The organism is Mesorhizobium sp. KR1-2 (assembly GCF_040045035.1).
In the GTDB taxonomy this organism is placed as follows: Bacteria; Pseudomonadota; Alphaproteobacteria; order Rhizobiales; family Rhizobiaceae; genus Pseudaminobacter.
This window is the reverse complement of sequence record NZ_JBDZDS010000006.1, coordinates 166605-222878: the sequence shown is the minus strand read 5'-3', so window position 1 is coordinate 222878 and position 56274 is coordinate 166605. Positions and strand designations below refer to the sequence as shown.

General features: G+C 62.3%; 54 protein-coding genes and 1 tRNA gene (2 of these 55 running past the window's edge). 29 read left to right on the top strand and 26 right to left on the bottom strand.

The window, feature by feature from the left end; translation table 11 throughout:
- Positions 1 to 233 carry the 3' portion of a hypothetical protein gene (locus ABLE85_RS14415; RefSeq protein ID WP_348793420.1) on the top strand. 133 nt of this gene lie to the left of the window's left edge, so only the last 233 of its 366 coding nucleotides appear in the window; its start codon lies beyond the left edge, outside the window; it ends in the stop codon at positions 231 to 233.
- Between the two features lie 604 nt (positions 234 to 837).
- On the opposite strand, the gene ABLE85_RS14410 is transcribed toward ABLE85_RS14415, so the two are convergent.
- The 8 genes from ABLE85_RS14410 to gpt form a co-directional block, all read right to left on the bottom strand.
- On the bottom strand, positions 838 to 1680 hold the full coding sequence (locus ABLE85_RS14410) for a DUF3800 domain-containing protein (RefSeq protein WP_348793419.1): 843 nt from the start codon (positions 1678 to 1680) through the stop codon (positions 838 to 840).
- A 109-nt stretch (positions 1681 to 1789) separates the two neighbouring features.
- Positions 1790 to 2932 (bottom strand): patatin-like phospholipase family protein, encoded by a 1143-nt coding sequence (locus ABLE85_RS14405; protein ID WP_348793418.1) that lies wholly within the window; start codon positions 2930 to 2932, stop codon positions 1790 to 1792.
- Positions 2932 to 5160 carry a ThiF family adenylyltransferase gene (locus ABLE85_RS14400; protein WP_348793417.1) on the bottom strand — a complete coding sequence of 743 codons (2229 nt, stop codon included), beginning with the start codon at positions 5158 to 5160 and terminating at the stop codon, positions 2932 to 2934. Before ABLE85_RS14400 ends, ABLE85_RS14405 begins: the two co-directional genes overlap by 1 nt.
- A gap of 3 nt (positions 5161 to 5163) precedes the next feature.
- The gene (locus ABLE85_RS14395) at positions 5164 to 6294 is read right to left on the bottom strand and encodes a hypothetical protein (protein WP_348793416.1); all 1131 of its coding nucleotides are present in this window, start codon (positions 6292 to 6294) and stop codon (positions 5164 to 5166) included.
- A 237-nt stretch (positions 6295 to 6531) separates the two neighbouring features.
- A complete protein-coding gene (locus ABLE85_RS14390; RefSeq protein ID WP_348793415.1) occupies positions 6532 to 10326 on the bottom strand; it encodes a vitamin B12-dependent ribonucleotide reductase in 3795 nt (1264 codons plus the stop codon).
- A 659-nt stretch (positions 10327 to 10985) separates the two neighbouring features.
- Entirely contained in the window at positions 10986 to 12524 is a 1539-nt protein-coding gene (locus ABLE85_RS14385) for an inorganic phosphate transporter (protein ID WP_348793414.1), read from the bottom strand.
- Positions 12525 to 12614: 90 nt separating this feature from the next.
- A complete protein-coding gene (locus ABLE85_RS14380; protein WP_348793413.1) occupies positions 12615 to 13109 on the bottom strand; it encodes an NUDIX hydrolase in 495 nt (164 codons plus the stop codon).
- A gap of 205 nt (positions 13110 to 13314) precedes the next feature.
- Positions 13315 to 13812: a xanthine phosphoribosyltransferase gene (gpt, locus tag ABLE85_RS14375; protein WP_348793412.1), complete on the bottom strand. Its 498-nt coding sequence runs from the start codon at positions 13810 to 13812 to the stop codon at positions 13315 to 13317.
- A 242-nt stretch (positions 13813 to 14054) separates the two neighbouring features.
- On the opposite strand from gpt, the gene ABLE85_RS14370 reads away from it, so the two are divergent.
- Positions 14055 to 14675, top strand: a complete 621-nt coding sequence (locus ABLE85_RS14370) for a glutathione S-transferase (RefSeq protein WP_348793411.1) — start codon at positions 14055 to 14057, stop codon at positions 14673 to 14675.
- Positions 14676 to 14706: 31 nt separating this feature from the next.
- Here the strand turns inward: ABLE85_RS14370 and ABLE85_RS14365 are convergent, their stop codons facing one another.
- Together ABLE85_RS14365 and ABLE85_RS14360 are read right to left on the bottom strand one after the other, a co-directional pair.
- Positions 14707 to 15549: a universal stress protein gene (locus ABLE85_RS14365; protein WP_348793410.1), complete on the bottom strand. Its 843-nt coding sequence runs from the start codon at positions 15547 to 15549 to the stop codon at positions 14707 to 14709.
- 89 nt (positions 15550 to 15638) lie between these two features.
- Positions 15639 to 16391 (bottom strand): competence/damage-inducible protein A, encoded by a 753-nt coding sequence (locus tag ABLE85_RS14360; RefSeq protein WP_348793409.1) that lies wholly within the window; start codon positions 16389 to 16391, stop codon positions 15639 to 15641.
- 183 nt (positions 16392 to 16574) lie between these two features.
- Between ABLE85_RS14360 and wrbA the strand changes: the two genes are divergently transcribed.
- On the top strand, positions 16575 to 17174 hold the full coding sequence (gene wrbA / locus ABLE85_RS14355) for an NAD(P)H:quinone oxidoreductase type IV (RefSeq protein ID WP_348793408.1): 600 nt from the start codon (positions 16575 to 16577) through the stop codon (positions 17172 to 17174).
- Between the two features lie 102 nt (positions 17175 to 17276).
- Here wrbA and ABLE85_RS14350 read toward each other — a convergent pair whose 3' ends face one another.
- Positions 17277 to 18377, bottom strand: a complete 1101-nt coding sequence (locus ABLE85_RS14350; protein ID WP_348793407.1) for an NADH:flavin oxidoreductase/NADH oxidase — start codon at positions 18375 to 18377, stop codon at positions 17277 to 17279.
- A 296-nt stretch (positions 18378 to 18673) separates the two neighbouring features.
- Here ABLE85_RS14350 and ABLE85_RS14345 point away from each other — a divergent pair, with 296 nt between their 5' ends.
- The 4 genes from ABLE85_RS14345 to ABLE85_RS14330 all read left to right on the top strand — a co-directional run bounded on the left by ABLE85_RS14345 (position 18674) and on the right by ABLE85_RS14330 (position 23738).
- Positions 18674 to 19120: a sugar dehydrogenase complex small subunit gene (locus ABLE85_RS14345; protein ID WP_348793406.1), complete on the top strand. Its 447-nt coding sequence runs from the start codon at positions 18674 to 18676 to the stop codon at positions 19118 to 19120.
- 9 nt (positions 19121 to 19129) lie between these two features.
- The gene (locus ABLE85_RS14340) at positions 19130 to 20743 is read left to right on the top strand and encodes a GMC family oxidoreductase (RefSeq protein WP_348793405.1); all 1614 of its coding nucleotides are present in this window, start codon (positions 19130 to 19132) and stop codon (positions 20741 to 20743) included.
- 76 nt (positions 20744 to 20819) lie between these two features.
- The gene (locus ABLE85_RS14335; protein ID WP_348793404.1) at positions 20820 to 21902 is read left to right on the top strand and encodes an AI-2E family transporter; all 1083 of its coding nucleotides are present in this window, start codon (positions 20820 to 20822) and stop codon (positions 21900 to 21902) included.
- Positions 21903 to 21947: 45 nt separating this feature from the next.
- The gene (locus ABLE85_RS14330; protein ID WP_348793403.1) at positions 21948 to 23738 is read left to right on the top strand and encodes a metallophosphoesterase; all 1791 of its coding nucleotides are present in this window, start codon (positions 21948 to 21950) and stop codon (positions 23736 to 23738) included.
- A 120-nt stretch (positions 23739 to 23858) separates the two neighbouring features.
- On the opposite strand, the gene ABLE85_RS14325 is transcribed toward ABLE85_RS14330, so the two are convergent.
- From ABLE85_RS14325 to ABLE85_RS14310, 4 genes are all read right to left on the bottom strand, one after another.
- Positions 23859 to 23943, bottom strand: a tRNA-Leu gene (locus ABLE85_RS14325).
- Between the two features lie 123 nt (positions 23944 to 24066).
- Positions 24067 to 24918, bottom strand: a complete 852-nt coding sequence (locus ABLE85_RS14320) for an alpha/beta fold hydrolase (RefSeq protein ID WP_348793402.1) — start codon at positions 24916 to 24918, stop codon at positions 24067 to 24069.
- A 132-nt stretch (positions 24919 to 25050) separates the two neighbouring features.
- Complete coding sequence (locus ABLE85_RS14315) at positions 25051 to 26229, bottom strand: alpha/beta hydrolase (protein WP_348793401.1); 1179 nt, start codon at positions 26227 to 26229, stop codon at positions 25051 to 25053.
- A gap of 118 nt (positions 26230 to 26347) precedes the next feature.
- A complete protein-coding gene (locus ABLE85_RS14310; protein ID WP_348793400.1) occupies positions 26348 to 27805 on the bottom strand; it encodes a TrkH family potassium uptake protein in 1458 nt (485 codons plus the stop codon).
- A 250-nt stretch (positions 27806 to 28055) separates the two neighbouring features.
- On the opposite strand from ABLE85_RS14310, the gene ilvA reads away from it, so the two are divergent.
- From ilvA to ABLE85_RS14290, 4 genes are all read left to right on the top strand, one after another.
- Positions 28056 to 29312: a threonine ammonia-lyase IlvA gene (gene ilvA, locus ABLE85_RS14305; RefSeq protein WP_348793399.1), complete on the top strand. Its 1257-nt coding sequence runs from the start codon at positions 28056 to 28058 to the stop codon at positions 29310 to 29312.
- A 121-nt stretch (positions 29313 to 29433) separates the two neighbouring features.
- Positions 29434 to 30150, top strand: coding sequence for a carbonic anhydrase family protein (locus ABLE85_RS14300; RefSeq protein WP_348793398.1), 717 nt, complete (start codon positions 29434 to 29436; stop codon positions 30148 to 30150).
- 162 nt (positions 30151 to 30312) lie between these two features.
- On the top strand, positions 30313 to 31026 hold the full coding sequence (locus ABLE85_RS14295) for a GGDEF domain-containing protein (protein ID WP_348793397.1): 714 nt from the start codon (positions 30313 to 30315) through the stop codon (positions 31024 to 31026).
- A 321-nt stretch (positions 31027 to 31347) separates the two neighbouring features.
- Positions 31348 to 32757 (top strand): DEAD/DEAH box helicase, encoded by a 1410-nt coding sequence (locus tag ABLE85_RS14290; protein WP_348793396.1) that lies wholly within the window; start codon positions 31348 to 31350, stop codon positions 32755 to 32757.
- A 63-nt stretch (positions 32758 to 32820) separates the two neighbouring features.
- On the opposite strand, the gene ABLE85_RS14285 is transcribed toward ABLE85_RS14290, so the two are convergent.
- A complete protein-coding gene (locus ABLE85_RS14285) occupies positions 32821 to 33795 on the bottom strand; it encodes an alpha/beta fold hydrolase (protein ID WP_348793395.1) in 975 nt (324 codons plus the stop codon).
- A gap of 118 nt (positions 33796 to 33913) precedes the next feature.
- Positions 33914 to 34735 (bottom strand): SDR family NAD(P)-dependent oxidoreductase, encoded by an 822-nt coding sequence (locus ABLE85_RS14280; protein WP_348793394.1) that lies wholly within the window; start codon positions 34733 to 34735, stop codon positions 33914 to 33916.
- 387 nt (positions 34736 to 35122) lie between these two features.
- Here ABLE85_RS14280 and ABLE85_RS14275 point away from each other — a divergent pair, with 387 nt between their 5' ends.
- Together ABLE85_RS14275 and ABLE85_RS14270 are read left to right on the top strand one after the other, a co-directional pair.
- Positions 35123 to 36157 (top strand): cysteine synthase A, encoded by a 1035-nt coding sequence (locus tag ABLE85_RS14275; protein ID WP_348793393.1) that lies wholly within the window; start codon positions 35123 to 35125, stop codon positions 36155 to 36157.
- Positions 36157 to 36897 carry an alanyl-tRNA editing protein gene (locus ABLE85_RS14270; protein WP_348793512.1) on the top strand — a complete coding sequence of 247 codons (741 nt, stop codon included), beginning with the start codon at positions 36157 to 36159 and terminating at the stop codon, positions 36895 to 36897. Before ABLE85_RS14275 ends, ABLE85_RS14270 begins: the two co-directional genes overlap by 1 nt.
- Positions 36898 to 36931: 34 nt before the next feature.
- On the opposite strand, the gene ABLE85_RS14265 is transcribed toward ABLE85_RS14270, so the two are convergent.
- Positions 36932 to 37426 carry a hypothetical protein gene (locus tag ABLE85_RS14265; protein ID WP_348793392.1) on the bottom strand — a complete coding sequence of 165 codons (495 nt, stop codon included), beginning with the start codon at positions 37424 to 37426 and terminating at the stop codon, positions 36932 to 36934.
- 96 nt (positions 37427 to 37522) lie between these two features.
- Between ABLE85_RS14265 and sseA the strand changes: the two genes are divergently transcribed.
- The 4 genes from sseA to ABLE85_RS14245 all read left to right on the top strand — a co-directional run bounded on the left by sseA (position 37523) and on the right by ABLE85_RS14245 (position 40261).
- Complete coding sequence (sseA, locus tag ABLE85_RS14260) at positions 37523 to 38374, top strand: 3-mercaptopyruvate sulfurtransferase (protein WP_348793391.1); 852 nt, start codon at positions 37523 to 37525, stop codon at positions 38372 to 38374.
- 2 nt (positions 38375 to 38376) lie between these two features.
- Positions 38377 to 38943: a GNAT family N-acetyltransferase gene (locus ABLE85_RS14255; protein ID WP_348793390.1), complete on the top strand. Its 567-nt coding sequence runs from the start codon at positions 38377 to 38379 to the stop codon at positions 38941 to 38943.
- Positions 38944 to 39070: 127 nt separating this feature from the next.
- On the top strand, positions 39071 to 39628 hold the full coding sequence (locus tag ABLE85_RS14250) for an OmpA family protein (protein ID WP_348793389.1): 558 nt from the start codon (positions 39071 to 39073) through the stop codon (positions 39626 to 39628).
- Positions 39629 to 39991: 363 nt separating this feature from the next.
- Positions 39992 to 40261 carry a hypothetical protein gene (locus tag ABLE85_RS14245; protein ID WP_348793388.1) on the top strand — a complete coding sequence of 90 codons (270 nt, stop codon included), beginning with the start codon at positions 39992 to 39994 and terminating at the stop codon, positions 40259 to 40261.
- A gap of 140 nt (positions 40262 to 40401) precedes the next feature.
- On the opposite strand, the gene ald is transcribed toward ABLE85_RS14245, so the two are convergent.
- Positions 40402 to 41517 carry an alanine dehydrogenase gene (gene ald, locus ABLE85_RS14240; protein ID WP_348793387.1) on the bottom strand — a complete coding sequence of 372 codons (1116 nt, stop codon included), beginning with the start codon at positions 41515 to 41517 and terminating at the stop codon, positions 40402 to 40404.
- 147 nt (positions 41518 to 41664) lie between these two features.
- Between ald and ABLE85_RS14235 the strand changes: the two genes are divergently transcribed.
- Both ABLE85_RS14235 and ABLE85_RS14230 read left to right on the top strand, forming a co-directional pair.
- On the top strand, positions 41665 to 42138 hold the full coding sequence (locus ABLE85_RS14235; RefSeq protein ID WP_348793386.1) for an Lrp/AsnC family transcriptional regulator: 474 nt from the start codon (positions 41665 to 41667) through the stop codon (positions 42136 to 42138).
- 237 nt (positions 42139 to 42375) lie between these two features.
- Positions 42376 to 44355: a bifunctional 2',3'-cyclic-nucleotide 2'-phosphodiesterase/3'-nucleotidase gene (locus tag ABLE85_RS14230; protein ID WP_348793385.1), complete on the top strand. Its 1980-nt coding sequence runs from the start codon at positions 42376 to 42378 to the stop codon at positions 44353 to 44355.
- A gap of 74 nt (positions 44356 to 44429) precedes the next feature.
- On the opposite strand, the gene ABLE85_RS14225 is transcribed toward ABLE85_RS14230, so the two are convergent.
- Both ABLE85_RS14225 and ABLE85_RS14220 read right to left on the bottom strand, forming a co-directional pair.
- Positions 44430 to 44678 carry a hypothetical protein gene (locus ABLE85_RS14225; protein WP_348793384.1) on the bottom strand — a complete coding sequence of 83 codons (249 nt, stop codon included), beginning with the start codon at positions 44676 to 44678 and terminating at the stop codon, positions 44430 to 44432.
- Positions 44679 to 45110: 432 nt separating this feature from the next.
- The gene (locus ABLE85_RS14220; protein WP_348793383.1) at positions 45111 to 45326 is read right to left on the bottom strand and encodes a hypothetical protein; all 216 of its coding nucleotides are present in this window, start codon (positions 45324 to 45326) and stop codon (positions 45111 to 45113) included.
- A 461-nt stretch (positions 45327 to 45787) separates the two neighbouring features.
- On the opposite strand from ABLE85_RS14220, the gene ABLE85_RS14215 reads away from it, so the two are divergent.
- The 3 genes from ABLE85_RS14215 (at position 45788) to ABLE85_RS14205 (ending at position 46940) form a co-directional block, all read left to right on the top strand.
- The gene (locus ABLE85_RS14215) at positions 45788 to 46081 is read left to right on the top strand and encodes a Dabb family protein (RefSeq protein ID WP_348793382.1); all 294 of its coding nucleotides are present in this window, start codon (positions 45788 to 45790) and stop codon (positions 46079 to 46081) included.
- A gap of 133 nt (positions 46082 to 46214) precedes the next feature.
- Positions 46215 to 46463, top strand: coding sequence for a ParB N-terminal domain-containing protein (locus ABLE85_RS14210; RefSeq protein WP_348793381.1), 249 nt, complete (start codon positions 46215 to 46217; stop codon positions 46461 to 46463).
- A 258-nt stretch (positions 46464 to 46721) separates the two neighbouring features.
- Complete coding sequence (locus ABLE85_RS14205) at positions 46722 to 46940, top strand: hypothetical protein (protein WP_348793380.1); 219 nt, start codon at positions 46722 to 46724, stop codon at positions 46938 to 46940.
- 67 nt (positions 46941 to 47007) lie between these two features.
- Here ABLE85_RS14205 and ABLE85_RS14200 read toward each other — a convergent pair whose 3' ends face one another.
- Both ABLE85_RS14200 and ABLE85_RS14195 read right to left on the bottom strand, forming a co-directional pair.
- Positions 47008 to 48540: an acyl-CoA carboxylase subunit beta gene (locus ABLE85_RS14200; protein WP_348793379.1), complete on the bottom strand. Its 1533-nt coding sequence runs from the start codon at positions 48538 to 48540 to the stop codon at positions 47008 to 47010.
- A 145-nt stretch (positions 48541 to 48685) separates the two neighbouring features.
- Positions 48686 to 49126 carry a VOC family protein gene (locus tag ABLE85_RS14195; RefSeq protein WP_348793378.1) on the bottom strand — a complete coding sequence of 147 codons (441 nt, stop codon included), beginning with the start codon at positions 49124 to 49126 and terminating at the stop codon, positions 48686 to 48688.
- A gap of 217 nt (positions 49127 to 49343) precedes the next feature.
- Between ABLE85_RS14195 and ABLE85_RS14190 the strand changes: the two genes are divergently transcribed.
- From ABLE85_RS14190 to ABLE85_RS14170, 5 genes are all read left to right on the top strand, one after another.
- On the top strand, positions 49344 to 49937 hold the full coding sequence (locus tag ABLE85_RS14190) for a cold-shock protein (protein ID WP_348793377.1): 594 nt from the start codon (positions 49344 to 49346) through the stop codon (positions 49935 to 49937).
- Positions 49938 to 50079: 142 nt separating this feature from the next.
- Positions 50080 to 50586: a DUF192 domain-containing protein gene (locus tag ABLE85_RS14185; protein WP_348793376.1), complete on the top strand. Its 507-nt coding sequence runs from the start codon at positions 50080 to 50082 to the stop codon at positions 50584 to 50586.
- A gap of 31 nt (positions 50587 to 50617) precedes the next feature.
- Positions 50618 to 51388, top strand: coding sequence for an alpha/beta hydrolase (locus ABLE85_RS14180; protein ID WP_348793375.1), 771 nt, complete (start codon positions 50618 to 50620; stop codon positions 51386 to 51388).
- Between the two features lie 172 nt (positions 51389 to 51560).
- Positions 51561 to 52409: a serine O-acetyltransferase gene (cysE, locus tag ABLE85_RS14175; RefSeq protein ID WP_348793374.1), complete on the top strand. Its 849-nt coding sequence runs from the start codon at positions 51561 to 51563 to the stop codon at positions 52407 to 52409.
- 135 nt (positions 52410 to 52544) lie between these two features.
- The gene (locus ABLE85_RS14170) at positions 52545 to 52748 is read left to right on the top strand and encodes a DUF3126 family protein (RefSeq protein WP_019170404.1); all 204 of its coding nucleotides are present in this window, start codon (positions 52545 to 52547) and stop codon (positions 52746 to 52748) included.
- A gap of 20 nt (positions 52749 to 52768) precedes the next feature.
- Here ABLE85_RS14170 and ABLE85_RS14165 read toward each other — a convergent pair whose 3' ends face one another.
- Positions 52769 to 53503: a hypothetical protein gene (locus ABLE85_RS14165; protein WP_348793373.1), complete on the bottom strand. Its 735-nt coding sequence runs from the start codon at positions 53501 to 53503 to the stop codon at positions 52769 to 52771.
- 214 nt (positions 53504 to 53717) lie between these two features.
- Between ABLE85_RS14165 and ABLE85_RS14160 the strand changes: the two genes are divergently transcribed.
- On the top strand, positions 53718 to 54245 hold the full coding sequence (locus tag ABLE85_RS14160) for a gamma carbonic anhydrase family protein (RefSeq protein WP_348793372.1): 528 nt from the start codon (positions 53718 to 53720) through the stop codon (positions 54243 to 54245).
- A gap of 122 nt (positions 54246 to 54367) precedes the next feature.
- On the opposite strand, the gene ABLE85_RS14155 is transcribed toward ABLE85_RS14160, so the two are convergent.
- Positions 54368 to 54976, bottom strand: a complete 609-nt coding sequence (locus ABLE85_RS14155) for a transglutaminase-like cysteine peptidase (protein ID WP_348793371.1) — start codon at positions 54974 to 54976, stop codon at positions 54368 to 54370.
- Positions 54977 to 55323: 347 nt separating this feature from the next.
- Here ABLE85_RS14155 and ABLE85_RS14150 point away from each other — a divergent pair, with 347 nt between their 5' ends.
- Positions 55324 to 55800 carry a hypothetical protein gene (locus ABLE85_RS14150; protein ID WP_348793370.1) on the top strand — a complete coding sequence of 159 codons (477 nt, stop codon included), beginning with the start codon at positions 55324 to 55326 and terminating at the stop codon, positions 55798 to 55800.
- A 33-nt stretch (positions 55801 to 55833) separates the two neighbouring features.
- Here the strand turns inward: ABLE85_RS14150 and ABLE85_RS14145 are convergent, their stop codons facing one another.
- Positions 55834 to 56274, bottom strand: partial view of a PilZ domain-containing protein gene (locus ABLE85_RS14145; RefSeq protein WP_348793369.1) — the 3' portion only. Its footprint extends 165 nt past the window's final position; 441 of the gene's 606 nt are visible here — the last part of the coding sequence; the start codon falls outside the window, past its right edge; the stop codon is at positions 55834 to 55836.

The following is a 56274-nucleotide window of genomic DNA, read 5'->3' as shown; positions in this document are numbered from 1 at the left end:
CTTCGGCGTCAGACAATGTAAGAGCAAGGTATGCTCGCTGGCAGGAAGTCGCGAGGCAAGGGCTAGCCATCGAGGCGGAATGGGGCGAAGGCGCGCTCCTGAAACTCGACGACCCAGTCTATGCGGATCTACGCAAAAAAGGGCTTATGAACCCGGATCGCATCCGAAATGCAGAAGCGTATTTCGTTGCTCATCCCATCTTATGGGAATTCAATTCTCCGAGCCGCTTATAGGCGGCAGCCAAGTCGCCATCCACGGAATGTGGTTCCCGATTATTTGTGGGAATGACGAAGTACCCTACATGTGCTCCGTCTTTCCAAGTTTCCCAGACTTCGCCATCTTCACTGCTGTCGACCAGACGTTCTTGGACTTCCAAACGTTTCTCCTACTTAAGTTTCGGCAGGACCAACCAGTCGAAGAAACTTGCTAATAGCCTGCATCGCCAAGTCAATCACCACTTCAGGATTCGCTGGTTGGTGTCAACCAGGCCGAGTGATTCGGCAGGCCTTTGCGAGTGGTCGTAGAATTGGAGTGAGGTTTCCTCTTTGAGCTTAATCCGCCCTGCAGCTAGGAGGGCACATCATGCAGGTAACATCGTCAGCGGTAACCAAGACTGTTGGTGAGGTGATGGCTTTATAGCCGAGTTCGGCTTTGCTGAGCGGCCGACAAAGAGAGACGAACGACTTTGTGCCGCGCGCGCATCGTTTCAAGCGGCGGCTCACAATTTTGATGATCTAAAAACTCTTGAAAAATCTAAGGTAACACTCTAAACAGTATCTATGGCTTTGCCACGGGGTCAGGCTTCACGCCGACCGCCTTAAGGGACCTTCGGGTCCCTTATGTGTTTCTAGGGTTCACCCATTCCTTGTATGGATCATCATAGCAGGAGTACTTAACAGCGATCGTCTCGTCGCCGTTGCTTCTCAAGTCGATGATTTGCCCTGCCTCTGACATACGGTCATGCGCTCGATTTTTTAAGCCAGTTGGGCGGTGACCGAGGGGGTGTAACACGAGATCAGCCAACTGCAGCATGGGATTGCTTTTCCCGTCTGGCCAGATGGTCAGAAGGGTCTCCGTCAGCTCATCTTTCGTTAGAGGCCTATGTTTGGATGAATTTGTCGAATCAAAGCCAGTTCCGTTTTTGAGAAGTCCCTCGAAGTAGTTCTCGATTAGGCGGTCTTCGGTCGCTCCTGTGCGTTCGTAGGCAACGGAGAGTTTCCGGCCGACGAGCCTCGCGTACTTGGCCGCACGTTCGACTGCGATGTCGAAGGCCGTCCTGCTCATCTGCCATCGTGAACCTTCGGTGTGCTTCTCATAATATCTGTCGCGATAGCCTGGGCGGCAGATCACGCAAGCATGGGCTGTAATGCGCTCATCGATGATCAGGGCCTCCAGCTCTTCGAAGAAGCGGTTTTTCCGGTTCTCGTCTTTTTTCAGGAAACTGAATTTGCCCTTTCCTGATCGAATCTTATTTCCGTGCAGTTCCGGCACATCCCAGCGCTTGCAAAACTTTATTGTGGCATCAGAAAGCGCCTGGACCGCCTCCGAGGGAACGATTATCCCACCGAGGCCAAAGCTGAATATATGAGCCTCCATAGGTAGGGCATCACCTGGCTTGCACATGGTACGAGTTCCGAAATCGTCCATGAAAAAGGTCAGATGAGGCTGTTCATCGTTCACAATATTTCTTTCCATCACAAATGCTCATCGGCGATGAGCTCTTGCGACAACTACGTTCCGCCGGGTTTACAAATTGTATTGCGTACGACTTTTCGGTCGGTTGGGTCGATCAAGGTGCCGACGCCGATCCGTCACGGATAGCGTTTCCGAACGTTCGTGTCGTCATGCGGGCGACGTCATGCCCGTGTTGAGCGATTAGGTCGAAATGGGCAGGCGCGACCTTGGTAAGATTGGTGGGGTAGTTGAGGCAGAATGCGCATTCCTCGTCGGTTAGTCCGGGCAGATCGCCGCTTGCCTTTGCAAAGTCTCGAGCGGAGGTGCCAAGCCTGAGCAGGAAGCCGTCAATTTCGCGCTGAGTGATTGCCTTCATTAGCATACGCGAACGTAGAGACCTGATCTGATCGCTCGCGATATCGAACAGACGCGGCGATGCCAGCTTACCCGTCAAGAGGCCCTTAAGAATTCCGACAGGCACAGCAAGAGGAGCGGACGCATCGCTGCACACTAGAACATCGCAGCCTTGGAGGCCTTCCACGGGCTTGTAGAGAGGCTCCAATGCCATGTTCTCGTAAGCGCCGCCGTCCCAAAGACGGACCTTCGAATAGCGCGGCTCCAACTTACGTGTAGGAGCCTTCGTCGCTGGATCGGTCTGCCACCAGCCGTCCTTCGGTAACTGTAGCTCGAGGGCACCGATCACGTACGGTACCGCCGCCGAAGCTGCCATGGCATCCGCGACGGCGATGTCAGGCGAGTAGTGCCTCCCAAACTGCCAATCGCCCATGGAACCGCGTGTAAAACGCCAGTTCTTCCCCGTCTCAAGACAGGTGGTGTTGACGTGCCAGGTTGGCGTTTCGGGCAGGTCAGAGAGCCGCAGGTCGATGTTCCAGCGCTTGCGAATAAGCCAAGCCAATACGTTGGCGCGTCGAAAGAAAATGCCAGTGTTCTGGCGCAGCATGCCGCCCAGTCCGAGCGCTCGAAAGCTGAAGAGGTCCTCCGATACGAGCATGTCTTTGATGGACGGATAGACGTTCTGCAGAAACTCGGACGAGGATGGCCACTTGCCGCCCGCTGCGGAGAAAACCGCGCCAGTTATCAGGGATCCCCCTGACACGGTTGAGACCTGCGTGACCTGTTCCAAGAGCTTTTCCTCGGCCATGTACCTCAGGACCCCAAGGTGGAACACGGCCGCACGGAAACCTCCGCCGGAAAGAGCGAGGCCGATCTGCTTCGAGTTGTCGGCGCCTCCGAGCATCAGGCCACCTCGCCGACGAGCATTGCCAATCCTTGCTCGCCGACGATCAGCGACAAAGCAGGAAGGCCGTCCAGGTCCAGCAGGAGCGACAGCTGGCAGATCTGGTTGATGTCTGTGGCGCTGGGTGATGCCGATGCCCCGGCCGGATGCGAGTGCCACTCGCCGATGTAACGCACCTGACCGCCGGATCGGCTCTGTGCTTCCTCTATTAGGCGTTGCAGCCCTCGAGTGCCGCGGACAAAGTCCGCGCGAGTCCCAGCGCTGTCAGGGGGCGTGGCGAGGGCGTGGACCGCGGCGAGATGTTTCGCCTCGTAGTCGATCACACCGACAAGCGGACCGCCCGTCTCGCTCGGCAACGCTCCTTCGCGCCTTGCAACTAGGTCGTCGCGCAGGGCTGCCGGGAGAGTGACGGTCCAGTCAGAGATGGAACTCTTGATCATCGAGGTAGGAGCGTTCGCGCAATCGATGCTTCCATCCTCCTGCATCGCCCAGAGACGTAGCGCGGCGGAATCGTCGCCCGAGGCTGTAGCCAAACCAGCCGCCAGAAGGCCCGACAGCAGAGCGATGGACGAGGCTGGAATCTTGTTGGTGAGGGCGCGGCACGCCCCCGTGTATCTCAGCTGCTGGCCAGCACGGAGATGATCCTTGAGCGTCGGGTTCGCAAGGATCTCCCTAAGGTATGCAGCCTCGAGGTCCCGCAGGGTCACCGATCTGTCTGCTGCTTCTGCCATCAAAACGGCCGAACGACCATCGGGGGTGAAGAAGGCGCACATCCGGCGCGCTTGATCCGGGCGGTCTGACAGCCACCGGGACACAGGAACGGAGGCCGAAGCGTCGATGATGATGTCAGCTCGTTGAAGCGCTTGGACGAGCGCATCGCTTGGCTCACCGTCCAAGACGTTTTCCCGGATTGAACGGGGGGCCGTGTCGCAGCGGATGAGCTCCAGGCGCGATGCGAGGTTGCGAGCCTTTCCCTGTCCGAGATGGACTCTCGTCAGCGTGTGGCGCGCGATGTTGTGAGGCAGCAACGCGTCATCATCGACCACTGTCCAGCGGAACTGTCCCTCACGGGACAGGTATTCGGCTAAATGGGAGCCAAGGGAGCCAGCGCCGATCATTACCAGCTCGCGAAGGTCGGCCCGCCTTCCGGCGAGGTCCGATGCACCTGCCGAATCCATCTCCAAATGGACGGGCGCAACCTGAATGGGAAAGCCATCCAGCCCGTCGGCAGTCATCTCGGAGAACATCAACGGCATATAGCGGGCCGCCGTTGTAGCATCCGAAGGGAGCCTGCCCAGAACGCCCAACGCCTCGCCAATCCTGCCTGGGCTGTCGGCACAAAGGAAAGCCATCGGTCGAGAAGCGCCGATCTCCCTGGTGTGCGGGTGCACCTGCGGCATGCTTACCAAAATGCATGTGAGCCAGCGCCCGTCGTCGTCCATCTTGCCGGTGGCGTGCCATTCAAGAATCGATTGCTTCAGGGGTGCGAGAAGGTCGACATTCCTTTCGGCCAACAGCCCTGCGAGCTGGCCGAGCGTTCTGGGAGCCTTGCGCATCCGTCTCATCGCCACCGCCGCGACATCGACATGGAGAATATGCAGGTGCAGTTGTCCGATGACGCCCTTTCCATCTTGGGCGCCGGTTACGACGAGGAAACGCGGCGGCTGATCGGCTGCCCAAATGCTCAGCTTGCCCTTCGCGTTCATCGCTTCGTCCGCATCCTGCGTCACGATGATCTCGTGGGCCCCGTCGTAGAGGAAGAATGGATCGAAGGGCTGGTCGTCCCCGTGGAGTTCGCCTTCGCAGGCCTTCGTGAACCACACTTGGATTCGGGCCATGAGTTCCGAGGCGGTATAGCCGCCGCGGATGTCTTGCCATGGCCGATCGTCCACGCACAGAACGCTCGGGAACCCTTCCGGTACGAGGTTCTGGTGGGGAGTGTCCGGAAAGTCAGGCCGTCCGACTGCGATCAGGGGAGGAGCACTGTTACCGAGCACGAAGCAGACCGAGACCACCTCCGTGGCATTGATCGCATAGACCGGGCGCTGCGGCACGCCGATGTCGATCTCGAAAGTGACGATCTCGACTCCCTTCTCGGGCAGCCTGCGGCATTCGATCACGCGAGCGAAGTCCGAGCATGCCTTCGCGACATGCGTCGCGAAGGTGCAGGCAAGAGGGACGGCGAGTTCATCCAGGTTGATCGGCTCGCTCGCTTCCGGCTGCCACATGCGTCAGCCCGCCCGCGTCGTGGCGGCGGATGCCACGCTGGCGATAGTCGGGGCGGCCGTCATTACCACTGCTACACCCGCCGCCGAGATTTTCAGCTTGATTGGTTTCGGCTTGGATTGCGTCGGCGGTTCCATCGTGACCTTGAACTGTCCGTTCGAGTCCCGAATGATCTTCTTGTAGTAGTTCGCGGCCTGTCGGTGCGGGGGCTGCTTGTCTTTGTCCTCTGGCGTTCCCTTCGCCGGGATAGGCCAGCTCGGCGAGACGATGATCTCCCGCTCCCGGGCAAGCTCCTCGAAGAGCCATTTCACGTCCTCGACCGGTTCGGTGATGTCCTCGCCCTTCTCGGGCGAGAGGGACTTGTAGGAACAGTGATGAAAGAGCTTGAGCACGTCCCACCTGAGACGGTCCTCGTTCCCATGCCTCCTCGATGTCCTGACGATCTGGGAAAGCGACTCGTAGTCGATGTCGGCGCCAAGAAGGGCGTAGCTTTCGCTCAGCCCCTCGCGCGCGGTCATCTGCACCACGATGGAGCATTCGTTGCGGTCTTCGAGGCCGTCGTCGGTGCGCCACGCAAACGGACTGTGGACGAAGAACTCTGCCTGGCCCGCATCCCATTTCGAGAAGCCCGGGACGAGTTCTCCAGCGTTGACGATACAGTCCGCGCGATCCTCAATGGTGAGGTCCCATTCGGCCAGGTATTCGGCGAGGTTTTCTGGGCGGGAGAAGACCTTGATGCCATAGCCTTCCTTGAGGCGGTGGCGGGCTTCCGCACGGATTGTCCACGCATCACCTGCGAGATCAGTCTCGGTGATCGCTGCTGCGGGCACCCATAGTTCGTCGATCTTCACGCGGTCGCCACCCTGCAGGATACGGGCATGGTCGAACCAGAAAAAGTCGCGGGCGCCACAGATGTGGTCGTCATCGAGATGGGTGAACGCTACCACCCTAAATGACTCGCGTCCCGCATCATCCAGTTCGTCGCGGAGCGCATTCGGAAGGTCGATGCGTTTGTCTGTCGGATCGTCCGCGACGCGCATGTTCGCGTAGTCCATCAGGATCAGGTCGTCGTTGGCGAGGCGGATCAGCGTCGTGTCGCCGTTCCCAAGGGGGAAGAATGTCAGGTAGGCGGTCATGAAGTGTGCAGTCCCTCTCTCTGATCTGAACGGCATTAGACCGCTTGCGGGTTCCTGCCTTGCAGATGTTTTCGATTTGTTCCCTTTCGTAGTTCCGGGCGCCGAAGCGCCCGGGATCTTGCGTTGTCCGGCTTACCGCCGGGGGTGAGCAGACTTCGTGTGTCGGATGAGCAGTCTACCTTGACGTTGAGCGAGATTCAGTGACGCGTCAGGCCTCAGTTGGTTGTGGCTCCATCCTCAGCTGCAGCCGCTCGTCGCGCCACACGTGTCGCACTTCTCGCAGGTGCCGTTGCGGACCATGGTGAAATTCTGGCACTCCGAGCACATGTTGCCGGTGTAGCCCTGCATGATCGCGCGGCTGCGGCGTTCGGCGGCCTTGGCCTTGGCTTCGGCGGCTTCCTGGGCGGCGGCGTCGGTGAACAGCTCCGTGGCGGCTTCCTCGTGCTTCGCTTCCTCGGTCTGTTCCTTGGCGCGCTCCTCATAGTCGCGCTTGAAGGCGGTGGCGCCGTCGCTATAGGCCGGCGCGCTTGCCTGGATGGCGGCCGCCGACGAGATCGAGAGCACGTTGGAGCCGGAGAAGGCGACGGGAGCCGTGACCTTGGCGGGCGCGCCTGCCGGCTGGCCGCCGCCAAAGCCCTTGGGCTCGGCACCCGGGAGACCGGACACCACCTTCAGCGGCGCGCCGCGGGTCAGGCCCTTGGACACGGCCTGCGCGCGGCCTTCATTGATGCCTCGGCCGAGGGCGGTGTTGGAGAAATCCGAGGTGTCGACATGGGCAAGGTCGTTGCGGCCGAGATAGGAGACGGCGAGCTCGCGGAACACATAGTCGAGGATCGACGTGGCGTTCTTGATCGCGTCGTTGCCGACGACCATGCCGGCCGGCTCGAATTTTGTGAACGTGAAGGCTTCCACGTACTCTTCGAGCGGCACGCCGTATTGCAGGCCGAGCGAGATCGCGATGGCGAAATTGTTCATCATCGCGCGGAAGGCGGCACCTTCCTTGTGCATGTCGATGAAGATTTCGCCCAGGCGCCCGTCGTCGAACTCGCCGGTGCGCAGATAGACCTTGTGGCCGCCGATGACCGCCTTTTGCGTATAACCCTTGCGGCGGTTCGGCAGCTTCTCGCGGTCGCGCACCACCTTTTCGATCACGCGCTCGATGATCTTCTCGGTCACGGCGACAGCCTGCGCCGCTGCCGGGGCGGCGATCAGCGCCTCGACGGCGTCGTCGGACTCGTCCGCGTCGTCCTCGATCAGCGAGGCGTTGAGCGGCTGCGAGAGCTTGGAGCCGTCGCGGTAGAGCGCGTTGGCCTTCAGCGCCAGCTTCCAGGAGAGCATGTAAGCTTCCTTGCAGTCCTCCACCGTCGCGTCGTTCGGCATGTTGATGGTCTTGGAGATGGCGCCCGAGATGAAGGGCTGGGCCGCCGCCATCATGCGGATGTGGCTTTCAACCGACAGGTAGCGCTTGCCGACCTTGCCGCAGGGATTGGCGCAGTCGAACACCGGATAGTGCTCGGCCTTGAGGAAGGGCGCGCCTTCCAGCGTCATCGCACCGCAGATATGTATGTTGGCGGCTTCGATCTCGCGCTTGGAGAAGCCGAGAGCCGGCAGCATCTCGAAGGAGAAGTCGTTGAGCTGCTCGTCGGTGAGGCCGAGAGACGTCTTGCAGAAGTCTTCGCCCAGCGTCCACTTGTTGAACACGAACTTGATGTCGAAGGCGCTCTTGAGAGCCGAGTTCAGTGCCTCGATCTTCTCGTCGGTGAATCCCTTGGCCTTCAGCGTCGAGGGGTTCACGCCCGGCGCCTGGTTCAGGTTGCCGTGGCCGACGGCGTAGGCCTCGATCTCGGCGATCTGGCTTTCGCTATAGCCCAGCGTGCGCAGGGCTTCCGGCACGGCGCGGTTGATGATCTTGAAGTAGCCGCCGCCGGCGAGCTTCTTGAACTTCACCAGGGCGAAGTCGGGCTCGATGCCGGTGGTGTCGCAGTCCATGACGAGGCCGATCGTGCCGGTGGGGGCGATAACGGTGGCCTGCGCGTTGCGGTAGCCGTGCTTTTCGCCGAGCTCGATGGCGCGGTCCCAGGCAGCCTGGGCGTGGCTGATCAACTCGGCCTGCGGGCAGTCTTCGGCAATGAGGCCCACTGGGTTGACCGACAGCTTTTCATAGCCGTCCTTGTCGCCATAGGCGGCGCGGCGGTGGTTGCGCATCACTCGCAGCATGTTTTCGGCGTTGCGCTCATAGTCGGCGAAGGCGCCGAGCTCGCCGGCCATCTCGGCCGAGGTCGCATAGGCCACGCCGGTCATGATCGCGGTCAGCGCGCCGCAGATGGCGCGGCCTTCCTTCGAGTCATAGGGAATGCCGGAGGTCATCAGCAGGCCGCCGATATTGGCGTAGCCGAGGCCGAGCGTGCGGTATTCGTAGGAAAGCTTGGCGATTTCCTTGGACGGGAACTGCGCCATCATCACCGAGATTTCGAGCACCATGGTCCACAGTCGCGTGGTGTGCTCATAGGCTGCGATGTCGATATCGCCATTGGCCTGCCGGTAGGGCAGCAGGTTGATCGAGGCAAGGTTGCAGGCCGTGTCGTCGAGGAACATGTATTCCGAGCACGGGTTCGAGCCGCGGATCGGGCCGGCAGCCGGCGAGGTGTGCCAGTCGTTCATCGTGGTGTTGAAGTGCAGGCCCGGATCGGCCGAGGCCCAGGCGGCGTAGCCGATCTTCTCCCACAGGTCGCGGGCCTTCAGTGTCTTCATCACCTTGCCGTCCTTGCGGGCGGTCAGGTGCCAGTCGCCATCGTTCTCCACTGCGCGCAGGAAGTCGTCCTTCAGCGAGATCGAGTTGTTCGAGTTCTGGCCGGAGACGGTGAGATAGGCTTCCGAATCCCAATCCGTGTCGTAGGTCTGGAAGTCGAGCGCGTTGTAGCCCTGGCGCGCGAACTGGATGACGCGCTGGACGTAGTTTTCCGGCACCGAGTTCTTCTTGGCGGCGCGGATCTCGCGCTTCAGCGCGGTGTTGATGGCGGGGTCGAAGCAGTCGTCGTCCTGGCCTTCGCAGTTCACGCAAGCAGCCATGATCTTGTTCAGGTGCTGCTTGACGATCTTGGAGCCAGTGACGAGTGCGGCGACCTTCTGCTCCTCCTTCACCTTCCAGTCGATGAAGGCCTCGATGTCCGGATGGTCGGCATCTACGATGACCATCTTGGCGGCGCGGCGGGTGGTGCCGCCCGACTTGATGGCGCCAGCGGCGCGGTCGCCGATCTTGAGGAAGCTCATCAGGCCCGACGACTTGCCGCCGCCCGAGAGCTTTTCGCCTTCGCCGCGCAGCATGGAGAAGTTGGAGCCGGTGCCCGAGCCATACTTGAACAGGCGCGCCTCGCGCACCCACAGGTCCATGATGCCGCCCTCGTTGACGAGGTCGTCACCGACCGACTGGATGAAGCAGGCATGCGGCTGCGGGTGTTCGTAGGCCGACTTGGACTTGGTCAGCTTGCCGGTGAACGGGTCGACATAGAAATGGCCCTGGCCGGGACCGTCGATGCCATAGGCCCAGTGCAGGCCGGTGTTGAACCACTGCGGCGAGTTCGGCGCCACGCGCTGGGTGGCGAGCATGTAGGACAGCTCGTCCTTGAAGGCGAGGGCGTCGGCTTCGGAATTGAAGTAGCCACCCTTCCAGCCCCAATAGGTCCAGGTACCGGCGAGACGGTCGAAAACCTGGCGGGCGTCGTGTTCGGAACCGTAGCGCTCATTTTCCGGCAGCGCGGCGAGGGCGTCCTCGTCGGCAACGGAGCGCCACAGGAAGGAGGGGACGTCGTTCTCCTCGACCTTCTTCAGGCGGGCGGGCACACCGGCCTTGCGGAAATATTTCTGCGCGAGGATGTCGGCCGCGACCTGGGAGAACTGCGCGGGCACGTCGATATCGTCGAGCCGGAAGACGATAGAGCCGTCCGGGTTTTTGATTTCGCTCACCGCTTTGCGGAATTCGATCTCCGCGTAAGCCGATTGTCCGTCCTTGGTGAAACGACGCTCGATGCGCATGGGTCCGTCCTCAGTCCCTATATATAGCACCTATCCACAGGAAACCCTCGCAGTTTCCATGTGAAGGCGCTTGCCCTTTAAAATCCCGGCCCGGCCTCAAGTCCGAGCCCCCGTTTCTCACGCCAGCCGGAGCGCCGATCCGCCGTTGCCTTTGGCGGAGGGCGACCCTTGAGCGGCTGGCCCGAAGGTCCTGTTCCAACAGCTGGTTGTGAGTCCCTGTGGCAGGGAAAATCACATTACCTTGTGTCATATGATGGTCGCAAACACTAAATATAGTGCTAACAACTTATTTCTTCCAGCCTCATGCCGGACGCAGACGAAAAAAAATCCCGAAAAAAATCCATGCGTCTGCCTGCCGTCGAAAACGGGCAAAACCGCCAGAACGCTGGAATATTCGGGATGAAAGACCGGCTTCAAAACCCGCCGGCCGCGCCCTGAACAAGAGCGCATGACCCATATGAGACGACTCGGAATTCGTCGTCAAGGGTTCGTTTCTGTAACCTTTAGACCCCCAACATCTTGTGTGTCAGTTATGTGGATAGTGGGGACAGAAGATGTAGGAAAATCAGTCTCCGCGGACTGCTCCGGTCCTGCCGTAAGGTAAGTGACCGGATGCCTTTACCGAGCGCGCGAGCGCGATCCCGGCCCGAATCGCCCTGTCAGGGAAAGGTCTCGATCAGATGAAAGACCAATGCCGATAGCACTGCGGCAGCGGGCACGGTGGTGGCCCAGGCCGTAACGATGGTGACCAGGTGGGCACGCCGCACCAGTCGCCGCCGGTTGATCTCTTCCCGCGAAGGCTGCTTGCGCGGGTCTTCCTCCGCATCGTCCTCGTCCGTCGGATCGAGGACCTGGTTCGCGCGCATGTCGCGCTTGCGTGCCTGCTTGCGCTGCAGATAGGCGCGCCGGTGGGCGGAATGGGCGATGTACCATTCGCGGAAGAAGCCGACGCCGAACACGGCGCCAACGGCGATGTGCGTGGAACTGACCGGCATGCCGAACCAGGATGCGGCAATGACGATGATGGCGACCGCCAGGGCTACGGAATAGGCGCGCATCGGATTGAGCTTGGTGATCTCGCCGCCGACGATGCGGATCAGTTTGGGGCCGTAGAGAAGCAAGCCGCAGGAAATGCCGAAGGCGCCGATCATCATCACCCAGAGCGGAATGTCGATGACGTCGGCGACCTCGCTGCGTCGGGCGGCATGGACGATGGCGGCCAGCGGGCCGATCGAATTGGCGACGTCGTTGGCGCCATGGGCGAAAGAGAGCAGGGCGGCTGCGCCCACCAGAGGCAGCCGGAACAGCTGACGCAGCGAGCGGTTGCGGTTCTCCATGCCTTCGGATTGGCGCCATATGGAGCGGTGCGCGGCAACCCAGGCGATCGCAAAGCACCCGATACCTACCAGGGTCCGGGCCTGCCAGCCCGTTTCGCGCAGCAGCCTGGAGAGGAGATAGGCGGCAAAGCAGCCGCTCATCAACGCGACCAACACCGGTATCCAGCGCCGGGCGGCGGCGATCTTGTCGTCCTGGTAGATGATCGCCGTCTTGATGAAGGCCTGGAAGCCGATGGCGGCGGCCGCGCCGAGGATAGGTGTGGCGACCCAGCTCATTCCGATGGTGGTGATCGAAAGCCAGTTGACCGCAGCCGGTCCGGCAGCCGCGGCGCCGGCGCCCACCACGCCGCCCACGACCGCGTGAGTGGTCGAAACCGGCGCCCCGATCCAGGTGGAGAAATTGATCCAGAGCGCGGAGGAGATCAACGCCGCCAGCATCAGACGGATCAGCAGGGCAGGGTCCGAGACGGTGGCAGGACTGACGATCTCGGTCGATATCGTGGCCACCACCGCGTCGCCCGCAACCAGCGCGCCGATGGTTTCGAATAAGGCCGCCATGATCAGCGCGCTGGCCATGGTCATGGCCTTGGCGCCAACCGCCGGTCCGACATTGTTGGCCACGTCGTTGGCGCCGATGTTCAGGGCCAGATAGGCGCCGATGGCCGTAGCCACGACGATGACAAGCGCGCGCGGCTCGCCGAGCACGTAGAACGACGCGAAGATCGCTGCCAGCACGAGGAACACCAACGCCAGGCCGGGAACGGCAAGGCCGCGCACCACGAATCCCGTCGCCTCCCCGATATTGGCGAGCCGGCCGAGGTCCTTGTCGAGCGTGTGCTTGGTGCGCGAACCGTCGCTCATCGGATCGTCCGTTCCGGACGGACGTGGCCGAGGCTCAGGTCGATCGTGGTGTCACCAGCTGGGTTCTGCATGACGGACGGCGTAAGGAAATCAAGCAGCGGATTTATGTCGGCGCTCGCCGAAACGGGCAATCAGCTCGCCGAGGTCCGGCTCCCGTACCAGATCGGCTGCCTTCGCCGCTGGGAACCACTTGCGCTGACGCTGGCCCTTTTCGCGCCACTCCGATGCGATGTCGCCCACCTCCATGGGGAAGACCAGCACTTCGCAGCGCCGCTCCATGCCAGAGCGCATGACCTTGCCATAGAAATAACGCCCGAATTCGAGGTGCGACATGGTGCCGGAGATGCCGGCTTCCTCGACTGCCTCGCGCTCGGCAGACTCGAAAAGCTGTTCGCCGCCTTCCGGCCAGCCCTTGGGCAAGACCCAGCGCCCCGTGTCGCGGCTGGTGATGAGCATGATCTCCACCTTGCCGTGGGTGCCGATGCGCCACGGCAGAGCTGCCACCTGCACACGCCGGGGCATCCCTCCGAAGAGGCGCCGGACCCGCTCTGCAAGGCGGTTTCGTGTGGCGTGGCTGATGAACATCTCTTCCGGTCTTTCTTGTCTCCGACTCGTTTGCCGTCTCACAAATATTAGGGTTAATTGTGCGTAATAACAGTAAAAAATCGGCAAACCCCGACCAATTTCGGGTAAATTGCCGACACGATTTCGGGAGAAAGCCTATGGCTGCCCGGACATTTGAGCCCTGCGCGGCCGGATTGCCACCCGACCGACCGCAGGGCGGCGTGTTTCAGCCGGCGTGGTCGTCCGAAATCGGCTTCTGGTAGGTGAAGCCCATATCCCAGGGGAAGTATATCCACGTATCCTGTGACACCTCTGTGACAAAGGTGTCGACCAGCGGCCGGCCCTTGGGTTTGGCGTAGACCGTGGCAAAATGCGCCTTGGGCATCATGGCGCGCACGATCGCCGCGGTCTTGCCGGTGTCGGTAAGGTCGTCGACGATCAGCGTGCCTTCCCCTTCTGCTTCCAGAAGGGCCGGGTTGATCTCCTTCAGCACCTGCAATTGCCCTTGCGAGCTGTAGTCGTGGTAGGAGGCCACGCACACCGTCTCGATCACGCGGATGCCGAGTTCGCGCGAGATGATGGCGGCCGGAACCAGGCCGCCCCGGGTGATGGAGACGATCGCCTTCCACTGGCCGTTGACGCCGGCGAGTCGCCAGGCGAGGGCGCGGGCATCGCGGTGGAACTGGTCCCAGGATACGGGAAAGGCTTTATCGGGAAGGGACATGAGGCTCGGCACTCCGAAAGCGCGCTGGCCGCGCGCGGTGATATGGGGAATGCGGGCGCAATTAGCCGGAAAGAGCGGCGTTTGGCAAGCCTTTCCACCCGTTGTTATCAGCAGGATCGTCTTAGGGTTACCGTCCAGCCATGGCGAGGCGCCTTTCGAACGTGTAACCTTTGCCGGCCGTGCGTAGGGCCTGCTGCAGGCCATCGCCGGATCTGTTCGTATTCGAAGGTGGAGGGATTCATATGCTGAAGATCTGGGGTCGCGGAAATTCCACCAATGTGAAGAAGGTTCTTTGGTGCGCGGAAGAGCTCGGGCTGCCGTTCGAGCACACCATGGCCGGCGGGACGTTCGGCGTCGTCAACGATGCCGCGTATCGGGCGATGAACCCGAACGGGCTCGTCCCGTGCATCCAGGATGGGGACTTCGTCCTGTGGGAATCGAACGCCATCGTCCGCTATCTGTCCGCCAAATACGGCGAAGGCACGCTTTCTCCGTCCGATTTGCAACAGCGTGCAGGCGCCGACAAATGGATGGACTGGACGACCTCATCGCTTGCAGGCCCGTTCCGCGACGTCTTCTGGAATATGGTGCGGCTGCCTGCCGCAGAACGTAACAACGCGGAGGTCGAGAGGGGCCTCGCCGCCTGCAGCCGATTGCTGGCCATTGCCGACGGAGCGCTATCCGGCCAGCCCTTCCTGTCCGGACAGCAGTTCGGCATGGGAGACATTCCCCTGGGAAGCTTCGCCTACGGCTGGTTCGAGATGCCGATCGAACGGCCGGCGCTGCCCTATCTGAAAGCCTGGTATGAGCGCTTGGCTGCTCGACCGGCCTACCAGAAAGCGGTGATGATCCCGCTGACCTGATACGGCGCGAGCGTTTTCGTCCTCTTGGCGGTTAGCGCGACATGAATGTCGCCACCGGCATGGATTGCAGGACGGTCCGGGTGATGCCGCCGAACAGCAGCTGCCGCAGCCAGGAGTGGCTGTAGGCACCGAGCACCAGCAGGTCCGTGCCTGTCGCGGCGATGCGCGCCTGCAGGATGTGGTCGACCGAGCGGCCGCCCGATGCCTCGGAGGTGACGCCGACGGCGACGCCATGCCGGGCGAGCGCGGTGGCGATCTCGGCGCCGGAAGCCTCTGCGTCCTGCTCGACATCTTCCGGTGGATCAATGACGAAGACCTCTACCCGTTCGGCCTCCATCAGCAGCGGCAGTGCGTCGAAGGCGGCCCGGGCTGCTTCGCGGCTGCCGTTCCAGGCCACGATCACGCGGCGATAGGTGCCGTCATGCGGTGGGCCGGCGTGCGGAACGACCAGTACCGGGCGGCCGGATTCGTAGAGCAGCGCGTCGACATCGGCCGTGGCGGTGGCGTCTGCATGCGGATTGCGCTGCGCAGCGATGACAAGATCGGAACAGCGCGCGCTCGAAATGCCCGAATGCGCGCTGTCGCCCGAAAAGCTCTCCAGGCTGCGCCACTCGAAGGACAGGCCCGCGCCGCGCATGCGGCTGCGGAATGCCGCCTGCAGGCTTTCGGCCCGCTCCTTGTTGGCCTCGGCCGTGGCCTGCAGGAATTCGGTGTCCGGAAACCCGACCGCGGATGTGTAGGCAACCGGCAGCGCCTCGGCATGGACGCCGATCAGATGGCTCTGGAAGCGGGTGGCCAGAGGCAGGGCGCAATTCAGAACGCGCTCTGCGTCATCCTTGCTTTGGATGATGGCAACGATCGTCTTGAACGACATGTCGACCTCCCTGGCCCGCAATTCTGCAACCCCAAGGCGGCGACTTTACCACGGACCGGAACGTTCCGCACGAAACTCGCGTAGGCCTCTCAGTCGGGTTTGGCGTTGGCCTCGGTGATGCTTGCGACCATAGCTGCGACCTCGGCGCGGGCTGCCTCCAGCGCCTCGGGCGAGCGTGCGCGCACCACCAGTTCGGTCCAGAAGGAGCCGTCGAGATATTTTGGGTAGGAGCCGATGATGGTGTCAGGGTGGCGTTGCTGGATCTCGGCCAACGGGCCGCCGATCGTACCTTCGCCGAACGGGCATTCGACGGTGACCGACAAGAGCTTGGTGCCTGTCTTCAGCGTCGGCACGACATTGTCGAGCATGGCCTGGAATATCGCCGGCACACCGGCCATCACGTAGACGTTGCCGATATGGAAGCCAGGCGCCATGGAAACCGGATTGTCGATGTGCTCGGCGCCGCGCGGCATGCGCGCCATTCGCTTGCGCGCCTCGGTGAACTCCATGCCGCGGCTGGCGTAGTTCGCCTCCATCATCGCATAGGCCTTGGCATCGTATTCGCACGGCACGCCGAACGCCCTGGAAATAGAGTCGGCGGTGATGTCGTCATGCGTGGGGCCGATGCCGCCGGTGGTGAAGAGGTAGCTGTAGCGTGCCCGGAGCGCGTTGACCGCAGAGACGATCTCGTCCTCCTCGTCCGGAACGACGCGCACTTCCTTCAGGTCGATGCCGATCGCCGTCATGACCTCGGCAAGGTGGCCGATGTTGCGGTCCTTGGTGCGGCCGGAAAGGATTTCGTCGCCGATGACGACCATTGCGGCGGTGACGATATCGGCCATGGCACACTCCGAAATATGGCAATTCCCGTCAGATAACCCGGCGCGCGGCCGCGGGCAATGGTGCGTAAACGGTGAACGAACTGTCCCCAACTTCTGCGTATTCAATGAACGACCGAGCCATTACATCGGCCGGCAAGGCGGCGTTCGACTGCCTCCGATCTTCCCGATGCAAGGAGTTTTATGATGGCGAAGGTACTGGTGCTCTACTATTCGAGCTGGGGTCACATGGAGCAGATGGCAAAGGCCGCTGCCGACGGCGCGCGCGAAGCCGGCGCCGACGTGACGATCAAGCGCGTTCCCGAATTGGTGCCCGAGGCCGTCGCCAAGGCCGCCTATTACAAGCTCGACCAGGAAGCGCCGATCGCCGATCCGCTGGAGCTGGAGAACTACGACGCCATCATCATCGGCACCGCGACCCGCTATGGCACCATGGCCGCGCAGATGAAGAACTTCCTCGACCAGACCGGCCCGCTCTGGGCCAAGGGCGCGCTGCTCAACAAGGTGGGTTCGGTGATGGTCTCGACCGCCACCCAGCATGGCGGCGCCGAGCTCGCGCTGATCAACGCGCAGATCCACCTGCAGCACCACGGCATGGTCATCGTGCCGCTGTCCTATGCCTACGAGGGCCAGATGGGCAATGACGTCGTGCGCGGCGGTGCGCCCTACGGCATGACCACGACCTCGGACGGCGATGGCTCCCGCCAGCCTTCGGCTCAGGAACTGGAAGGCGCGCACTTCCAGGGCAAGCGCGTGGCCGAGATTGCGGCCAAGCTTCACGGCTAATATTTTTTAGCAATTGCTTAAATAAAATGGGCGGCTCCTCGCGGGTCGCCCATTTTGTATGTCGATGCGGATTGGCGAAAGCCTATTCAAATCAATCTGCTGTCATGCCTTCTGCGTCCAGTGCCGCATGAAGGGCTCGCCGCGCTGGAGTTGCGGCGCAGGGTGGAACTCGTGACCCAGCGTGGCCGCAGCCCGCCACGGCCAGCGCGGATCGGCGATCAGCGCGCGGGCGAGGGCCACCATGTCGGCCTTGTCCTCGCGGATGATGTTGTCGGCCTGCCGGGGATCGTCGATCAAGCCGACGGCGCGTGTAGCGATGCCCGCGCCTTCGCGCACCGCAGTCGCCAGATGCACCTGATAGCCCGGACCCGTCGGGATCTTTTGCAGCGGCGAGTTGCCGCCGCTCGAGCAGCAGATATAGGCCGCACCCACCGCCTTATAGCCGCGCGCGACCTCCACCGCTTCCTCGACCGAGAAGCCGCCATCGACCCAGTCGGTAACGGACATGCGCGCGCCCATCATCAGGCCGGGTGCCGCTTTGGCCACAGCATGGGCCACGGCCAGGGGGAAACGCATGCGGTTTTCCAGCGAGCCGCCCCACTTGTCGGTGCGCTTGTTGGAGAGCGGCGAGAGGAACTGGTGCAGCAGATAGCCATGCGCCGAATGCAATTCGATGAAGTCGAAGCCGATACGCGCCGCCCGCTCCGCTGCCTTGGCAAAGAGCGATACGATGCGCTCGATGCCGGCCTCGTCCAGTTCCTGCGGCACCTGCCAGCCCTGGTCGAAGGCGATCGGCGAGGCCGACACGATCGTCCACGGATCTTCGTTGGGGCCGAGGGCGCTGCCGCCTTCCCATGGCCGGCGGTTCGAAGCCTTGCGGCCGGCATGGGCGAGCTGGACGCCGAATTTGGTGCCAGGGGCAGCCACGCGGCGCGCGGCATCCAGCGTGCGCCGGGCGGCGGCCTCGTTGTGGTCGGAATAGAGGCCGAGGCAGCCATGAGTGATGCGCCCGCGACGCTCCACGTCGGTCATCTCGACGGTCACCATGCCGGCGCCCGACATGGCCAGGTTCATCCAGTGCTGGAGATGCCAATCGGTAGCCGAGCCGTCATCTGCCGAATACTGGCACATCGGCGCGACGGCGATGCGGTTGGGAAATTCGAGTTCGCCAAGCGTGATGGGCGAAAACAGATGTGCGGTCATGCAAACTCCGTCGGATGGCGCGGCAGCGCGGGCGAGAGCGTCCCGTGCAACACGCGTATGGATGCTGGGCCCTGGAGGGGAACTTTTCGAACCAATGGACCACATTGTCTGATGAGTTAATGCGACGAATTCAAGCGCTCAAGGGCGCAATCCCCGGTTTGCCTTTAGGATCAATCCGGGGGTGGCTCCAATCGATGCGCCGCAACCTGCCGTTAAGTCCGACGAAACCATTGATCTGCGATTGATCGTCCCGAAGCTTCCTTGGCGGAAGCCGAGGTTCAAGAGATGGAGAGGGCATGACGGGCAGGATCGATCACCCAGCGCATGGGCTGACGCGGCGCCGGCTATTGGCGCTGAGCGGCGGGAGCGCGCTCGCCCTGCTCACCGGTCTGCCGTCGCTGGCGGCGGAGGGCGTCTCCGAAGACGATTTCGTAAAACTCTCCGCCCGGCTCCTGGAGACCGACGCGTCGTCTCTCGATGCTGACATCGCCGCAAGATATCTCGCCGGCTTCGAACAGACCGGCAGGCTGCAGGCACTGTCGCTGCTCGCCGGTGGCACGGGCGACAAGGCGCTGGAGGAAGAAATCATCACCGCCTGGTATTCGGGCGTGCACCGCACGGCTCAGGGCGAGGAGGTCGCAACCTATGCCGACGCGCTCATCTGGAACGCGCTCGACTACACCAAGCCGCAAGGCTGGTGCGGTGGCGACACCGGCTACTGGTCAGAACCCCCGAGCGCGTGAGGACAGAAAATGGCAGAGATTGAAGCTGACGTCGTCATCGTCGGTTCGGGCGTGGCCGGGGCGCTGATCGCCGACAGGCTCGCCCGTGAAGGGCTGAAAGTGGCCATCCTCGAAGCGGGCGACGAGGTCGACCGTGGCGAGGCCGTCGAGAAGTTCCACGGGGAGCTCATCAAGACGCCGGAATCCGCCTATCCGCTCGGGCCCGACGTGGACCATCCCGTCTCCTACGATCCCGACTACTGGTACCGCCAGGACGGCCCCGACAAGTTCCGCAGCACCTATGTCAAGGTGGTCGGCGGCACCACCTGGCACTGGCTGGGCACCGCGATCCGCATGTCGCCGGGCGATTTTACTCTTGCCCGCGACCACGGCCGAGGTGTCGACTGGCCGGTCGGCTATGACGAGCTCGAGCCTTTCTATGTGAAGGCCGAGAACGAACTCGGCGTGTCCGGCGAGCCGGGATCGCCGCCGACTGCCCACCGCTCGGCCGCATTTCCAATGCCGCCCATCCCGCAAACCTATCTCGACAAGACGCTCGCTAAGGCTCTGGAAGGCACGCAGTACCATGTCAGCTCCACGCCGCAGGCGCGCAACTCGGTCGAGCGGGACGACAGGCCAAGCTGCTGCGGCAGCGCAAGCTGCATACCCGTCTGCCCCGTCCAGGCGAAATACGATGCGACCGTGCATGTCGAGCGGGCGAAATCCCATGGCGCCCAGCTTCATGCCGCCACCGTCGCGACCTTCATCGAAACCGGCCAGGACGGCGCCATCGAGGCGATCCGCTTCACTCGCCGCGACGGCAGCACGGGCAAGGCGGTCGGCAGGCTGTTCGTCGTCGCCGCGCATGCGATGGAAACGCCGCGCCTGCTTCTGAACTCGATCTCCGATCGGACGCCGCGGGGCGTCGCCAACGGCTCGGACCAGGTCGGTCGCAACCTGATGGACCATCCGACGCAACTGAGCTGGGCGTTTTCGAACCAGCCGCTCTGGCCCTATCGCGGTCCGCTCTCCACCTCTGGCATCGAGAACCTCAGCGACGGGCCGTTCCGTAAAGAACGCGGCGCGTTCCGCATCGAGATCGGCAATGACGGCCATTCCTGGCCCACCGGCGCGCCGGTGACCACGGCCGCCGAGCTTGTGAAGCAGGGCCTGCGCGGCGCAGCGCTGAACACCGCCCTGCGCGACGTGACGTCCCGCCATATCCGCCTGGCTTCGCTTGTCGAGCAGCTGCCGGATCCGGAAAACCGCATCGCCCTGCATCCATCCGAGCGCGACCGTTACGGCGTCCCGCTGCCGAAGATCACTTACAGGCTGGACGACTACGTCAAGGCAGGGCTTGCCGCGGCGTCAAAGGCGCATGAGGAGATTTTCGGCGCTCTCGGCACCACCGGCATGCAGCATCTGCCGATAGCGGCTGGCGCCGGCCACATCATCGGCACGGCCCGCATGGGCACGGACGCGAAGACCTCGGTCGTCGACGCGGAACTGCGTTCCCATGATCATAGGAACCTGTTCATCGTCGGGTCGGCAGTGTTCCCGACTTCGGCGACGGCCAACCCCACTCTGACCATAGCCGCCCTGAGCTTGCGGACGGCGGAGGCCATGCTCAAGCAGCTGAACTGACGCGTGGCAGCGCAGGCAAGCGAAGCCCGCGCGCCACGCGTTGCTATCAAATATTTGAGCGAGTACGATAAATCCTATGGGAGGTTTTATCCCCACTGGCAAAGAGCCGGCGCCCATCGCCATGGCAAGGGATCGGCAGATCCGCGCCATGCTTGCCGTCTGCACCGCCATCCTTGCCACCACAGCTCTCTACTTCGCGGGCTCGGTCTTCGCGCCGATCACGTTTGCCGTCTTCATCCTGGCAATTGTCTGGCCCCTGCAAAAGGTTCTCCAGCAATGGATGCCCAAGGGGATCGCGCTCTTCATCACGCTCGCCCTTACGGCAATCGTCGTCGTGGTCTTTGCCTCCATCGTCGTCTGGGCGTTGAGCGCCATCGCGGTCTGGATGCAAAACAATTTGCAGAGGTTCCAGACGCTCTATGTCCAGATGACCGACTGGTTCGAAGAGCACGGGATATTCGTAGCGGGCGTTATTGCCGAACGTTTCAATGCCGTCTGGCTTCTACGCATGTTCCAGCAGGTCGCCATTCGGCTCAACCAGCTCGCGGGATTCGGCGTTCTGGTCTTCATCTTTTTGATGCTGGAACTGATGGAGATGGACCAAATCCGCCGCAGGATTGCGTCGCTCGACCAGGCCAACGGCCCCGCGCTCATCGAAGCGGCCGCGGAGATCGCAGCCAAGTTTCGCCGGTACATGCTCGTGCGAACCCAGCTCAGCGTGCTCACTGGCCTCCTGGTCTGGGCCTTTGCGCTGCTAACCGGTATTGAGCCGGCGGCGGGGTGGGGGATGCTGGCCTTCGCCCTGAACTACATTCCCTTCATCGGACCGTTCGTGGCCACCATCCTTCCGGCCCTCTTTGCCATGGCCCAGCTGGATACCTGGCAGGCCGTCGTGCTCGTGGTGGTGGGCTTGACGCTGATCCAGTTCCTGATCGGCAACTATCTGGAGCCGGTTGTTGCGGGCGCAGCGTTGGCGATCTCGCCCTTGGCGGTCGTCTTTGCCGTGTTCTTCTGGGGGTTCCTGTGGGGGATCACCGGGGCATTCATCGGCGTTCCAATCATGATCAGCGTCATATCGCTGTGCGCGCGCTATCCTTCCACCCGATGGTTCGCCACCCTATTGTCCGGCACGGGGACGGAAACGGCGAGCGGGAAATGATCTGACTGCGGTAATCTGTGACCTTAAACAGGATCCGGTGCTGCCATGACGGATGAGCCAAAGACAGGAAGGCAAGCGGCAGAGCGGGTCATCGATCCGCGCTTCGGCGACATCGAGGATGACGCTTCCAGCACCAAGCGCCGATCGCTTCTCTCGCTCGCGGGCAGCCTGTTGCTGGAGATCAGCCTGCCGAAGCTCATTCTGGCCTGGATTCTGCTGCTTGTCGTGCCGGGGCTTGTTCTGGGGCTTGCACCGATCATCGTCTCGTCCTGGGTGGTGACGGTCTCGGGCAAGATCGCCGCGCCGGCCATCGGATTCTGGTCGCTTCTCTTTTTGGCGATTATCGCCGCAGCCGCCTGGTTCGGTTGGCGGGCTCTGTTCCGGATGGCAGAGAGGAATTTTTGGTCCCTCAACGCCGTGGTCGTACAGCCCGCCTATGCCGCCTTCCGCGAAGCCTTGAACCAGTTCACCGAACGACTGTTCGCCAGGAATTCAAGCCACGACGCCCGTGCCAGGCTGCGCGCGGTGACGGCCGCGGTCGCTGGCGTTCTGGTCTGTGCCCTGGCGGTTCTGGTCTGCCTCCTGGCCTGGCCGAGCGCGCATCTTTTTGCCGACATTTCCGAGCTGAGTTCGTGGGGGCGTGTGGCGATCGTCGCGCTTGCCAACAGCATCGTGCTGGTGGCTGCCTATCTCGCGGTCGCGGCGCTTTTCTGGGGCTTCGCGGACGCGACCATGCCCCAGCCCCGCACTCTGGAAAGCTTCGACACCGCGCAGACTGGAGCGCGCAGATGGCGAATTGCCCATCTTTCGGATGTCCATGTCGTGGGTGAGCGCTATGGCTTCCGCATCGAGAGCGGCAGGTCGGGCGCACGCGGCAACGACCGGCTGAAGCGGCTTCTGAAGCAGCTGGACGAGATCGACGCTGTCGATCGGCTGGACACGATCCTGATCAGCGGTGACATGACCGATGCGGGCGTTTCGACCGAATGGGCCGAATTTCTGGACGCGCTCGCCGCGCATCCCCGGCTCGTCGACCGGGTGCTGATCCTGCCCGGCAATCACGATCTCAACATCGTAGATCGTGCCAATCCCGCGCGCATGGACCTTCCGACCAGCCCAAACCGGCGATTGCGCGAAATTCGCACCTTGTCGGCGATGAACGCCTTGCAGGGCGGCCGCGTGCGGGTCGTGGATATCGCCGAAGGGCGACTGGGCAAAACCCTCGAAGAGGCGCTGCAACCGTATCTCGCCGAGATGGCCACCTTTGCCGACGAGGCCAGGCCGCGCTTGTCGAACACCATCCCGGAAATCTGGGCCAGGGCCTTTCCCATGGTCGTGCCGCCGCGCCATGGCGAAGCGCTCGGCATAATCCTGCTGAACTCGAACGCCGACACCCACTTTTCCTTCACCAACGCGCTCGGGATGATGTCGGCCGCCCAGATGCAAGGTATCGATATCGCCCGACACGAATACCCCGACACCTGCTGGATCGTCGCCTTGCACCACCACGTGGTCGAATATCCATGGGCGGCCAAGACGCTCTCAGTGCGCATCGGCACGGCGCTTATCAACGGGAATTGGTTCGTCCGCCGCATGCAGGCGCTCTCGGGGAAGGCGGTCCTCATGCATGGACACCGTCACATAGACTGGATCGGCAAGTGCGGCGGGGTTCCCATCATCTCCGCGCCGTCCCCGGTGATGCACCCGGACGAAGTCGACACGGCCTTCTACATCCATAGTCTGGAGGTGGGGGAGGATGGCCGGTTGCGGCTGCTTTCGCCCGAACGCATCGTCATCCGGGGAGAGACTGGCATATCCGGTGTTGCCGGCTCCTAGATTCGTCGAGTGCGAGCGGCACTTTCGAACGGAGCGTCTCGAATGCGATCCGGATAAGGGATTACGAAAATCCCTTATCTTTCAGGTCATTGGATGGACTTGGTGCGCAAAGCGACGAGCTGGTGCGGACGGCGGGACTTGAACCCGCAAGACCAGAAGTCGGCAGATTTTAAGTCTGCTGCGTATACCATTTCGCCACGTCCGCGTTGCCGACACTGGTAACCAAGCCGGGCCAGATTGCAAGCCCCGGCATAGGCGCGGCCAACAGCCAAGCGCATGCTGCAGCGGATCGCGGCAGCATGCGCCGCCCCAGGGTTTCCGTGCGCCGTTATTTGCCGTCGACGAAGTCGAGAACCGATTTGCTGTAGCCGTCGGGGTTTTGCAGCATGGCGAAATGGCTGACATTGGGCAGGATGATCAGCTTCGCTCCGGGGATCACCGAGGCGATATATTCGGTGTGCTCGCGCTTGATCGCCTCGTCATGATCACCGACGACGATGGCGGTCGGCACCGTGATCTTCTCGAGCTGCTCCTTCGTCCAGGCCGGCTGGCTCGCCCACATGTGGCTGATCTGCTCCACGAAGGCGTTGTATTCGTCCGGCGTCTTCGACAGGCGCGCATAGTCCCTGCCGGCGCGCTCGATATAGGCGACGAAGGTCTTGTTGGTGAGCATGCCGGGATCGACGCCGTCCGTCGTCACATTGGCGGCCTGCGCGTAGAGCTTGGTCAGGCGCTCGGGATGGTTCATGGCAATGTCGAGGCCGATGATGCCGCCATCGCTCCAGCCCACCAGCGCGGTCTTGTCGATCTTGAGGTAGTCCAGAAGGGCCAGATAGTCGGACGCCATCAGGTCGTAGCCGAAGGACTGGTCGTTGCGGGTTGAGCGGCCATGGCCGCGGCTGTCAGCGACGATCACCTTGTGCGTCTTCGACAGCGTCGCCACCTGGCTGGCCCAGATGTCGGCGTGGCCGAGCCCGCCATGGATCAGCAGGATGGGGTCGCCGGAGCCATAGACGGCATAATACATCTCGATACCGTTCACCTTGGCATAGCCGCTCTCGGTGGCAGGCGGCATGGGGGCAGGTTCGGGCAGGGTTTCCCAGCGCTCCAGCGCCTGGCTGGCGCCGGCCGGGAACAGGATCAGGAACGCAAACGCAAGTGCAGTCCACAAAGCACGCATATCCGCCTCCGTTTGATGCAGCGACCAAGTTCACTGCACTTGTGCGAAAAATGTCAATGGGAGCTCGCGACGGGCAAGCCCACGCACAAGATAGGGCGGCCGCTTCGAAAGCGTCGTCTTGCGTAAAGGGGCCTATTTCGGTCCGCCGACTACCACGTTCATCACCTCGAAGGGCGTCGTTATGACGATCTCGGCGGCCGAGGTGATCGTCTGGGTAATACCCCCGGCAAGCGATCCCAGACGGTTGCGGCCGGCACGTTCATCGATTCCGAAGCCGCCGTCGTCATGCAACTTGTCGCCGAGCAGCTTCACCAGAACCGGGTTGTCGGCAAACTTTGTATGGTTCAGCGGGTCGCCGCCGGCGGAGACATTGCTGAGGTCGACGACCGTTACGCCGAGACTGGCGATGTCGGCTGCGTTCTTGTAGCCGCCCAGGCGCGGCTTGTTGCCGGCGATGATGCGCGACAGTTCCAGTGCACGGTCGTCGCCGGAAAGGAGCAGAAAGAACGGCTTGTGCGGCTTGCCGTAGCGGCGCATCTGGCTCTTGAACACGTCGACGTCGATGTCGGGTGAGGCCAGCACCACGTCGCCTAGCCTGTTGCCGAGGTCGGGGTCGCCGGCGGCGGCGAGTTGGCGCAGCGCCTCCATCGTCACCCAGTTGCCCATGGAATGGGCGATGATGTCGATGCGCTTGGCGCCGGACTTGGCCACCAGGCGCAACGTCTCCTCCAGCGCATCGCGGGCGGCGGTCGCACTGTTGTTGTCGTAGACGTAGTCGACCACGTTGCCGCTGGAGGCCCACGAGAACAGCACCGGCGTGCCGGAGTAGCCGCTATCGTGCGCGATCTGTGTCAGGCGATAGACCGCGCTGTCGAAGGCGGTGTTGTAGCCGTGCACGAAGACCAGCGCCCGGCCGCCGCGGGAAGCGATGTCCTCGCGCAGTGATTTGGAAAACTTGTCGGCGCTGTCGAAGGTGGCGACCCTCTCTGCGACGAAATACTTGGCAGGATCGGCGCTCTGGCCGCGTGTGCTGCGGCGCTCGATCTTGCCCGCCTCGTGGATGGCCGGAACCGTCATGTCGACGCGAGCGAAGCTGACGGTGGGCGAGCGTTCGCCGGCATAGACCTCTTTCGGGTCGGCCGCCTTGGCGCGCGTGGTCGCGACAAATATCTCGTGCCGGGCCGATATGGCGCTGGCCGGGGCATCCACGACCCGGTTGCCGACGAGTTCGCGCATGTTCTGTTCGGCGCAGCCGGTGACGAGAAGCGCAAGTGCGAAAGCACCGAACCCTGCCGACACACTTCGAGACATCATATGCTCCGCCCCACTCACGGCGTTCCTGATACCGGCTGCCGATGGCGCGGTCCAGACGAGCATAACGCGCTGTCCACTGCCGCCGTCGGCTGTTGCGTCCGGGAGACGGACCCGGTCATCGCCCCCAGAAGGTCGGCGTGAATACGACGAACACGGCCAGGATCTCGAGCCGGCCAAGCAGCATGGCCGCGGAAAGAATCCACTTCGCCACATCCGGCAACGTGGCGAAGTTGCCGACCGGTCCGATGATCTCGCCCATGCCCGGGCCGACATTGGTCAGGGCGGTCAGCGCGCCGGTCATCGAGGTCATGAGGTCGAGGCCGGTGGCCGAGAGAAGGATGGTGGCGATCGCCCACAACACGAAGAAGGCGGCCATGAACAGCACGACGCTGCGCTGCATGTCCTCGTCGATGGTGCGGTCGCCATAGCGTACCGGCTGCACCGTGTTGGGGTAGATCAGGCGGCGCAAACCGTTGCCCATCAGCTCGAACAGGACGAGGAAGCGGTATGCTTTGATGCCGCCGGTGGTGGAGCCTGAGCAGCCGCCGAGGAAGGTGGCAACGAACAGGCACGCGACCGCGAACGGTCCCCAGCGCGTGTAGTCGTCGCTGGCGAAGCCGGTGGTGGTAATGATCGACATGAAATTGAAGGTCGAGTGGGTAAGGGCCTCGAAGAAAGGCATGCCCAGCTTCACGCGCAGGTAGATCGCCACCGATACCGCAAAGACGATGCAATAGCCCGCGAAGACCCGAATCTGTGGATCCCGTAGCGCGTCTGTGCGTCCACGCACTACGAACAGGATCATGATCGAGAACGGCAGGCCACCGATGAACATGAACAGCGAGGCGATCCAAAGGATGGATGGAGTGCCAGCATAGCGCGCAAACGAAGTGTCATGGGTCGACATGCCGCCGGTGGCAAGCGTCGACATGGCATGGTTGATCGCGTCGAAGCCTCTCATGCCAGCAGCGGCGTAGCAGACGGCACAGATGACCACCAGCGCAGTATAGATGCCGATAAGGCTGACGGCGAAGGTATGGAAGCGCTCGAACGGCCTGTCTTCGATATCCGACGATTCGATCTTGAAGTAGGAGACGCCACCGATGTTGAGGAAGGGCAGCAGGAACAGGCCGAGCGCAATGACGCCGAGACCGCCTATGAAGGTGAGCAGCGAACGCCACAGCAAAAGTCCGGGCGGCGCCTTGTCCAGACCGTTGATGACGGTTGAGCCCGTGGTGGTGATGCCGGAGACCGATTCGAAAAACGCATCGGCAATGCTCAGTTCGAGCGACGAGGCGAAGAATGGTACCGCGCCCGCAATCGCCAGCGTCAGCCAGAGCAGGTTGACCAACAGGAAACCGAAGCGGGTTGTCGCTTGTGGGGGGCTTCCCTGCGTCGCAAGGGCTACGGCAGCCGCCAGGCCGCCCATGAACAAGGCCGAAAAGGCGAAGACCCGCCAGTCCTTGTTGCCGTAATAGAGGTCCGTCGCTGCCGGAATCAGCATCGCGGCAGACAGATACATGGCGAAGATTGCGGCAACGTGGATCGCGGCGCGAACGGCGGTTCTATTCACGGAAAAATCGGGACCCCAGTTATCGTGGCGCCGGCGCGGAATGTGGCGGCACAGCGGCAGGCCGGGACAGTGGCTTCATATGGCCGAATATGCAATAGGCGTAACCAAGCGTTCACCATACCGTTGTGTCGTAAGCCGCGTGCGCGGTTTTCCTGTCGCGCCCCTGTTGTCCGTCGGGCCTGGTGATGAAGCCTGATCGAAGGGCAGCCTGCCACGCGGCCCGGCGGTTCTAGACTGGAGCGAATGTGCGATGACCAATTTTGTCGAACGGGTCGATGCCGCAACGGCCGCGGTGCGCGAACTGTTCCCCGAGACCCCGCTCCAGGAAAACGCCTATCTGTCGCGAAAGACCGGGGCGCACATCTTTCTCAAACGCGAGGACCTGTCGCCGGTTCGCTCGTACAAGATTCGCGGCGCCTTCAACTTCTTCCGCAAGACGCTGGCGGCCGGCAACGCCGCTGAACTGTTCGTCTGCGCCTCGGCCGGCAATCACGCCCAGGGCTTTGCCTATGTCTGCCGTCACTTCGGCAAGAAGGGCGTCGTGTTCATGCCGGTGACCACGCCGCAGCAGAAGATCGACAAGACGCGGCTGTTTGGCGGCGAGTTCGTCGAAATTCGGCTTGTCGGCGACTTCTTCGACGACTGCTACCGCGCGGCCATCGAATTCACCGAAACGTCCGGCGCGCATCTGGTGCCGCCCTTCGACCACAAGGACATCATCGAAGGGCAGGCAAGCGTGGCGGCCGAGATCGCCGCGCAGATGCCCGGCGGCCGCGAGCCCGACATGGTGTTCTTGCCGATCGGCGGCGGCGGACTTGCCGCAGGCGTCACGCATTATCTGCGCGAGAAGGGGGCAGCGACGCGCTTCGTCTTCTGCGAGCCGCTGGGTGCGCCAAGCCTCAAGGAGGCACTGCAATCGGGGCGGCGGGTGAAACTCGACAAGGTCGACAATTTCGTGGACGGCGCGGCGGTCGCCGAGATCGGGCGCGAGCCTTTTCGCCACCTCAAGGAATTCGACGAGGCCTCGGTGCGGCTGGTCCCGGAAAACCGGCTTTGCGCCACGATCATTGAAATGCTCAACATCGAGGGCGTGGTGCTGGAGCCCGCCGGCGCCCTTTCCATCGACGCGCTCAAGGATTTCCCGAAGAAGGAGCTCAGGGGCAAGACCATCGTGCTGGTGATCTCAGGCGGCAATTTCGATTTTGAGCGGTTGCCAGACGTGAAGGAGAGGGCGCTTCGATCCGAGGGGCTGAAGAAATATTTTGTCTTCCGCTTCCCGCAAAGACCCGGGGCGCTGAGGGATTTCCTCGGCCTGCTCGGCCCGGACGACGACATCACCCGCTTCGAGTATCTGAAGAAGTCTGCCCGCAACTTCGGCTCGGTCCTGATCGGCATCGAAACCAAGGACGCGCGCAATTTTGCGGTTTTGGCGAAGCGTTTCCATGATGCCGGCTGGGCCTATCAGGACATCACCGACAATGAGACACTTGCCGAGCTGATCATTTGAGCATGGTGGCGACGCAACGTTAAGCAACCTGGGCGAATATGAAGCCGCTTCGCCTTGGCGTCGTTGATGCGGCGCACACAAGATCGGGCATGGTTTTGTTACAATCCCGGGGGAGGGATCAATGCTGACTCGTCGTCTTTTTTGCCGTTGCCTGCCGCTAGCCGCGGTCGCGACATTTGCCGCTACGGAGAGCCACGCACAAATATCCGACTGTGCCGTGTTTACTCCAGAACGACAGAAGAAGGTCGCTCCGGATGAGGCGATCGCGCTCCTGAAGGCCGGCAACCAACGCTTCGTGGACGGCAAGACGATCAATTGCGACCTGATGGCCCAGGTCAAGCAAACAGCCGGCGGACAGGCGCCATTCGCGGCGATCGTTGGGTGCATGGATTCCCGGGTGCCACCCGAACTCGTCTTCGACCAGCGCATTGGCGACGTTTTCTGTGTCCGCGTCGCCGGCAATGTGATCAACGACGACATTGTCGGCAGCCTCGAATATGCCGCGAAGGTTGTCGGGTCCCGCGCGATCGTCGTGCTCGGTCATACCGAATGCGGTGCGATCAAAGGCGCTGTCGACGACGTCCAACTCGGAAATCTGACCGGTCTTCTGGAGCGTATCGAGCCTGCCGTGGCGGCCGTGGCAAAGGGCGGCGAGCGAAGCTCCAAGGACGCCCGGCTTGTCCAGGCCGTGGCGGAGACGAACGCGCTGATGGCGATCGATGCCCTCCTGTCGCGAAGCTCGATCCTGAAAGACCTGACCGACAAGGGCGAGTTGCGCATCGTTGCGGCCATGCACAATGTAGGGACGGGCGAGGTGAGCTTCCTGACCCCTGGATAGGCGTCGAATTATCCACAGCAATATGGCTGCCGAGGCCGATCAATAAAAATTTGGCGGCAGGTCCGAACTGAATCTTATCTATTTGGAGGTATATGCGCGCCATCGAAATCGCTTGGGGTGGATGAGGTGCGCGCAAACACACTTATGCGAAAATTCGAGGCGATGTCGGTTTTGCGGCAGAGCACGCTGATCATGTTCCTGGCGCTGGTCGGCGCCGACCTGTTGACGACCATTTTCTACGGCATCTTCTTTTCCGACCGCTATCTGCTCGACATCGTCCTGACCAGCATCATCGTTTTGCTAGTTGGATATCCGCTCGCCCATTTCTTTCTTGGCCAGAACACCAGGTTGCGCGCGATGGCGGTGGAGCTCGACCGCGTGGCACGGCTTGATGATCTGACCGGCCTCTGCAATCGGCGCACCTTCTTTCGCGAATGCGAGGCAGCCAAGGCCGCCGACGAGCGCGGCGCATTTCTCTACGTGGATGTCGACCACTTCAAGAAGCTGAACGACCGTTTCGGCCACGCGGCGGGCGACACTGTCCTGCGCGAAATGGGCGAAATCATCGCGTGCTGCGTTCGAGGCAGCGACGTGGCGGCCCGGCTCGGCGGGGAGGAGTTCGGCATCTACCTGGCGGACGCCGACCTTGTGACGGCCTTGGCGATTGCCGAGCGCATCCGCAGGAGGCTGGCGCATACCGGGCTGGGTGTTTGCCTGGATGGCGTTCCGGTCACGATCAGCGTCGGCGTCGCCGTGCGCGAAAGCGGGCAGAGCTTGCAGGAGCTGATGGCACGGGCCGACGAGAACCTTTACGCAGCCAAGGAGCAGGGGCGCGATCGCATCGTTTCCGATCATCCGCGCAAACGCGCGGCGTAACGCACCACGTTTATTTTGCGCTGCAACATAAATTAGTTTGCTTTTTTGGGATAAATCGCTCATATGCGGCGTCATAGGCGCTTGGGCCGGACTTCCGGCTTTCCCCGTAGATGGGACAGGTTGCGTCTGCTTTCTCCTTCTTGATCGAGCGATCACCGGGGAAAAAGCCCTGCGGACATGGGGTTCGCGGGCACGACAGCGCAACCGAGCGGGCTTTTTTGAGCTCGCCGCCTTGTCGTTTCCATAAATAGATTTCGCCGGCAGGTAGCGCCTTGCCGCGATCATAGCTTGCGGCCGAGGCCGCGTGAAAGAAGAACGAATTTGACGAACGAAAACGCTGCGGAGCCGACCGGCTTCGCCAAACTCGGAATTATCGGCCCGCTCTTGAAGGCCACGGCTGCGGCCGGTTTCGACAGCCCCAAACCTATCCAGAGCGGCGCCATTCCCGCGCTTCTCGATGGCCGCGACGTGCTGGCCATCGCCCAGACCGGGTCGGGCAAGACGGCGGCCTTCAGCCTGCCGATCCTGTCGAAGATCATCGGGCTTGGCACGAAGCGTCTCCCCAAGACGGCCCGCGCGCTGGTCTTGGCGCCGACGCGCGAACTTGCGGTGCAGATCGAGGACACCATCCGCGTGCTCACCAAGGGCCTGCACGTCTCCACCGCCCTGGTGCTCGGCGGTGTGTCGCGCTTCAGCCAGGTCAAGAAGATGATGCCCGGCGTTGACGTGCTCATCGCCACGCCCGGCCGCCTTGTCGATCTCGTCCGCGAGGGCGACGTAAACCTCTCGGAAACGCGCTGGCTGGTCCTCGACGAGGCCGACCGCATGCTCGACATGGGCTTCATCCATGACGTGAAGCGGCTGGCCAAGGCCACCCACAAGGATCGCCTGACGGCGCTGTTCTCTGCCACCATGCCGGAAGAGATCGCGGCGCTGGCACACGGCATCATGAAGGATCCCGTGCGCGTCGAAGTTGCGCCGCAGGGCACGACTGCCGCCGAGATCAAGCAGAGCGTGGTGCTTGCCCGCACCAAGCAGAAGCGCAAGATCCTCTCCACCATGCTGGCCGACGAGGCCATGCGGCAGGTCATCGTGTTCGCGCGCACCAAGCACGGCGCCGACCGCGTGACCCGCGATCTCGAGCGCGACGGCTTCGAAGCCGCCGTCATCCATGGCAACAAGTCGCAGAACGCGCGCCAGAAGGCCCTGAACGGTTTTCGCGACGGCTCCGTGCGCATTCTCGTCGCCACCGACATTGCCGCACGTGGCATCGACGTGCCCGGCATCAGCCATGTCGTCAATTTCGACCTGCCGGACGAGGCGGAAAGCTATGTGCACCGCATTGGCCGCACCGGCCGCAACGGCGCCGACGGCATCGCCATCACCCTGTGTGACCCGGCCGAGAACGCCAAGCTGCGCCAGGTCGAGAAGATCATTCGCATGAAGCTTCCGGTCGCGGCTGACCATCTCGGCGAGCCCGATCCCAAGGCCGATCCCAGTGCGGCGACGGAGCGTGCTCCAATGGTGCCCGCGAACGATCGCAACGATCGTGGTGCGCCGCGCGGCGAGAAGCAGCGCCCGCAAGGTCAGAAGCCGCGGGGCAATGGCGGTGGCTTTGGCAAGAAGCCGGTTGCCGGTGAAGCCGCAGGCGACAAGTCGCAAGCCCGTAAGCCATTCCGCGGCAAGCGCCGCGGCTTCGGCAACCGCAAGCCTGCGTCGCGCGCTGCTTGAGCGGTTCCAAATCCAGCGAAGACAAAAGCGGCCGGAGCAAAGCTCCGGCCGCTTTCTTTTGGACTACTGCACCACGGCCTTGATCCAGACCTCGATCCGTTGCGCGAGGACTTTCGAGGTGGACGGTGACATCACGTCGCCGGCTATGACGTGGTTGTCGGGATCGCCGGAGGTCTCGACCGGCACCAGTTCGTGATAGCCGCCCCAGCGCGCCGCGATCTCGCGCGTCAGGTCCTGGCGAGTGATCCGATCCAGGTCTGAGAAGATGAACAGGGCGGGTATCTTGATGTTTTCGACCGGCGCTTCACTGGCGAGCTTGGTCAGCGCGGCCATCGGCAGGGTAGCGCTGATTGGATAGCGCGTCGTCCAGAATTTTTCCTCAAGTGCATTGTGCGGCTGGAAGCTGCGCTCCTTGCCCGCCACCAGTTCGGCGATCTGCTTTCCCCAGGGCATGGTCAGGATTTCTGCACCGGCAGCCCGGACACCGAAATTGGGGGAGATCAGCGCCATGGCGGCAACGCCGTCCGAGGCCCCGTGTTCGGCCGCGGCCTGGACAGCCAGCGCTGCCCCCGTTGAAGTGGCGATGACGACGACCTTGTCGCCGATCTCGCGACCGATGGCGATGGCCTCGGCATAGTCGTTGATCCAGTCGTTGACCGTCGCCGTGCCCATCGCTGCTCCATCTTGCCCGTGGCCTGTCAGGCGGGTGTAGAACAGGTTGGCATCGAGGGCTTCGGCGACTTCGTCGGGCAGGGGGCGCACCTCGGCCTTAGAGGCGGAAAAGCCGTGAATGTAGACGATAGAGATCGGCGTCTTCGCGTGGATAAGCGGCTTGGCCCAGACGATCTCCTTCTCAAGCCCTTCGCGAATGCCTGCCACCTTGCCTTCGGTGCGCTCGAGATAGGCTTCCGGGTCGTCGCCGATGAGGCTGGGGTCGAAGGTGACGCGCGTGTCGACCGTCACGCGCGGCCCGGCGAGAAACAGGACCACGATGGCGGCAAGCAAGACCAAGATGCCAATCACGATGCGGCGCCCCAAGGCGAGCCCTCCAGAAGCCGAACGGCCGCCTTGCGCGGGCCGAATCACACCTCTGACCTATAGATTTCCGGATTCCGCGCCAAGCGTCTTTTGACGACCGAGCCGAATGTTGGGCCAGTCAATCGCGCAGCTTGCGTCCGGAGGCCATGGGCCGCTCCCTCCAGCCCGTGACCTTATGGATGAACCAGAAACGCAGTTCGAAGGGCAGCATGCGCAGCAGTTTCAGCCAGAGCGTGAACCGGCGCGGAAAGCTGGTCTCGAAACCGCCGCTGCGAATGGCCTGCGCCATGCGCCTCGAAGCGCGCTCGACGGGCATCAGCGCCGGCATGGAAACATTGGCCCGTTCCGTCAGGGGCGTGGCTACGAAGCCCGGATTCACGACCTGCAGACGGATGTTCATCTTGTCGAAATCGTGCTTCAGCGCTTCGGCCAGATTGTTCAAGGCAGCCTTCGACGCGCCGTAGGCGCCGGCGGAGGGCCAGCCGAAATAGGACGAGGCCGAGCCCACCAGAACCACGTGTCCATATCCGCGGTGCCGCATTCGATCCACCACCGGCACCAGCCCGTAAAGAACCCCGAACAGGTTGATGTCGAAGGTGCTGATGATGTTCAGGGCGTCGAGCCGTTCGCCACGCGTGGGAAAATAGTTTCCTGCGTTGAAGATTGCCAAGGCGATCTCGCCGGCCTCCCGTTCGATCGCGGCGGCGGTGTTCCTCATGGCTGTTTCGTCGGTCACGTCGCACGGAAACACCACGACGCGGCCCGGCATCCCGGCCGTCTCTTCGATCAGGGTGTGGAGGCGGTCCTCATCGCGCGATGTAGTCGCGACCGTATACCCCTCGGCCACAAGGTCGAGTGCGAGGGCGCGACCTATACCCGTGCTGGCACCGGTAATCCATGCCACGCCGTCTCTCGGATCGGCCCGGTAGAGTGCTGCCATGAGATGACTCGTTCTTCCCCGCTCGATGGGTCTAACTACCCTTCTCGGTCTGCCATGAAAAGGGGCAGGAGATCAGCATCTGTGTCAAATGGATGGGCCAAGTCTTCCAGCAACTCGCGCATGAAGAGATCGCGTCGCGCATAGGCGTCGGGCAGCAACGCAGCAAGGAACGCCGAGCCTGCGATGTGCTCGAAAACATCGGACTTTCCACTTTTGCAGAGGGTTCAGGTCCAAGTCTTCCGGCGCCGTATCCGGGGGGATGACGGCATGAAGGGAATGGCACCCGGGCAACGCGGTGCCGCTTTGCCTCTGGAGCACGCAATTTCATGCCTTGAAAGCCAGGTCCGCGGTTTTTAGTGTCGTGGTCGAAAGATAAGGAATTTTCCCATGTATCGTTCGGTGATCGATGTAATCGGCAATACGCCGCTGATCAGGCTCAGGCGCGCCTCGGAGGAAACCGGCTGCGAAATCCTCGGCAAGGCCGAGTTCATGAACCCGGGGCAGTCGGTAAAGGACCGCGCCGGCCTGTTTATCATCCAGGATGCCGAGCAGAAGGGCCTGCTCAAGCCGGGTGGCGTCATCGTCGAGGGTACGGCCGGCAACACCGGCATCGGGCTCACCGTGGTCGCCAAGGCGCTCGGCTATCGCACCGTCATCGTCATCCCCGACACGCAAAGCCAGGAAAAGAAGGACGCGCTGCGCTTGCTCGGCGCGGAACTGATCGAGGTCCCGGCGGTGCCTTACAAGAACCCGAACAACTACGTGAAGGTTTCGGGCAGGCTCGCCGAGCAACTGGCCAAGAGCGACCCGCACGGCGCGATCTGGGCAAACCAGTTCGACAATATCGCCAACCGCGACGGTCACATGCGCACCACGGCGCAGGAGATCTGGAAGCAGACCGAAGGCAAGGTCGACGGCTTCGTCTCGGCGGTGGGCACCGGCGGCACGCTGGCCGGCGTCGCGGCAGGCCTGAAGGAAAAGAACAAGGCGGTGAAGATCGCGCTCGCCGACCCGCTGGGCGCGGCGCTCTACAGCTACTACACCACCGGCGAACTGAAGTCCGAAGGCAGTTCCATCACCGAGGGTATCGGGCAGGGGCGCATCACGGCCAACTTGGAGGGTTTTTCGCCCGACTTCTCCTACCAGATTCCGGACGCCGAAGCGCTGCCGATCATCTTTGACCTGGTGCAGGAGGAGGGGCTTTGCCTCGGCGGGTCGACCGGCATCAACATCGCCGGCGCCATCCGGCTGGCGCGCGAGCTGGGCCCCGGCCATACCATCGTAACCGTGCTGTGCGATTACGGCACGCGCTACCAGTCGAAGCTGTTCAACCCGGAATTCCTGCGCACCAAGGACCTGCCGATCCCCGAATGGATGGACCGCCAGACCGACATCCCGGTGCCCTACGAGGCAGTAGCATGATGGCCCATACCACCCACGCAATCTTCCGCGACGACGCCTATCTAGCTGAAGCGGAGGCGGCGGTTGTCGCCGTCAACGAACGCGGCGGCATCATCCTCGACCGCACGATCTTCTATGCCACCTCCGGCGGCCAGCCCGGCGACACCGGCTTCCTGACCCGGGCCGACGGCAGCCGCATCGCGATCGCGGCCACCATCACGGGCGAGACCAAGAACGAGATCATCCACGTTCCGGCGGCCGGGCAGCCGCTGCCGGGGCCGGGTGAACGGCTGGCGCTCGCGATCGACTGGCCGCGCCGGCACTTGCTCATGCGTATGCACACGGCCTGCCACCTGCTCACCGTCATCTGCCCGTTCCCGATCACCGGCGCGTCGGTGGCCGAGGACGATTCGCGCGTCGATTTCGACTTGCCCGATACGGGCTTCACCAAGGAAGAGGTTACGGCGCGGCTGATGGAGCTGGTCGCTGCCGACCATCCGGTGTTCACGCAGTTGATCTCGGACGATGAGCTTGCCGCCAATCCTGGCCTCGTGAAGTCCAAGAATGTCAGGCCGCCCACTGGCAATGGTCAGATCCGGCTGGTCTGCATCGGCGACAAGGGTTCGGTCGACAGCCAGCCCTGCGGCGGCACGCATGTGCGCAGCACTGGCGAGGTCGGTGAGATCCATATCGGCAAGATCGAGAAGAAGGGTCGCGAAAACCGTCGCTTCCGCATCCGCTTCGGGCCGTCGCCGGCCTGATAGGCCGATGACCGACTGACCAGAGCTCAGCCGCTCAGGCCTGCGGGCGGCTCTGGCGCATTTCGTAGAAGCTTGCGCGCTCGTCCCAACGCGTCAGCAGCTGCTGGGCGGCGCGCGGCACGGACACCGGATCGTTGGCTTCCGCCTTCAGGGGCGTCAGTCTCTTGGCATTGTCGAAATTCATCACCCAGATGAATTCCACCTCCTCGCCAGACACCCGGCGCAGCAATTCCATGTTCTGATAGCCGGGCAGCCGCAGGCCCTCGATCGCGGGGAACATCAGCGTGTCGAGCAGGCGTTCATAGGCGTCCGCGTTGTCGGGGCTGGTATAGCTACGCCAAATTCGTCTGATCACGATGCTCTTGCCTTCTTCATTTCCGTCGCCCCCCGCGGCACGCCCCAAGTGGTGTCGGTTGTAAGGTGGCGCAAGATGCAAGCACGGCAAAAATTGACGAAAATGTGTAAACTCCGAATGTTGTTGCCGGCGCAGCCATCGCGGCGGTTGCGGTTTTGCCTTGCGCTTGATCAAGACCTCGGCTGCACTGCTGGTATAGCCTGACCGGGTCGCGGATTCGCAAGACGATGCCAGGTCAGGGCAAGAACCCGCGCCACGAGGGAGAAAGACATGTCCGTTACCAGCCCGTTCGTTGTCGATGCCGATTGGCTGCAATCGCGGCTTGGGGCGCCCGGCCTGTCGATCGTCGATGCCTCCTGGTATCTACCGGCGCAGAAGCGCGATGCGCGCGCCGAATACGATGCGGCGCACATTCCCGGAGCCGTGTTCTTCGATCTCGATCTTGTCGTGGATCCGGAGTCGAAATTGCCCCACACGCTGCCAAGGCCTGGTGTCTTCGCGCAGCATGCTGGCTCCATGGGCATCTCCGCCGACGACACGATCGTGGTCTATGATGGGCCGGGCTTCTTTTCAGCGGCGCGCGTGTGGTGGATGTTCCGCGTCATGGGCGTCTATCAGGTCTACGTCCTGGACGGCGGCTTCGACCGCTGGAAGGCAGCGGGGCGCCCCGTAACGGCGGCCCCGACCAGGATCGCGGGCGGAGTGTTCCACGCCAGCTTTGACACCAGACGTGTCGTCTCGCTGAAAGACATGCGACGCATCGTCGAAAGCGGCGAGTACCAGATTGCGGATGCCCGCTCGCCGGGCCGCTTCGCCGGGGCGGAGCCGGAGCCGCGGCCGGGAATGCGCGCCGGCCACATGCCCGGCGCCAAGAACGTACCGTACTCTTCGCTGTCGGAAAATGGAGAGCTTCTTCCGCTCGAAGGCCTGAAGGCGGTATTGGAGAACGCTGGTCTCGATCTTTCGAAGCCGGTAGTCACCTCCTGCGGGTCCGGGGTCACGGCAGCGGTTATCTCCCTGGCGCTGGAAAGCCTCGGTCACACCAACAACCGGCTCTATGATGGCTCCTGGAGCGAATGGGGTGCGCTGGCCGACACTCCAGTCGCCACCGGCAAGGATTGAGAATGATCGACGACGACGACGTGCAGACAATTCCGGTTACCGTCACCTTCCTCGAGATGAGTGTGCCGCCGGCCCATTACCCGCCGCTGCCCCTCAACAAGCAGATTGCCCTTCTGAAGGCACGAAACATACCGCTGCATTTTTACCGCTACCTCATGGATAGGGTCGGGCGGAAATGGCATTGGGTGAACGGGCTCCGGCTCAACGACGAGGAACTCGCGGCAGGCCTCCATCGCGAGGACCGCGACGTGCGTGTGCTCTATCTCGATGGAGCTCCGGCTGGCTTCTTCGACCTCAAGCTGCACATGCCCGATGAGGTCGAGCTCGCCTATTTCGGCATGATGGAACATGCGATCGGGCAGGGGCTGGGGCGCTGGTTCCTTAGTTCTGCCGTCCAGGCGGCCTGGTCATACAAGCCCCTGCACGTCTCCGTGCAGACCTGCACCATGGACCATCCCGCAGCGCTTCCGCTTTACCAGAAGCTCGGCTTCTCGCCCGTCGGCCAGAAGCACGAAGTGGTCCGCACCATGTCATTTGCCGAGCGTTCGGCCAGTGTTATGCGTCCCTGATCTCTAGCGACGGCTCTCCTGTAGTCGGCAACGAAGGCTGAAGGCTGCGTTCATGGAGTCTTCAGCTTCGCGCGGGCATGTTCGCGCCGTCAAGTCGGCCCGATGGCCACCAATGCAGGAGACAATCATGATCAACCGCCGTCATTTCGCAGCCGCCATGGTCGCGCTGCTCGCTTTCCCGACCATCGCACCGGCGCAGAACATGATGCCTTCGTCTTCGCAGATCGAACGCCGGCTGGAAGCCGCGCCCACGCGCAAGCTGCGCCGCGACCAGCGTGTCACCGTGCGCGAGTTCAAGCGCCGGCCGGAACTGCGCCGCATGGCGCCTTCCATCGACATCCAGGCAATCAACTTCGAGTTCGGCTCGGCCGAGGTTCCCTCTTCGCAGTATGGCAAGGTCGAGCAGATCGCCAACGCGCTGGACCGCCTGCTGCGCCGTCGTCCCGATACGCGCATCCTGATCGAGGGACACACCGACGCAGTCGGTTCCTATGAAGCCAACCAGGTCCTCTCGGAGCGCAGGGCGGATTCCATGAAGCGCGTGCTGGTGCGCGAGTTCGGAATACCTCCCTACGTGCTGGAGACGGTGGGCTACGGCGCGGAATTCCTGTTGGTTCCGACCCGGAACGAGAACTGGGAAAACCGCCGCGTGACGCTCCGGCGCATCGACGACTTCTTGCGCTAAAGCCCCGTTTTCGATCCGCCTGAATACAAGGCCCGCCGACGAAGAAGCGTCGGCGGGCCATTTTCGTTTGGAATGCGAAAAGTTATTTTTATTCAACAGGTTAGAAAAGACACGCGTCCGTGAAACGGCGGAAAAAAGCGTCGCGCTGTTGTGATTGGTTCGTGTGCGGGAGGCCACCTATCTCATCAGTATCGGAAGAAATGCTCTCTGAATAAGGAAATTCTTTTCTGGCCGGTTCGGGCCAAAGCCGAAGTCAAAGAATGGCGGATGTATGGGCTTTCCGGGGTTTTGCTGGACGCCAGGCATTTCTACGCAGTTCCGTCCGAATGGACTGAGCAAACATTATTGATGAGGAGACAAAAAATGAGAAAGTTTCTCTTTGCTATTACGGCAGTTCTTCTTGGCTCTGGTGCAGCACTGGCCGACTCGGCTCCGCCCACGGTCATCGTGAACCCGAAGCACATCGTCTTTGAGACCTATGCCAATGCGCCGGTCACTGGCGATACGGCTCCTTCGGTCAAGATCGTCAAGCAGCCTCGCCTCGACTACAGGAGCGCAGCAGCTATCCAGGCTCCGCACTACGGCGTCCTGTACAATTCTCGTGGAGGCGATGCGGCGCCGCCGCTTCGTTGAGCCGGCAATCCGCACGAACAAGCAATAAGGGGCTTGGGACTTAAGGGCGACGGATTTGATCCGCCGCCCTTTCGATTCGCGCGGTCGCCGTTCAGCCTGTGCCCGTCTTCCGCCATGTTAGTGTCCGGACGAACTGCCGGTCAGGCGGCCAGCACCGTCTTCGGCTCTGCCATTTCGTAGCCGAGTGCCTCGGCCACCGCGCGGTTGGTGATCCTGCCCTTGTGCACGTTCAGCCCGTTGCGCAGATGCGGCTCGTCCACCAGCGCCTTCAGCCCCTTGTCCGCCAGTTGCAGGCCATAGTGCAACGTCGCGTTGTTCAGGGCGTGTGCCGACGTCACCGGCACCGCGCCCGGCATATTGGCCACGCAGTAGTGGATGATGCCGTCCACCTCATAGGTGGGGTGGGCGTGGGTGGTCGCGTGCGAGGTCTCGAAGCAGCCGCCCTGGTCGATGGCCACGTCCACCAGCACCGAGCCCTTCTTCATGCCCGACAGCATTTCGCGGGAGACGAGCTTTGGCGCGGCCGCGCCCGGGATCAGCACGGCACCGACCACCACGTCGGCCGAGAAGCACTCCTCCTCCAGCGCCTCGACGGTTGAGTAGCGGGTGTGAACGCGCCCGCCGAAGATGTCGTCGAGCTGGCGCAGGCGCGGGATGAAGCGGTCCAGAATGGTGACCTCGGCGCCGAGGCCAACCGCCATCTTGGCAGCATTCAGGCCGACCACGCCGCCGCCGATGATCGCGACCTTGCCAGGCTGCACCCCGGGCACGCCGCCCAGGAGCACGCCACGGCCGCCATTGACCTTCTGCAGCGCCGTTGCGCCGGCCTGTATCGCCAGGCGGCCGGCAACCTCGGACATGGGCGCAAGCAGTGGCAAGCCGCCGCGATCGTCTGTGACTGTCTCGTAGGCGATTGCCGTGACGCCGGACGCCAGCAGGCCCTTGGCCTGTTCGGGGTCGGGCGCGAGGTGAAGATAGGTGTAGAGGATCTGGCCCTCGTGCAACTGCACCCATTCGTTGGGCTGCGGTTCCTTCACCTTCACGATCATGTCCGATCGGGCAAAGACCTCTTCGGCTGTCCTGGCGATGGTCGCGCCGGCGGCGCGGTAGGCGTTGTCGTCTGCGCCGATGCCGGCCCCGGCGCCGGTTTCGACAAGAACGTCATGGCCGTGGGCGGCGTATTCGCGGACCGCGCCGGGTGTCAGTCCGACGCGGAATTCGTTGTTCTTGATTTCCTTGGGGCATCCAACGCGCATGTGGGTCCTCCGTTTATTCCCTTGACGCATGGTAAAGTGATGAAATCACAGATTCGGTCACGCATCCTTGCGAATTTGGTTGCCTGATGGCCGCAAGATCGATACTTTTTGCGTAAAATAAATAGTTATTCGAAGGAACAGCGAAAAGTGTCACTGGATAGGATCGATATCGCCATATTGGACGCCCTGCAGCGGGACGGGCGCATTCCCAATGCGGCTTTGGCGGAGAAGGTCGGGCTGTCGCAGTCGGCCTGTTCGCGCCGGCTCGATAACCTTGAAAAGAGCGGCGTCATCCGTGGTTATCACGCGCGGCTGTCCAATGCCGCGCTCGGGCATCAGATGACGGCGATCGTACATATTTCGCTGTCGGGGCAGTTCGAGAAGACGCTTTCCGATTTCGAAGCGGCCGTGAAGCGCTGCCCCAATATCCTCTCCTGCCATCTCATGTCGGGCGAATACGACTACATTCTGCGCATCGCTGCCAAGGATCTCGCCGATTATGAGCGCATCCACAAGGAATGGCTGTCGGCGATGCCGCATGTGACGAAGATCAACTCGTCCTTCGCCCTGCGCGAGATCATCGACCGCACCGCCCTGGGCATGAAGCCGGAACTCGCCTGAGAGTTTTTGCCCCTTCCTTGCCGCCCCGCCGATTTGGCGGGGCTTTTTGTTTGTGGGGCTTGCTTGCCGGTTCCTTTTCCGCCTCGGCGGACGCGCCCCGATCGCCCTTTCGAGGGTCCGGGGGCACCCGTCATTCCCTTGTCATCCTCGCCTGCTGGACTCGCCAAAAATTCGGCGCGAAACTCTCCGGGTTTCGACGTCGATTTTTTTGAGCCTTATTCACAGGAGAGAAAACTCATGTCGCAGGTGCTTCCCCCTATCACCCGCCGGTCGTTTCTAGCAGGCTCCGCTGCTGTCGGTGCCCTGGTGATGCTTCATCCCTTCTCGGCGCGCGCACAGGCCAATCAGGCGCATCTCAGGATCATGGAGACCACCGACATCCATGTGAACGTGCTGCCCTACGACTACTACGCCGACAAGCCCAACGACACGATGGGCCTTTCCCGGACCGCCTCGATCATCGATGCCGTGCGCAAGGAAGCCACCAACAGCATGCTGATCGACAACGGCGACCTTTTGCAGGGCAGCCCCATGGGCGACTACATCGCCTATGAGAAGGGCCTGAAGGAGGGTGACGTTCACCCGATCATGAAGGGCATGAACCTGCTCGGCTACGAGTGCTCGACGCTCGGCAACCACGAGTTCAACTACGGCCTGTCCTTCCTCGACAAGGTGCTGGCCGGCGCGAACTTCCCCTTTGTCTGCGCCAACCTAATCCGTGGCACCGAACTCGCCTCCAATCCGCGCGACGACAAGCTCTATCTCAAGCCCTATGTGATCCTCGACAGGAAGCTCAAGGACGGCGCCGGCGAAGAACACCCGATCCGCATCGGCGTCATCGGCTTCGTCCCGCCGCAGGTCATGATCTGGGACGCCAAGAACCTGACCGGCAATGTCATCGCGCGCGACATAGTGCAGGCGGCCAAGGCCTGGGTGCCGCAGATCAAGGAGGAGGGCGCCGATGTCGTGATCGCGCTGTCTCACTCCGGCATCGATGCCAAGCAGAGCGACATGATGGAGAACGCGTCGCTGTTCCTGGCCGGCGTGGACGGTATCGACGCCGTCTTCACCGGCCACCAGCATCTGGTTTTCCCCGGCAAGAAGGATTTCCAGGGGCTTGAGGCCGTCGACACGGAAAAGGGCACCCTCATGGGCAAGCCCGCCGTCATGGGCGGCTTCTGGGGCTCGCATATGGGCCTGATCGACCTCCTTCTGGAGCGCGACGGCAACAAGTGGCGCGTGGCGTCGGCCACTTCCGAGGCGCGGCCGATCTATGAGCGCGTCGACAACAAGAACAAGGCGCTCGTCGAGGACGATAGCCGCCTCGTCGATGCGCTCAAGGAAGATCATGAGGCGACGCTTGCCTATGTGCGCCGCCCGGTCGGCAAGACGTCCGCGCCGCTCTATTCCTACTTCGCGCTGGTCGCCGACGATCCGTCGGTGCAGATCGTGAGCCAGGCGCAGACTTGGTACATCAAGGACTTGCTGAAGGATTCGAAGTGGAAGGACCTTCCTGTGCTCTCGGCAGCTGCGCCCTTCAAGGCCGGCGGCCGCGGCGGCGCCGACTACTATACGGACGTGCCGGCCGGCGACATCGCCATCAAGAACGTCGCGGACCTCTATCTCTACCCGAACACGGTGCGGGCGGTTGAGGTCACTGGCGCGCAGGTCGAGGAATGGCTGGAAATGTCGGCTGGCATCTTCAACAAGATCGAGCCGGGTAAGGCCGACCAGGTGCTCATCAACAAGGACTTCCCGTCCTACAATTACGATGTCATCGACGGCGTGACCTACAAGATCGACCTGTCCGAAGCGCCGAAATACGATGCCAAGGGCGGGGTTGCCAATGCCTCGTCCAACCGCATCAAGGATCTCATGTTCGATGGGAAACCCATTGATGCGGAAGCGAAATTCGTCGTTGCCACGAACAATTACCGTGCCGGCGGCGGCGGTAATTTCCCGGAGATCAACGCTTCCAAGATCATTTTCGAAGCTCCCGACACGAACCGCGACGTCATCGTCCGCTACATCGTCGACCAGAAGACCATCAATCCGTCGGCCGACGGAAACTGGTCGTTCGCGCCGATGCCGGGCACGACCGTCATGTTCGAAACTGGTCCCAAGGCCAAGGAGTTCCTGGGGCAGGTGAAGGGCGTGAAGATCGAGGCGGCAGGCGACGGCGCCGACGGCTTCGCGAAGTATCGCATCACGCTTTGAAGCAAACTGGTTTTGGATAAAGCTGGGGCGGCAGATCACTCTGCCGCCCCATTTTTGGCCGTGCATATCGACGGCTAGCGTGAGATGACCGCATCCTGCGGATTGACGACGACCGAGGAGGGCGCCGCGTCGCCATCGCGCAGGTTCGGGGTCGTGGTGGCGAAGCCGCCGAACCCGGCAGCGCCGGTCACGTCAATGGACGTGGGCGGATTGACGACGACCGATGAGGGCGCCGCGTCGCCATCGCGCAAGTTCGGGGTCGTGGTGGCAAAGCCGCCGAAACCGGCATGTCCGGTCAGGTCAACGAACGGGGGCGGGTTCACGACAACCGTTGGAGGTGCAGCATCTCCATCGCGTGGATTGTATATCTGCGCGCTCGCCAAGGAAGCGGTTGTAGTCAAGAGAGCTAAGGCAAGAGGAATTACTATCTTTTTCATAGTTATTCTCCGTTTTTCATAGCCCTGTATTTTTCATCGGGCATAGAACACCGAAGATAAGTGTGGGAGGAATAGTCCTATCTTCGTACGCATACCAAATAATAGGTTTACGGTCACTCAACATCAAATCAATCACTTGCGAGGTTGATTGGAGGTCCTCACAGTTTCGTGCGATTGGAAACGGCCTGGGAGGTGGCCGTTTCCAGTGCACCTGGCCCTTTCGGGCCCATGCGGTGCTAACATCTTGCTTTGTTGCGAGATTTCACGTCGCTTGGACGGTTCCGCTCAACCTGCGGTGCAGGGAGCCCCGATGCCGTATCAGCGGTTATCGGCGCGCTGCTGGATGATCAGGGCGCGTTCCTGCTCGTTGGTCGCTCCGACAGGAGCCTTGGTCGCAGCACCCGAGGAATATTCCATCCCGGAAGGCTGGTTCACGACGACCGAGGCGGGGGCTGCATCCTGCGAGTGGCTCTCGGCCAGCGCGACGCCGGAAGTCATGATCACGGCAGCGAGTGCAACAATTGTCTTCTTCATCTGTATTCTCCAATGTATTCGTGATCTTACAGCACCGAATAGGTGGGATACCTAAGCGGAATTTTGCCCGTGTATTTCACAGATAGATTTGAGTGAATCTCATTCTTATCTTTGAATACGTGGACACCCTGTCGATTCATGATCACGGATGCACATATGGGCGAATACGCTTCGGAAATTAAGCCGACTGAACATCAACAGCGGGAGATCGGCCATGGGGTAGCGATCACGCGATTGTGTTCGGGTGTCGCAACGCCTTGAGCGGCAAGGCCTTGCACGGGTCGTGTAGCTGACAGCCTGCCCTATATGAGCGTGGCGACAACGCGGAATGATCCGAAAACCCTCATCGGTAGGGGTGTGTTTGCGGTCTTGATGACGCACGGGCAGCAAAAATGCCTCGACGCATTGACGCGCGCGCGTTGCCGACCCAAAAGACGCCTCGCAGAGTCGAGGAGGCAAGATTGATCCGGCATATCGTGTTTTTCAGCGCCAAGCGAAAAGAGGATGTGCAGGCCATTCGGTCGGGGCTGCGCGAGCTCGCCGCGATTCCGCATTCCAGCCACTTCGAAGTGACGGTCAACACCAAGGTCGATCCGCTTTGCGACGCGATCGATGTTGTTGTCTATGCCGAATTCGCCGACGCCGCGGCGCTGGCCGCCTACAAGGCGCATCCGGTTTATGCCGAAACGACGCGCAAGGTTCGGCCGATGCGCGAACTGCGGTTTTCGGCCGATGTGGTGGCGGAGAAGGAATGACGGCGGTCCTTGCGCGATCACGGCGGTAGCCGCGGTCAGTGCCTCACCCGCGTCGGCCGGAGCCGGAGCGTGTCTATGGGCGTAGCTGCACTGCGCATTAACTAAGCGAAACCGGTCGTTCCTCGGCGGCATCATGCTCAAATCGCAAAAGATCCCTATCAGCCAGATCCATGTCTCGGCAGCGCGCCGCAAGACGCTGCATCCGCCAACGGTGCGGCTGATTGCCGAGAGCATCGACAAGAATGGCCTGCAGACGCCGATCCAGGTGCGCCACGACGGCAAGCGCTATGTGCTGGTCGATGGCCTGCATCGGCTCGAGGCGCTGAAATGGCTCGGCGAAACCACTGTCGACAGCTATCTGGTGGATACAAGCCGCCATTAGGTGAGGTTCGATCGCATAGTGGCGAGGCTCGGTAGGCAATTCTGTCCATGAGACCGCGCTCAAAGTGCTGACCCGAGGCGCGTGGTCAGAATGCGGGCCTATGTTAAGCTCTGTCCGGCCCGATGAGTCGGGCCGTCGTCGAGCGTGCTCGAGTTGAAGCGCCGCCATGCCGTAAGGCTGGCGCAAGCGACTGCCACCATCCTGCTGTTAGTTTGTTGCCGTTCCGTGTGTCTGGGCAATTGGCAAGGGGAAGGGCCGATGCACTACATACCCGAAGACTGCCTGAAGCCGCGCCTGACCGAGCGCGTGGATATCCTCACCGCTGTCGACATTTTGCGCTCTCGCGGCTTCGACCAGGATGACCTGATCAGCGAGATCACCAGGCTCTTTTACGTGGATCTTGACGAGTACAATCTCGTCATGCGCCGGCTCGCGGACGGTGGCTTGCGCTACGACGGATTTACCATCCACGAATAAGTCGCCGGAGTCAGGTTCGACGTCGAGCCGACAAGGCCGGAAGCGTCGCTGGCGGCGTGTGCTGCCCCTACAACGGAATGTTGTCGTGCTTCTTCCAGGGGTTCTGCAGATCCTTGTTGCGAAGCATGCGCAGCGCCCTCGCCACGCGCCGGCGGGTGGAATGCGGCATGATCACCTCGTCGATATAGCCGCGTTCGGCGGCGACGAAGGGCGACAGAAAGCGATCCTCGTAAGTCTTTGTATGCGCTGCGATCTTTTCCGGATCACCAATGTCCTTGCGGTAGATGATCTCCACCGCGCCCTTGGCGCCCATCACCGCGATCTGCGCTGTCGGCCAGGCATAGTTCATGTCACCGCGCAGGTGCTTTGAGGCCATGACGTCATAGGCGCCGCCGAAGGCCTTGCGGGTGATGACCGTAACCTTAGGCACCGTCGCTTCGGCATAGGCAAACAGAAGTTTCGCGCCGTGCTTGATCAGTCCTCCATATTCCTGCGCTGTGCCGGGCAGGAAGCCCGGAACGTCGACGAAGGTGACGATCGGGATGTTGAAGCAGTCGCAGAAGCGCACGAAGCGCGCCGCCTTGCGGCTGGCGTCCGAATCCAGCACGCCCGCCAGCACCATCGGCTGGTTGGCGACGAAGCCGACGGTGCGGCCCTCGATGCGCCCGAAGCCGACGACGATGTTTTTCGCGAAGCTCGGCTGGATCTCGAAGAAGTCGCCTTCGTCGGCGGTCTTCAGGATCAGCTCCTTGATGTCGTAGGGCTTGTTGGCGGTGTCCGGCACCAGCCGGTCGAGCGACATGTCGTGCTCGGTCACCGACTGGAAGCACTCGATCTCGGGAATCTCGGCCGTGTTGGACGCCGGCAGGAAGTCGACCAGTCGACGCATCTGCAAAAGCGTCTCGACATCGTTGTCATAGGCGCCGTCGGCGATGGAGGATTTCGTCGTGTGGATCGATGCGCCGCCGAGCTGCTCGGCTGTGACCGTCTCATTGGTCACCGTCTTCACCACGTCCGGCCCGGTCACGAACATGTAGGAGGTGTCGCGCACCATGAAGATGAAGTCGGTCATGGCGGGCGAATAGACGTCGCCGCCGGCGCAAGGGCCCATGATGACGGAAATCTGCGGGATCACGCCCGAGGCGAGCACGTTGCGCTGGAATACCTCGGCGTAGCCGCCAAGCGCCGCCACGCCCTCCTGGATGCGCGCGCCGCCGGCGTCGTAGAGGCCGATGATCGGCGCGCGGTTGCGCAGCGCCATATCCTGCACCTTCTGGATCTTCTCGGCATGCGCTTCCGACAGCGAGCCGCCGAAGACGGTGAAGTCCTTGGCGAACAGATACACCGGCCGGCCATTGACCGTGCCCCAGCCGGTCACGACGCCGTCGCCGGCGATCTTGGTCTTCTCCATGCCGAAATCGGTCGAGCGGTGCTCGACATACATGTCGAATTCCTCGAAGGAGTCTTCGTCGAGGAAGATTTCGATGCGTTCGCGGGCCGTCAGCTTGCCCTTGGCGTGCTGAGCCGACACGCGGGCCTTGCCGCCTCCGGCGCGTGCGATCTCGCGCCGGCGCTCAAGTTCCTTCAGCACGTCCTTCATGGCGAAACGCTCCTTCAGGCCAAACCTACTGCGTCGGTGTTAGCATGCCGAAAGGGGCGCGCAAATATCGCCATGGGTGCTCTTGGCGGCTCAAGGGCGGGGAAGGGCGATTTGGCCGTTCCCGCCTCTCGCTGCGGGGCCTAGGCTACCAGGTGCCGGTGTTCGGCATCGAAGCCCAGGGCTCGGCCTTGTCCTTGGCCTTTCCCTTCTGCAGCAGCTCGATCGAGATGCCATCGGGCGACTTGATGAAGGCCATGTAGCCGTCGCGCGGGGGGCGGTTGATGGTCACGCCATTGTCCATCAGGTGCTGGCAGGTGGCGTAGATGTCGTCCACCTCATAGGCGAGATGGCCGAAACTGCGCCCGCCAGTATAGTTTTCCGGGTCCCAGTTGTAGGTGAGCTCGAGCAGCGGCGCCTTTTCGGAGCCGGCCGCCCCTTCGTCGTCGCGTGCGGCGAGATAGATCAGCGTGAAGCGGCCCGCTTCGCTTTCGTAGCGGCGCATCTCCTTCATGCCGAGCTTGTTGCAATAGAAATCCATCGATGCGTCGACGTCCGTGACGCGAACCATTGTGTGCAGATAGCGCATGTTCCTCAATCCTTGGGTTGGGCTCTCGGAAAATAGGGCGGCGCGACGAGTCTCGGCAACGGTGAAAGTTGCGCCGGCCGGCCTTGGAAAGATGATCCACAGTATTGATCCGGTAGGAGCCGGAAAAAAGCGGGCCGGCTCTTGCACACACCTGATTCCGAAGTGTTATTCTGATTTTAAAGAATCAGTGGTATGTCGTTTTCGAAAGGTGCGGTAGATGGGGGAGAAAGCCTCTTTTGTGGGGCGAGACTTGGTCGGAAGCGAAGCGTCGATGCTTGACGAGATCGGCGATGCGGCCGGTCTGATCGAGGTCTCGGGAGCCATCAAATGGTTCGACGTGGCCAAGGGCTACGGCTTCATCCGGCCGGATGACGGCGCTGCCGATATTCTCCTCCACGTGACCTGTTTGCGTCGTGACGGGTTCCAGACCGCCCTCGAGGGCGCGCGTGTGGTTTGCCTCATCAAGCAGGGCGAGCGCGGCATGCAGGCCTTCCGCGTCCTGTCCATGGACAATTCCACCGCCGTGCATCCGGCCGAGGCGCAGGAACAGCGCACCCACGTCTCGGTCACGCCCGAAAGCGGCCTCGAGCGGGCATTGGTCAAGTGGTTCAATCGCACCAAGGGTTTTGGCTTCCTGACGCGCGGCGAAGGCACGGAAGACATCTTCATCCACATGGAAACCCTGCGCCGCTACGGGCTGACCGAGCTGCGTCCGGGCCAGGTGGTGCTGCTGCGCTATGGGCGCGGCGATAAGGGCCTCATGGCCGCCGAAATTCACCCTGACATTGGCACTTTGCCGATTCCGCACTAGGTCCACGCCGAAGGTCGACGGCGACGGCGTGGCCCCGGTGGATTTTCAACCGCGGCACCGTGCGCGCGCCAGCCGACTGCATTCGGGAACGGACAATGTCCTGCGCCGGGCCTGGCCGGGAAGAACGCAAGTGAGATATTCGATGGCTCGCAGATTCTGGTTCGCCGGGGCGGCGCTTGCCGCGGTTTTCGGCATTGTCGCCTATCTCGTCTTGCTGCAGCCGTCCGTCGCCGACGGGCAGGCCATGCTGCTGCCCACCGACCCCGCACCCCTCGTGGCCGTCACCGGCAGCGGCGAGCACGCCTTTTCCATCGAGATCGCCGACAATGATGCCGAGCGTTCCGCCGGCCTGATGTTCCGCCAGCACATGGCCAGCGACCACGGCATGCTGTTCGTCTTCGACGAAACCCGCCCGGTCGGCTTCTGGATGAAGAACACGCCGATGCCGCTCGACCTCGTCTTCATAGGCCAGGACGGCCGGGTGAAAGCGGTGCGCCGCGGCGAACCGTTTTCCGAAGCATTGATCGCGCCTGACGGTCCGGTGCGCTTCGTGCTTGAATTGAAGGCCGGCATGGCCGAAAAGGCCGGCATCAAGGATGGTGATGTCTTCCGCCATCCGGTCATCGGGGCCGTGCAGCCGGGCAACTAGGCGGGCCCCTTTCCAGCGGGGGCTCACCAGCGTGACGCAGTTCTTCTCCCATGACGGCTTCGAGCTGGCCTTTATCGACCGCGTGCCGCATCACGGCCAGGGCGATCCCGTCCTTCTCATCCACGGTTTTGCCTCCAGCCACATCGTCAACTGGGTCTCGCCGGGCTGGGTCAAGACGCTGACCGAAGCCGGCTATCGCGCCATCGCGCTCGACAATCGTGGCCACGGCCTGTCCACCAAGAGCTACGATCCGGCCGACTATACGCCGGAGAAGATGGCGGGCGATGCAGCGGCCCTGCTTGACCATCTCGGCATCGAGCGCGCCCATGTGATGGGCTACTCGATGGGTGCGCGGGTTTCCGCCTTCATGGCGCTGGCGACGCCGGAGAAGGTCGCCACGCTCGTTCTGGGCGGCCTGGGCATCGGAATGATCGACGGCGTCGGCGACTGGGATCCGATCGCCGAGGCGCTCATGGCGCCCGATCCGGCAGCCATCGGCCACACACGCGGAAAGATGTTTCGCGCCTTCGCCGATCAGACCAAGAGCGACCGCGAGGCGCTGGCCGCCTGCATCTCCACCTCGCGTGAGCTGCTCAGTGAGGCGGAGGTAAGCCGCATCATGCAGCCGACACTGATTGCGGTGGGCACGAAGGACGACATTGCCGGTTCGCCAGAGCAACTGGCGGCGCTGATGCCCAATGCGGTCGCCTTCGACATCGAGGGCAGGGACCACATGCTGTCGGTCGGTGACCACACCTTCAAGAAGCGGGTGCTGGAGTTTTACGCCGAGAACCCGCTGTAGAAGCGCATTTCGAGCGGAGACCGCCAATGCGAGCATCGATTTTCGCTGCGGCTTGAATCGCCGCCATGCATGTCCATTTGACACTAAGATAAGGAAAATTGGGTTCAAACATGCTAGCGTGTGGCCTATATGACGGCCAGACCCAAGGCCCGGCAGGCAACGGAGACTATCGATGACCACCAGCAACGCACCGCGCCCGGGAACGCTGCAGCCGATTGACCCGATCTGGAGTTCCGTTCGCGAGGAAGCTGCCGACGCGGTTGCGCGCGATCCGCTGCTGGCTGCCTTCCTCTACTCGACCATCCTCAACCAGGACAGCCTCGAGGATGCGGTGATCCATCGTCTGGCTGAGCGCCTTGCGCATCAGGATCTCGGCGCCGATCTCATCCGCCAGACGTTCAAAGCGATGCTGGCCGACAACCCGGACTGGGCCACGACGGTGCGGGTGGATATCCAGGCCTATTACGACCGCGATCCGGCCTGCGACCGCTTCCTGATGCCGGTCCTCTATTTCAAGGGGTTCCATGCCATCCAGACGCATAGGCTGGCGCATTGGCTATGGAACCGCGGCCGCCGCGATTTCGCGCTCTACCTCCAGAGCCGCTCTTCCTCAGTGTTCCAGACGGACATTCATCCGGCCTCGAGAATCGGCAAGGGCATCTTCATCGATCACGCCACCGGCCTGGTCGTCGGCGAGACGGCGGTGATCGAGGACGATGTCTCCATGCTGCATGGCGTGACGCTGGGCGGCACCGGCAAGGCCGGCGGCGACCGTCACCCCAAGATCCGTCACGGCGTGCTAATCGGCGCCGGCGCCAAGATCCTCGGCAATATCGAAGTGGGTCACTGCGCGAAAGTTGCCGCTGGGTCGGTGGTCCTGACGTCCGTGCCGCACAACAAGACAGTGGCCGGCGTGCCGGCCCGCGTCGTCGGCGAGACCGGCTGCGACCAGCCTTCGCGCCAGATGGATCAGTTCCTGCCCTCGCAAGCCATGGACCAGGCTGATAGTTTCGACATCTGAACCCCGGCGTTCCAGGCAGTTGCTGGCGGGCACTGCCATTTGTCCGGTGAGTTTGTTCCAAGCGCCTTTACATCGCCGTTCTTGGCGTGTCAGAAGCGCTGTTCATCGAACCACCCCGCCACCGGGAGAAGAGTGTTGAAGCCGGAAGAAATCAGAAAACTCGACGCATATTTCAAGCGGACCTTCCAGAATCCGCAGTTGCAGGTGAAGGCGCGGCCGCGCAAGAACGACTCGGCCGAGGTCTATATCGGCGACGAGTTCCTCGGCATCGTCTTCAAGGACGAGGACGACGGCGACTACAATTTCTCGATGGCTATCCTCGACATCGATCTGGGTTGATCAGATCGCAGCCGGCCGCGTCAGCGGCCGGTCTTCAGGTAGTGCGCAGCCTTGCCGCGCACGGCTGCTTCTAGTTGTGGCCAATCGGCCAGAAGCTCCCTCGGAAAGCGATAGCTGAGGCTCAGGTCGTCGCCGAGATGGATGTCGCGCTCGCAGGGAGCCAGCGATTCTTCCGCGGTCGGTCCGCTCAGGCAGCGCGCCACGAACGGGTCCTCGCCGGGCCGCGCAACGACCGCAAGCACCTCATTCATGTAGCCAGACTTCTCGCTGAAGTCGAAGAGCGTGAGCCCTCCGGGACCGGGTGTACCCGGCTGTTGTATCAGCGACCTGTAGATCGGTGCAAAGCGGCCGCCCATGTCGCGTGACATCATGCGCTGTTCGAACGACAGGAACAGGATGCGCCGCGACCCGTCGACATTGTTGAAGTCGTCGCGGGCGGCTTCCGAATAGCCTTCCATGTCCGGCCAGTGCAGGTAGAGATCGAGCCGTGCGGCCACGCCGTCGTGTCGTGACTTGTCGAAGCGGATGGCATTGGCCGGCACCGCCAGCACATTGTTGCCGATGACGATCTCGTGCAGGGTCGTGTCGTCGGTGTGGCCGCCCAGGGCGATGGACCGGCCGGCCCATTTGCCGCCGATATTGATCGCCGCCGACAGCAGCACCAGTGCGGCGAACGCATAAAACACCTTCAGCATCAAAGCGCTGTTGATCGATTTGATCGAACCGTGCGGCTGCGCTGTTGCGGCCTGCTTCATCGCGGATCTCCTGGCCGACGGCGTCCCGCCGATCGTTCGGGCGGAGACGGTGCCATCGCCGAGCGGGCTGCTGACATCAGCGACTTTGCGATTTCATGGTAAATGGCAGGTAAATATCCGGCTGTGCTGACAGAATTTGCGTGCCGTCTTGCGACTTATCCGGCTGTGCCGCTAGGCTGCCACGTCTGCGTGCAATCATGCCTTGGAGAAAAAATTGCCTCTTTACACGATCGACGGAACGAAGCCCGAATTCGAGGACGGGCACAGCAGCTGGATCGCGCCGAATGCGACGGTGATCGGCAATGTGCGGATCGGTCGCGATGTCGGTATCTGGTTCGGCGTGGTGATCCGAGGCGACAACGATCAGATCGACATCGGCGCGGGCACCAACGTTCAGGAACACACGGTCATGCATACCGATCCCGGTTTCCCGCTGACCATCGGGCGCGGCTGCACCATCGGTCATCGGGCGATGCTTCATGGCTGCAGCATTGGCGACAACAGCCTGATCGGCATGGGGGCGATCGTGCTCAACGGGGCCAGGATCGGCAGGAACTGTCTTGTCGGCGCGGGAGCGCTGGTGACCGAAGGCAAGGAGTTTCCGGACAATTCGCTGATCGTCGGCTCACCTGCGAGTGTGGTCCGGACGCTGGATGACAAGGCGGTCGAGGGATTGCGTCACTCGGCGGCGCACTACGTCGAAAATGCCGGGCGGTTCAAGGCGGGGCTGGAAGAGGTCTAGGCAGCGCCGAGACCGCCCCGCGAAAAAAAGGAGCCGACCCTGGGGAGGGTCGGCTGAAAAAAACCCGATCTTTCGGGGTGGGGAAGGTGGGGACTCGACCGGGTTTCCCTTCGTCTCGCTCGTCAGCGCACGCTCGCCACCGCGTCGGCGCGGCCGTCGTTGATCTGCATCCAGATGCCGGAGTTCCGCTCCGACTGGCGCTTCAGATAGGTGTAGTCCGTCTCGGTCCAGGCGAGCACGCGCGGCTCGAGATTGTCGAGAATGAACTCGCCGAGGCTGGTGCGCACCGTCAGTACGGCGTGGCCGTCGCCGTTGTGCTGGCGGACCACCGTCATCAGCAGGTCGCCGGCCGGCATGCCGAGCGCCATCAGGCGGCGGCGCTTTTCCAGCGCATAGTCCTCGCAGTCGCCAGCGCCGTTGTCGGGGTAGGCCCAGTATTCCTCCTGGCCATAGTTTTCCATGTCGGTGAGCGGCTGGACTTCGGTGTTGACCGTGTTGTTCACCGCCACGATCGTCGCCCACAGCTTGCGGGTGAGCTCGATCGGCGCATGCTCGGGGGTGCGCTGGTTGCATTCCTGCGGCAGGCGCTGGCAGAAATCATAGTGCCCGATCGGCTGCGTGGTGCGTCCGCCGACATGCATGAAGCGTTCGCCTGCACTTGCCTGCCCAACCAATCCGCTCAGTCCCAGCAGCGCCGCCGCAACCAGTGCGAGTCTCTTTGTTCTTGTCATTGTGGCACATCCCCGTTTGAGGCCACATTGACAGAGGCGGATTTATTCCACGCAAAAAGTGGAAGTACATCTTGAGTAAAAATGCGATGGTATTAGATCAATATTCGAATTGAATAAGAATAAAATGAAAATAAAATCGTTCTAAAATTTGATTAGAATTTTAGCGAATGCGGCTGCGAAAAGCACGGTTGGGTTGCGGGTGCCGTCGGCAATTGTCCGTGGGTGGGCTCGGGCGTATTGTGCGCACGCCAGTTCGGGCGCGGACTTCAGGTGGCTTGCGCCTCCGCTATTGTCGGCGGATGTGGATTGGCGGGGCGAGGGGGATTGGAAGCAAGGAGGAGTGCGCCATGAAGACTGACGTCCATGGAACCGATGCCTATGCAGACGACAAGCTGGCCATCAGGGCTGTGATCGCGCGGCAGTTCGGGAGCCTGAACTGGAGCGAAGGATCGCCTGCCGATTGGGATGCTTTCGCAGTCGACTTCTTTCCATCTGCCTTGCTCTATCCGGGAGCCCGCCCGGCGAAGAGCCAGACGGTGAGCGCGTTCCTGGAGCGGATGAAGAGGCTGTCGGAAACGACGCTGAGGAGATTTCGCGAAGCATTGCTGCATTGCGACATCTGCGTTTTCGGCAATGTCGCCGTGGCGGTCGCGGTTTGCGAGCAGTTCGAAGGAGGCGCGCAGCCGACCCGCAACGTGGAGATGATGCTCCTGGTCAGGAATGAGGGGGCGTGGCAGATCGTATCGCAAGCCTGGGACACGGAGAGCCCGTCCAAGCCAATTCCCGCGCAGCTTTTGTCCGCGGCCGCTCAAGCCACGCAATAGCGCCATATCGGCTCGGGCCGGATCCGTAGCGGCTCAGTTGAATTCGGCGTCGAGGGTTTCGGGTCGCTGGACCACCGCGAACTCGATCGCGATGCCGTCCTCGAAGTGGCGCACCACCTGGCCGCGCATCGTGCCGAGAATGACCTGGACGCCGAGCGCGGGCTTGACGTCGAGCTCGACCGCCGCGCCCGAGAGCGAGAGGTCGATGATGCGGCAGGCATATTGGCGCCCGTCGGCGAGCTGTAATGTGCTGATGGCCTTGCGCGGGGCGACGCGTTCGTGGCGCCGATCCTCCGGCAGGTCGAGCTCATGCTTGTTGGCCAGCCACGTCAACTGCGCGGCGAGCTTGTCGCGCTTGCGGTCCGAGGCGATGATGGTCATGGCGAAGCCGTCGGCCATTGTGCGGGTGACGACGCCTTCGATGCGGCCGAGATGATCGAGATATACGATCACCTTTTCGCCGGGGCGGCCGGT

Bases quoted from the DNA above. Each gene is read 5' to 3' on its own strand.
- ABLE85_RS14405 (WP_348793418.1), bottom strand. From the start codon at position 2,932: ATGCTCGGAGGCGCCGACAACTCGAAGCAGATCGGCCTCGCTCTTTCC.
- ABLE85_RS14400 (WP_348793417.1), bottom strand. From the start codon at position 5,160: ATGTGGCAGCCGGAAGCGAGCGAGCCGATCAACCTGGATGAACTCGCC.
- ABLE85_RS14395 (WP_348793416.1), bottom strand. From the start codon at position 6,294: ATGACCGCCTACCTGACATTCTTCCCCCTTGGGAACGGCGACACGACG.
- ABLE85_RS14390 (WP_348793415.1), bottom strand. From the start codon at position 10,326: ATGCGCATCGAGCGTCGTTTCACCAAGGACGGACAATCGGCTTACGCG.
- ABLE85_RS14385 (WP_348793414.1), bottom strand. From the start codon at position 12,524: ATGAGCGACGGTTCGCGCACCAAGCACACGCTCGACAAGGACCTCGGC.
- ABLE85_RS14380 (WP_348793413.1), bottom strand. From the start codon at position 13,109: ATGTTCATCAGCCACGCCACACGAAACCGCCTTGCAGAGCGGGTCCGG.
- gpt (WP_348793412.1), bottom strand. From the start codon at position 13,812: ATGTCCCTTCCCGATAAAGCCTTTCCCGTATCCTGGGACCAGTTCCAC.
- ABLE85_RS14370 (WP_348793411.1), top strand. From the start codon at position 14,055: ATGCTGAAGATCTGGGGTCGCGGAAATTCCACCAATGTGAAGAAGGTT.
- ABLE85_RS14365 (WP_348793410.1), bottom strand. From the start codon at position 15,549: ATGTCGTTCAAGACGATCGTTGCCATCATCCAAAGCAAGGATGACGCA.
- ABLE85_RS14360 (WP_348793409.1), bottom strand. From the start codon at position 16,391: ATGGCCGATATCGTCACCGCCGCAATGGTCGTCATCGGCGACGAAATC.
- wrbA (WP_348793408.1), top strand. From the start codon at position 16,575: ATGGCGAAGGTACTGGTGCTCTACTATTCGAGCTGGGGTCACATGGAG.
- ABLE85_RS14350 (WP_348793407.1), bottom strand. From the start codon at position 18,377: ATGACCGCACATCTGTTTTCGCCCATCACGCTTGGCGAACTCGAATTT.
- ABLE85_RS14345 (WP_348793406.1), top strand. From the start codon at position 18,674: ATGACGGGCAGGATCGATCACCCAGCGCATGGGCTGACGCGGCGCCGG.
- ABLE85_RS14340 (WP_348793405.1), top strand. From the start codon at position 19,130: ATGGCAGAGATTGAAGCTGACGTCGTCATCGTCGGTTCGGGCGTGGCC.
- ABLE85_RS14335 (WP_348793404.1), top strand. From the start codon at position 20,820: ATGGGAGGTTTTATCCCCACTGGCAAAGAGCCGGCGCCCATCGCCATG.
- ABLE85_RS14330 (WP_348793403.1), top strand. From the start codon at position 21,948: ATGACGGATGAGCCAAAGACAGGAAGGCAAGCGGCAGAGCGGGTCATC.
- ABLE85_RS14320 (WP_348793402.1), bottom strand. From the start codon at position 24,918: ATGCGTGCTTTGTGGACTGCACTTGCGTTTGCGTTCCTGATCCTGTTC.
- ABLE85_RS14315 (WP_348793401.1), bottom strand. From the start codon at position 26,229: ATGTCTCGAAGTGTGTCGGCAGGGTTCGGTGCTTTCGCACTTGCGCTT.
- ilvA (WP_348793399.1), top strand. From the start codon at position 28,056: ATGACCAATTTTGTCGAACGGGTCGATGCCGCAACGGCCGCGGTGCGC.
- ABLE85_RS14300 (WP_348793398.1), top strand. From the start codon at position 29,434: ATGCTGACTCGTCGTCTTTTTTGCCGTTGCCTGCCGCTAGCCGCGGTC.
- ABLE85_RS14295 (WP_348793397.1), top strand. From the start codon at position 30,313: ATGTCGGTTTTGCGGCAGAGCACGCTGATCATGTTCCTGGCGCTGGTC.
- ABLE85_RS14280 (WP_348793394.1), bottom strand. From the start codon at position 34,735: ATGGCAGCACTCTACCGGGCCGATCCGAGAGACGGCGTGGCATGGATT.
- ABLE85_RS14275 (WP_348793393.1), top strand. From the start codon at position 35,123: ATGTATCGTTCGGTGATCGATGTAATCGGCAATACGCCGCTGATCAGG.
- ABLE85_RS14270 (WP_348793512.1), top strand. From the start codon at position 36,157: ATGGCCCATACCACCCACGCAATCTTCCGCGACGACGCCTATCTAGCT.
- sseA (WP_348793391.1), top strand. From the start codon at position 37,523: ATGTCCGTTACCAGCCCGTTCGTTGTCGATGCCGATTGGCTGCAATCG.
- ABLE85_RS14255 (WP_348793390.1), top strand. From the start codon at position 38,377: ATGATCGACGACGACGACGTGCAGACAATTCCGGTTACCGTCACCTTC.
- ABLE85_RS14250 (WP_348793389.1), top strand. From the start codon at position 39,071: ATGATCAACCGCCGTCATTTCGCAGCCGCCATGGTCGCGCTGCTCGCT.
- ABLE85_RS14245 (WP_348793388.1), top strand. From the start codon at position 39,992: ATGAGAAAGTTTCTCTTTGCTATTACGGCAGTTCTTCTTGGCTCTGGT.
- ald (WP_348793387.1), bottom strand. From the start codon at position 41,517: ATGCGCGTTGGATGCCCCAAGGAAATCAAGAACAACGAATTCCGCGTC.
- ABLE85_RS14230 (WP_348793385.1), top strand. From the start codon at position 42,376: ATGTCGCAGGTGCTTCCCCCTATCACCCGCCGGTCGTTTCTAGCAGGC.
- ABLE85_RS14220 (WP_348793383.1), bottom strand. From the start codon at position 45,326: ATGAAGAAGACAATTGTTGCACTCGCTGCCGTGATCATGACTTCCGGC.
- ABLE85_RS14210 (WP_348793381.1), top strand. From the start codon at position 46,215: ATGCTCAAATCGCAAAAGATCCCTATCAGCCAGATCCATGTCTCGGCA.
- ABLE85_RS14205 (WP_348793380.1), top strand. From the start codon at position 46,722: ATGCACTACATACCCGAAGACTGCCTGAAGCCGCGCCTGACCGAGCGC.
- ABLE85_RS14200 (WP_348793379.1), bottom strand. From the start codon at position 48,540: ATGAAGGACGTGCTGAAGGAACTTGAGCGCCGGCGCGAGATCGCACGC.
- ABLE85_RS14195 (WP_348793378.1), bottom strand. From the start codon at position 49,126: ATGCGCTATCTGCACACAATGGTTCGCGTCACGGACGTCGACGCATCG.
- ABLE85_RS14190 (WP_348793377.1), top strand. From the start codon at position 49,344: ATGGGGGAGAAAGCCTCTTTTGTGGGGCGAGACTTGGTCGGAAGCGAA.
- ABLE85_RS14185 (WP_348793376.1), top strand. From the start codon at position 50,080: ATGGCTCGCAGATTCTGGTTCGCCGGGGCGGCGCTTGCCGCGGTTTTC.
- cysE (WP_348793374.1), top strand. From the start codon at position 51,561: ATGACCACCAGCAACGCACCGCGCCCGGGAACGCTGCAGCCGATTGAC.
- ABLE85_RS14165 (WP_348793373.1), bottom strand. From the start codon at position 53,503: ATGAAGCAGGCCGCAACAGCGCAGCCGCACGGTTCGATCAAATCGATC.
- ABLE85_RS14155 (WP_348793371.1), bottom strand. From the start codon at position 54,976: ATGACAAGAACAAAGAGACTCGCACTGGTTGCGGCGGCGCTGCTGGGA.
- ABLE85_RS14150 (WP_348793370.1), top strand. From the start codon at position 55,324: ATGAAGACTGACGTCCATGGAACCGATGCCTATGCAGACGACAAGCTG.